41 protein-coding genes, 1 tRNA gene and 2 pseudogenes are annotated in these 41185 nt (G+C 64.8%); 18 read left to right on the plus strand and 26 right to left on the minus strand.

Features of this window, described 5'->3' with window-relative positions:
• The first annotated feature begins 5 nt into the window (after nucleotides 1–5).
• Nucleotides 6–959, plus strand: coding sequence for an OmpA family protein (locus AC628_RS20785; protein WP_245321250.1), 954 nt, complete (start codon nucleotides 6–8; stop codon nucleotides 957–959).
• 205 nt (nucleotides 960–1164) lie between these two features.
• On the opposite strand, the gene AC628_RS20790 is transcribed toward AC628_RS20785, so the two are convergent.
• Complete coding sequence (locus tag AC628_RS20790) at nucleotides 1165–1530, minus strand: polyketide cyclase (protein ID WP_050631313.1); 366 nt, start codon at nucleotides 1528–1530, stop codon at nucleotides 1165–1167.
• Between the two features lie 153 nt (nucleotides 1531–1683).
• On the opposite strand from AC628_RS20790, the gene AC628_RS20795 reads away from it, so the two are divergent.
• On the plus strand, nucleotides 1684–2271 hold the full coding sequence (locus AC628_RS20795; protein WP_074128640.1) for a TetR/AcrR family transcriptional regulator: 588 nt from the start codon (nucleotides 1684–1686) through the stop codon (nucleotides 2269–2271).
• Nucleotides 2272–2491: 220 nt separating this feature from the next.
• On the opposite strand, the gene argG is transcribed toward AC628_RS20795, so the two are convergent.
• The 6 genes from argG to AC628_RS20825 all read right to left on the minus strand — a co-directional run bounded on the left by argG (nucleotide 2492) and on the right by AC628_RS20825 (nucleotide 8448).
• Entirely contained in the window at nucleotides 2492–3829 is a 1338-nt protein-coding gene (gene argG / locus AC628_RS20800) for an argininosuccinate synthase (protein WP_057021289.1), read from the minus strand.
• 75 nt (nucleotides 3830–3904) lie between these two features.
• Nucleotides 3905–4690, minus strand: coding sequence for a phosphatase PAP2 family protein (locus AC628_RS20805; protein ID WP_074128641.1), 786 nt, complete (start codon nucleotides 4688–4690; stop codon nucleotides 3905–3907).
• A 231-nt stretch (nucleotides 4691–4921) separates the two neighbouring features.
• A complete protein-coding gene (locus tag AC628_RS20810) occupies nucleotides 4922–5407 on the minus strand; it encodes a hypothetical protein (protein ID WP_074128642.1) in 486 nt (161 codons plus the stop codon).
• 120 nt (nucleotides 5408–5527) lie between these two features.
• On the minus strand, nucleotides 5528–6742 hold the full coding sequence (rlmN, locus tag AC628_RS20815; protein ID WP_074128643.1) for a dual-specificity RNA methyltransferase RlmN: 1215 nt from the start codon (nucleotides 6740–6742) through the stop codon (nucleotides 5528–5530).
• 81 nt (nucleotides 6743–6823) lie between these two features.
• Nucleotides 6824–7417, minus strand: coding sequence for an invasion associated locus B family protein (locus tag AC628_RS20820; RefSeq protein ID WP_074128670.1), 594 nt, complete (start codon nucleotides 7415–7417; stop codon nucleotides 6824–6826).
• A 191-nt stretch (nucleotides 7418–7608) separates the two neighbouring features.
• On the minus strand, nucleotides 7609–8448 hold the full coding sequence (locus tag AC628_RS20825; RefSeq protein WP_074128644.1) for an SDR family oxidoreductase: 840 nt from the start codon (nucleotides 8446–8448) through the stop codon (nucleotides 7609–7611).
• Nucleotides 8449–8553: 105 nt separating this feature from the next.
• Here AC628_RS20825 and AC628_RS20830 point away from each other — a divergent pair, with 105 nt between their 5' ends.
• Nucleotides 8554–9534: an NADPH:quinone oxidoreductase family protein gene (locus AC628_RS20830; RefSeq protein ID WP_074128645.1), complete on the plus strand. Its 981-nt coding sequence runs from the start codon at nucleotides 8554–8556 to the stop codon at nucleotides 9532–9534.
• Between the two features lie 161 nt (nucleotides 9535–9695).
• Here AC628_RS20830 and AC628_RS20835 read toward each other — a convergent pair whose 3' ends face one another.
• Nucleotides 9696–10076 carry a YkvA family protein gene (locus AC628_RS20835; RefSeq protein WP_074128646.1) on the minus strand — a complete coding sequence of 127 codons (381 nt, stop codon included), beginning with the start codon at nucleotides 10074–10076 and terminating at the stop codon, nucleotides 9696–9698.
• A gap of 231 nt (nucleotides 10077–10307) precedes the next feature.
• A complete protein-coding gene (locus AC628_RS20840) occupies nucleotides 10308–10613 on the minus strand; it encodes a 4a-hydroxytetrahydrobiopterin dehydratase (RefSeq protein WP_074128647.1) in 306 nt (101 codons plus the stop codon).
• A 224-nt stretch (nucleotides 10614–10837) separates the two neighbouring features.
• On the opposite strand from AC628_RS20840, the gene AC628_RS20845 reads away from it, so the two are divergent.
• From AC628_RS20845 to AC628_RS20860, 3 genes are all read left to right on the plus strand, one after another.
• Nucleotides 10838–12241 (plus strand): TAXI family TRAP transporter solute-binding subunit, encoded by a 1404-nt coding sequence (locus AC628_RS20845; RefSeq protein WP_245321247.1) that lies wholly within the window; start codon nucleotides 10838–10840, stop codon nucleotides 12239–12241.
• Between the two features lie 497 nt (nucleotides 12242–12738).
• Nucleotides 12739–14301, plus strand: a complete 1563-nt coding sequence (locus tag AC628_RS20855) for an alkaline phosphatase D family protein (protein ID WP_074128649.1) — start codon at nucleotides 12739–12741, stop codon at nucleotides 14299–14301.
• Nucleotides 14302–14452: 151 nt separating this feature from the next.
• Nucleotides 14453–15451, plus strand: coding sequence for an N-acetylmuramoyl-L-alanine amidase family protein (locus tag AC628_RS20860; RefSeq protein ID WP_245321248.1), 999 nt, complete (start codon nucleotides 14453–14455; stop codon nucleotides 15449–15451).
• A 26-nt stretch (nucleotides 15452–15477) separates the two neighbouring features.
• Here the strand turns inward: AC628_RS20860 and AC628_RS20865 are convergent, their stop codons facing one another.
• Together AC628_RS20865 and AC628_RS20870 are read right to left on the minus strand one after the other, a co-directional pair.
• Complete coding sequence (locus AC628_RS20865) at nucleotides 15478–16590, minus strand: hypothetical protein (protein WP_245321249.1); 1113 nt, start codon at nucleotides 16588–16590, stop codon at nucleotides 15478–15480.
• Nucleotides 16591–16668: 78 nt separating this feature from the next.
• Nucleotides 16669–17043, minus strand: a complete 375-nt coding sequence (locus tag AC628_RS20870; RefSeq protein WP_074128650.1) for a response regulator — start codon at nucleotides 17041–17043, stop codon at nucleotides 16669–16671.
• Nucleotides 17044–17242: 199 nt separating this feature from the next.
• On the opposite strand from AC628_RS20870, the gene AC628_RS20875 reads away from it, so the two are divergent.
• From AC628_RS20875 to AC628_RS20900, 7 genes are all read left to right on the plus strand, one after another.
• Nucleotides 17243–18007 carry a Crp/Fnr family transcriptional regulator gene (locus AC628_RS20875; RefSeq protein ID WP_074128651.1) on the plus strand — a complete coding sequence of 255 codons (765 nt, stop codon included), beginning with the start codon at nucleotides 17243–17245 and terminating at the stop codon, nucleotides 18005–18007.
• 51 nt (nucleotides 18008–18058) lie between these two features.
• Nucleotides 18059–18778 (plus strand): prolipoprotein diacylglyceryl transferase, encoded by a 720-nt coding sequence (locus tag AC628_RS20880; RefSeq protein ID WP_074128652.1) that lies wholly within the window; start codon nucleotides 18059–18061, stop codon nucleotides 18776–18778.
• Entirely contained in the window at nucleotides 18759–20204 is a 1446-nt protein-coding gene (locus tag AC628_RS20885; RefSeq protein WP_074128653.1) for a radical SAM protein, read from the plus strand. The genes AC628_RS20880 and AC628_RS20885 overlap by 20 nt, the downstream gene beginning before the upstream one ends.
• Nucleotides 20201–20470 carry a hypothetical protein gene (locus tag AC628_RS20890; protein ID WP_074128654.1) on the plus strand — a complete coding sequence of 90 codons (270 nt, stop codon included), beginning with the start codon at nucleotides 20201–20203 and terminating at the stop codon, nucleotides 20468–20470. Before AC628_RS20885 ends, AC628_RS20890 begins: the two co-directional genes overlap by 4 nt.
• Before the next feature lie 120 nt (nucleotides 20471–20590).
• The gene (locus tag AC628_RS44125; protein WP_168193414.1) at nucleotides 20591–20737 is read left to right on the plus strand and encodes a hypothetical protein; all 147 of its coding nucleotides are present in this window, start codon (nucleotides 20591–20593) and stop codon (nucleotides 20735–20737) included.
• A gap of 287 nt (nucleotides 20738–21024) precedes the next feature.
• Nucleotides 21025–22851 carry a translational GTPase TypA gene (gene typA / locus AC628_RS20895; protein WP_050425748.1) on the plus strand — a complete coding sequence of 609 codons (1827 nt, stop codon included), beginning with the start codon at nucleotides 21025–21027 and terminating at the stop codon, nucleotides 22849–22851.
• A 197-nt stretch (nucleotides 22852–23048) separates the two neighbouring features.
• Nucleotides 23049–24296: a flavin monoamine oxidase family protein gene (locus AC628_RS20900; protein WP_074128655.1), complete on the plus strand. Its 1248-nt coding sequence runs from the start codon at nucleotides 23049–23051 to the stop codon at nucleotides 24294–24296.
• A 98-nt stretch (nucleotides 24297–24394) separates the two neighbouring features.
• Here the strand turns inward: AC628_RS20900 and AC628_RS20905 are convergent.
• The 3 genes and pseudogenes from AC628_RS20905 to AC628_RS20915 form a co-directional block, all read right to left on the minus strand.
• Nucleotides 24395–24801, minus strand: a pseudogene (locus AC628_RS20905) (thiol-disulfide oxidoreductase DCC family protein).
• Nucleotides 24798–26126, minus strand: coding sequence for an SDR family oxidoreductase (locus tag AC628_RS20910; protein ID WP_074128656.1), 1329 nt, complete (start codon nucleotides 26124–26126; stop codon nucleotides 24798–24800). Before AC628_RS20910 ends, AC628_RS20905 begins: the two are co-directional and overlap by 4 nt.
• Nucleotides 26127–26142: 16 nt before the next feature.
• The gene (locus AC628_RS20915; protein ID WP_074128657.1) at nucleotides 26143–26610 is read right to left on the minus strand and encodes a DUF2269 family protein; all 468 of its coding nucleotides are present in this window, start codon (nucleotides 26608–26610) and stop codon (nucleotides 26143–26145) included.
• 361 nt (nucleotides 26611–26971) lie between these two features.
• Between AC628_RS20915 and AC628_RS20920 the strand changes: the two genes are divergently transcribed.
• A complete protein-coding gene (locus tag AC628_RS20920; protein WP_021078234.1) occupies nucleotides 26972–27481 on the plus strand; it encodes a GNAT family N-acetyltransferase in 510 nt (169 codons plus the stop codon).
• 165 nt (nucleotides 27482–27646) lie between these two features.
• Nucleotides 27647–28177, plus strand: coding sequence for an inorganic diphosphatase (gene ppa / locus AC628_RS20925; RefSeq protein WP_016847249.1), 531 nt, complete (start codon nucleotides 27647–27649; stop codon nucleotides 28175–28177).
• A 132-nt stretch (nucleotides 28178–28309) separates the two neighbouring features.
• On the opposite strand, the gene folD is transcribed toward ppa, so the two are convergent.
• Genes folD through AC628_RS20940 form a run of 3 tightly spaced genes read right to left on the minus strand, consistent with a single transcriptional unit; the run spans nucleotide 28310 to nucleotide 29859 of the window.
• The gene (gene folD / locus AC628_RS20930; protein WP_074128658.1) at nucleotides 28310–29194 is read right to left on the minus strand and encodes a bifunctional methylenetetrahydrofolate dehydrogenase/methenyltetrahydrofolate cyclohydrolase FolD; all 885 of its coding nucleotides are present in this window, start codon (nucleotides 29192–29194) and stop codon (nucleotides 28310–28312) included.
• A gap of 1 nt (nucleotide 29195) precedes the next feature.
• Nucleotides 29196–29531: a DUF167 domain-containing protein gene (locus tag AC628_RS20935; RefSeq protein WP_083633037.1), complete on the minus strand. Its 336-nt coding sequence runs from the start codon at nucleotides 29529–29531 to the stop codon at nucleotides 29196–29198.
• A 37-nt stretch (nucleotides 29532–29568) separates the two neighbouring features.
• Nucleotides 29569–29859: a YggT family protein gene (locus tag AC628_RS20940; protein ID WP_050425753.1), complete on the minus strand. Its 291-nt coding sequence runs from the start codon at nucleotides 29857–29859 to the stop codon at nucleotides 29569–29571.
• 292 nt (nucleotides 29860–30151) lie between these two features.
• Between AC628_RS20940 and AC628_RS20945 the strand changes: the two genes are divergently transcribed.
• A tRNA-Ala gene (locus AC628_RS20945) sits at nucleotides 30152–30227 on the plus strand.
• 241 nt (nucleotides 30228–30468) lie between these two features.
• Here AC628_RS20945 and AC628_RS20950 read toward each other — a convergent pair.
• The 7 genes from AC628_RS20950 to AC628_RS20980 all read right to left on the minus strand — a co-directional run bounded on the left by AC628_RS20950 (nucleotide 30469) and on the right by AC628_RS20980 (nucleotide 38292).
• Nucleotides 30469–31278 (minus strand): enoyl-CoA hydratase, encoded by an 810-nt coding sequence (locus AC628_RS20950; RefSeq protein ID WP_074128660.1) that lies wholly within the window; start codon nucleotides 31276–31278, stop codon nucleotides 30469–30471.
• A gap of 116 nt (nucleotides 31279–31394) precedes the next feature.
• Nucleotides 31395–32210 carry a glutamine amidotransferase gene (locus AC628_RS20955; RefSeq protein WP_074128661.1) on the minus strand — a complete coding sequence of 272 codons (816 nt, stop codon included), beginning with the start codon at nucleotides 32208–32210 and terminating at the stop codon, nucleotides 31395–31397.
• A gap of 171 nt (nucleotides 32211–32381) precedes the next feature.
• Nucleotides 32382–33161, minus strand: a complete 780-nt coding sequence (locus AC628_RS20960; RefSeq protein WP_074128662.1) for an SDR family NAD(P)-dependent oxidoreductase — start codon at nucleotides 33159–33161, stop codon at nucleotides 32382–32384.
• Between the two features lie 227 nt (nucleotides 33162–33388).
• Nucleotides 33389–33892, minus strand: a complete 504-nt coding sequence (locus AC628_RS20965; RefSeq protein WP_074128663.1) for a tellurite resistance TerB family protein — start codon at nucleotides 33890–33892, stop codon at nucleotides 33389–33391.
• A 118-nt stretch (nucleotides 33893–34010) separates the two neighbouring features.
• Entirely contained in the window at nucleotides 34011–35420 is a 1410-nt protein-coding gene (locus tag AC628_RS20970) for an adenylate/guanylate cyclase domain-containing protein (protein WP_074128664.1), read from the minus strand.
• Nucleotides 35421–35461: 41 nt separating this feature from the next.
• Nucleotides 35462–36847: a cytochrome P450 gene (locus AC628_RS20975; protein WP_074128665.1), complete on the minus strand. Its 1386-nt coding sequence runs from the start codon at nucleotides 36845–36847 to the stop codon at nucleotides 35462–35464.
• A gap of 83 nt (nucleotides 36848–36930) precedes the next feature.
• Complete coding sequence (locus AC628_RS20980) at nucleotides 36931–38292, minus strand: hydrolase (protein WP_074128666.1); 1362 nt, start codon at nucleotides 38290–38292, stop codon at nucleotides 36931–36933.
• Between the two features lie 150 nt (nucleotides 38293–38442).
• Between AC628_RS20980 and AC628_RS20985 the strand changes: the two genes are divergently transcribed.
• Nucleotides 38443–40122, plus strand: a complete 1680-nt coding sequence (locus tag AC628_RS20985) for an MFS transporter (RefSeq protein WP_074128667.1) — start codon at nucleotides 38443–38445, stop codon at nucleotides 40120–40122.
• A 13-nt stretch (nucleotides 40123–40135) separates the two neighbouring features.
• On the opposite strand, the gene AC628_RS20990 is transcribed toward AC628_RS20985, so the two are convergent.
• Nucleotides 40136–40351 carry a cysteine rich repeat-containing protein gene (locus AC628_RS20990; protein ID WP_074128668.1) on the minus strand — a complete coding sequence of 72 codons (216 nt, stop codon included), beginning with the start codon at nucleotides 40349–40351 and terminating at the stop codon, nucleotides 40136–40138.
• 98 nt (nucleotides 40352–40449) lie between these two features.
• The gene (locus tag AC628_RS20995; RefSeq protein WP_074128674.1) at nucleotides 40450–40740 is read right to left on the minus strand and encodes a hypothetical protein; all 291 of its coding nucleotides are present in this window, start codon (nucleotides 40738–40740) and stop codon (nucleotides 40450–40452) included.
• 218 nt (nucleotides 40741–40958) lie between these two features.
• Between AC628_RS20995 and AC628_RS21000 the strand changes: the two are divergent.
• Nucleotides 40959–41185 (plus strand): annotated as a pseudogene (locus AC628_RS21000) (polysaccharide deacetylase family protein); the annotation flags it as partial.

Here is a 41185-nt window from a genome sequence, read left to right on the forward strand (position 1 = left end):
TCGCGATCGGCGCCGCGGTCGGTGCCGGCGTGGTGGCCGGCGCCATCATCGGCGGGAGCATCGCCGACCTGCGCGGCCAGCGGCAGGAAGTGGTCGAAGACGGCCGCACGATCTACACCGAGCCGGACCGCGTCATCATCCGCGACCCCAGCGGCCAGGCCTATGTGCGCGGCGACGACGTCTATCGTTTCCGCTACGGCGCGCGTGACATCCGCACCGAAACGATCGGCGGCGAAACCCGCACCATCGTGGTCCGTCCTGACGGCAGCGAGATCATCACCGTGGTCGGTGCCGACGGTCAGATGCTGCGCCGAATCCGCAGGGATCCCGGCGGGCGCGAGCTCGTCATCATCGACAACAGCTATCGCGATCCGCGCGCGGTCGGCGGCTTCTATGTCGACGTGCCGCCGCCGGTGGTCAACATTCCCTATGATCGCTATATCGTCGACGCTCAGGAGGCGTCGCCCGACGTGATCTACGAGACCATGGAGGCACCGCCGGTGCAGCGGATCGAGCGGCGCTACTCGCTCGAAGAGATCCGCTACAGCCCCAATGTCCGCATGCAGATGCCGAGCATCGACCTCAACACGATCAACTTCGATTCGGGATCGTGGACCATCCCGCCGGACCAGGCGGCGAGGCTGCAGGTGATCGCCGACGGCCTCAACCGGGCCATCCAGCGCAATCCGCGCGAGGTGTTCCTGATCGAAGGCCATACCGATGCGACCGGCAACGACACCGACAATCTGTCGCTGTCCGACCGCCGCGCGCAATCTGCCGCCGAATTGCTGACGCAGCAGTTCGGCGTGCCGGCCGAGAACCTGACCTCGCAGGGTTACGGCTCGCAATATCTGAAGGAGCAGACCGACGGACCGAGCCGCATCAACCGGCGCGTCACCGTCCGCCGCATCACCCCGCTGCTCAACGGCGGAACCGCCTCCGCCGCGCCGCCGCGCTGAGCCGGCGCGACATCACACGACGAAATGGCCGGGAGCGATCCCGGCCATTTTTGTTTGGTGAAGTCTTGTAGCACGCGTCAGCAGGCCAAGCTTACCAGCCCCGTCATTGCGAGGAGCGTTAGCGACGAAGCAATCCATTTCTCCGCTTGCGGCGCGATGGATTGCTTCGCTTCGCTCGCAATGACGGCGCGGCTACTGCCTTTGATCACCGCGCCATCTGCTGCGGATCGTAGAAGAAGCGTTCCTCGACCAGCTCCTCGCCGCGCCAGGTCTGCCAGGCGACCTCCTCCATGCTGCGGACCTTGCCGTCCTTGCCGGTGAACTCGAACCGCCAGCAGATCGCCGAATGATCGCCGTCGAGCAGCAGCGGCCCGAGCCGCGTCGTCTTCACGCCGGAGACCGCGGCCAGCACCGCCGCCTCGCGCGCCGCCAGCGCCTCGCGGCCGACGCGCCATTCGCCGTCATTCTCCTGGGTACGGGCATCGGCCGTATAGAAGTTCCTGATCGCGCCGACATGGTCGTTGGCTTCGACCGTGTCAGCGAAGGCTTGCAGCGTCTTGAGCGAGGGCATCGGGCAATCTCCATTTACCGACTGATGGTCGGTATTTATCGACTGATAGTCGGTAAGTCAACTGGCGTCGCCGTGGAACCTGGGTTAGAGATGCGTGATCCGGAAAAGTGTGAAGCGGTTTTCCGAAAGATCACGCTCAAAAAATAACGAACCATGGCAACCCAGGCCGAACGGCGCGAGAAAACCAGAGCTTCGATCGTCAAGGCGGCGCGGCGCATCTTTGGCGAGCGCGGCTTTGCGGCCGCGACGATGGACGACATCGCAAGCGGCGCGCGGGTCGCAAAGGGCGCGGTCTATCATCACTTCGCGACCAAGGAGGCGGTGTTCGAGGCGGTGTTCGAGCAGGTGTCGATCGACCTCGTTGCCGATCTCGACCGCATCTCGCGCGCCGAGAACGATCCGCTCGCCGCGATGGCAGCGGGCACCCAGGGCTATTTCGCGGCGTGCTCGAAAGGCCCGACCGGCCAAATCATCTTGCGCGATGGTCCGGCCGTGCTCGGCTGGGAGCGCTGGCGCGAGATCGACGCCAAGCATTTCGGCGGCAAATTTCCGCGCGCGCTGGCGGCCGCGATGGAGGCCGGCGTGATCGCGAATCAGCCGATCGAGCCGCTGGCGCGGCTGTTGCTGGGTGCGGTGACGGAGGCTGCCGTCGCAGTGTCGGCTGGGCCTGACATCGGCAAGACCGGCACGGATTACGCGCGGGCGTTTCGCTCGCTGCTCGATGCGCTCAGGGTGAAGTAAACTTGCACTGGCAAGCTAAGCTCGCTTAGGCCCCGTCACCCTGTGAGGAGCGCGCCTGCGCGCGTCTCGAAGGGTCGACGGCCACCAGCCGGGCCGCGCATCCTTCGAGGCTCGCCCAGCGGCGCAAGTGCGCCGCAAGCGCTCGCACCTCAGGATGACGGAGATGGACCGATTGGCTTGCCCGGGACGACACTGAGTTTGTGTCGACCCGCTTGCCGCCTCAGTCCTTGTCGTTCTCGAGCTGGAAGATCTGCGAGCCTTCGCCGCTCGAGATGAGGCCGGTCTTGTTGTAGAGGCCGAGCTTGGCGCGGGTATCGGCGATATCGAGGTTGCGCATCGTCAGCTGGCCGATGCGGTCGGCCGGCGTGAAGGCGGCGTCCTCGACCTTCTCCATGCTGAGCCGCTCCGGCGCATAGGTCAGGTTCGGGCTCTCGGTGTTTGATATCGAGTAGTCGTTGCCGCGGCGCAGCTCGAGCGTGACCTCGCCGGTGACGGCGCGCGCCACCCAGCGCTGTGCGGTCTCGCGCAGCATCAGGGCCTGCGAATCGAACCAGCGACCCTGATAGAGCAGCCGGCCGAGCCGCATGCCGCTGATGCGGTACTGCTCGATCGTATCCTCGTTATGGATGCCGGTGACGAGGCGCTCATAGGCGATGTGCAGCAGCGCCATGCCGGGCGCTTCATAGATGCCGCGGCTCTTGGCCTCGATGATGCGGTTCTCGATCTGGTCGCTCATGCCGAGGCCATGGCGGCCGCCGATCGCATTGGCTTCCAGGAACAGCGCGACCGGATCGGCAAATGTCTTGCCGTTCAGCGCGACCGGCTGGCCCTCCTCGAAGCGCACCACGACCTTCTCGGCCTTGACGTCGCAATCGGCGCGCCAGAACGGCACGCCCATGATCGGATTGACGATGGTGATGCCGCTCGCAAGGCTCTCGAGATCCTTCGCCTCATGCGTCGCACCGAGCAGGTTGCTGTCGGTCGAATAGGCCTTCTCCGCGCTCATCTTGTAGGCGAAGCCCTGCGCGGTCATGAACGCCGACATCTCGGCACGGCCGCCGAGCTCGTCGATGAACTGCTGGTCGAGCCAAGGCTTGTAAATGCGCAGGCTCGGGTTGGTCAGCAGGCCGTAGCGATAGAAGCGCTCGATGTCGTTGCCCTTGAAGGTCGAACCGTCGCCCCAGATGTTGACGCCGTCCTCCTGCATGGCCGCGACCAGCATCGTGCCGGTCACCGCGCGGCCGAGCGGCGTGGTGTTGAAATAGGTGATGCCGCCGGTCGAGATGTGGAACGCGCCGGACTGGATCGCGGCGATGCCCTCATGGACCAGCTGGGTGCGGCAATCGACCAGGCGGGCCTTCTCGGCGCCGAAATCCATCGCCTTGCGCGGGATCGCGTCGTAATCGGCCTCGTCGGGCTGGCCGAGATTGGCGGTGTAGGCAAAGACCTTGGCGCCCTTCAGCTTCATCCAGAGCAGCGCCGCTGAGGTGTCGAGCCCGCCCGAGAACGCGATGCCGACTTTCTCGCCGGTGGGCAGGCTTTTCAGAATCGTGCTCATGGGACGGTCCAATCGGTCGAAATGGATGAGGTTCTGGGGTCGCGAATATCAAATTTCGGAAGGCGGGGCACGCCTTTAATCGGGCTTCGGGCTGGCCGGCTGCGCCTCACCGCCCCGGCGCCAGCGCTGCATCCACCGGTAGCCGGGCATCGCAAGGCGCGTCAGCGCGGCATCGACCTGGGCGTCGGTCAGCCGGGTCGCGGCCCAGCGGTAGATCAGCGCGTAAAACAGCCAGACGGTGAAGAACGACACCAGGCCTGCGATCGCGACATCAGTGAAGAAATGGCCGCCAAAGGCCATTCGAAGCCCGCTGGTGACGATGCCGAACACGGTGGCCCCCGCAAACGCCAGCGGCCGCCAGGCGGGCGGCGTCAGCGCCGCCGGCGCAAAGGTCCAGAATGCGGTGGCGCCCTCTCCGGAGAAGAACGAGCAGTTGCGCGGGCAGCCGCCGCGCGGGTCCCACCACGGCTTGAATTGCAGATCGCCGCCGAACTGCGTCACGAACACCGGCCGCGGCCGGCCCCAATAATTCTTGAAGGTGAAGTTGGTGAGCACGCCGGCCGACAGCAGCATCGTGGTGAGCAGGAACACCGCGGCGCGGCCGGACATCAGCATTGGCCGATCCGGCCGGATGAACTTCCAGACGATGGTCACGATCGCCGGCAGCACCAGCGCCCAAGCGATCCACATCGCCGCATCGCGCGCGAACTGCGCCACCGCGTCCAGCTTCAGCGGGAAGGTTTTCTCTGCGGCATCGTAGAACTGCGCCGCCAGCTTCAGGTCGAGCTCCGGATAGAGCCCGAACAGGATGCCGACGATGAGCGCCAGCGCCAGCGCGATGAAAAGTCCGGTCCGGTTCATGGCGCGCGGTTTAGCCGAGGCGGCGGGGCATGGGAAGTGACAGGTCTTCTTTACCCTCCCCTGGAGGGGGAGGGTCGCTCACGTTGAGCGGAGCGAAACGTGAGCGGGGTGGGGTGAGGGTCTCTCCACGTTTGCACTGCCCGAGTGGAGAGATCACCCCACCTCGGTTCGCATTCCGCTGCGCTTCATGCAAACCGATCCTCCCGCTCCAGGGGAGGATGGGAGTCGTGGTCACGGCCGCGGCGATTGCGACGGTAATGGCGGAGGCGGCGGCAAGGGGCGCGGCGGCTCGCGCCAGGCGCCGGCGGTGCGGCCGGCGATCAGCCAGTAGACCAGGCCCGCGACGATGCCGGCGCCGGTCATGATCTCCATGTGCCGGCGCACGATGCCGTGGAACTGCATCGTGTCGGGATCGAACGGGATCAGGCCGAGATAGCAGGCCGCGCCGACGATGGCGCCGCCGACGGCATAGGCCAGCACGCTCCGGATGAAGAACGCCTCGGTGATCAGCACCACGATCAGCGCGGGCAGTAGCGCAAAGCCTGAGATGAAGATGAAACCGAAGCCGAGCACGATATCGATCGCGCTCTGGTCGATCTGCCCGCCGAAATCGCTGATCTCGGGATACAGCACGGCGAAGACCACGATGATCCCTGCCACGAAGCAGGCCATCAGGAAGCCGAACGCGACGACGAACAGGCGGCCGATCAAGGCCATGCTACGGGCTCCCCGTCATTGCGAGCGGAGCGAAGCAATCCATTTCTCGGCTCGCGGAGATATGGATTGCTTCGTCGCTCCGCTCCTCGCAATGACGGATTGCATGGAGAGTGGCACTTCTCAATCCGTCATCGCCATCGCGCGCAGCGCCTGGCGCTCGCGGGCGGAGAGCTTTTCGGTCTCCGACTTGAGCTGGCCGCAGGCGGCGAGGATGTCGCGGCCGCGCGGCGTGCGCACCGGCGAAGAATAGCCGGCGTTGAAGATGTATTCGGAGAACTTTTCGATCTGCTCCCAGTCCGAGCATTCATAGGCGGTGCCTGGCCACGGATTGAACGGGATCAGATTGATCTTGGCCGGAATGCCCTTGAGCAGCTTCACCAAAAGCTTGGCGTCATCGAGCGAATCGTTGACGCCCTTGAGCATCACATATTCGAAGGTGATGCGCCGCGCGTTCGACGCGCCGGGATAATCACGGCAGGCCTGCAGCAATTCCTTGATCGGATATTTGCGGTTCAGCGGCACCAGCTCGTTGCGCAATTCGTCGCGCACCGCATGCAGCGAGATCGCGAGCATCACGCCGATCTCGTCGCCGGTGCGCTGGATGTTCGGCACCACGCCCGAGGTCGACAACGTGATGCGACGGCGGGAGATGCCGATGCCCTCGTTGTCCGCGACGATGAGCAGCGCATCGCGCACCGCGTCGAAATTGTAGAGCGGCTCGCCCATCCCCATCATCACGATGTTGGTGACGCGCCGCGTGCCGTCCTCGCGGTCGGCCCAGTCGTTGAGCCGGTCGCGCGCCACCATCACCTGCCCGACGATCTCCCCGGCGGTGAGGTTGCGCACCAGCCGCTGCGTGCCGGTGTGGCAGAACGAACAGTTCAGCGTGCAGCCGACCTGCGAGGAAACACACAGCGTGCCGCGGTCGGTCTCGGGGATGTAGACGCACTCGACCTCGTGCGCCCTCTCGACCTTGTCGCCGCTCGGCAGCCGCAGCAGCCATTTGCGCGTACCGTCATTGGAGATCTGCTCGGCGACCACCTCGGGACGGTCGACGGTAAAATGCTTCTCGAGCTCGGCGCGCATGTCCTTCGAGACGTTGGTCATCTCGGCAAAGCTCTTGGCGCCGCGGAAATACATCCAGTTCCAGAGCTGCTGGGTGCGCATCCTGCGCTGGCCGGCCTGCACGCCGATCTCGCCCAGGCGATCTGATATCTCGGCGCGCGACAGCCCGATCAGCGACGGCTTGGCCGGCGGCACATAAGTCTCGAGCGGAACCTTCTCGACCAGCGCGCTGGCGCCGGACACGGCATTGGGGGTCACGGTGTCGGTCATGAAACCTCAAATAGGCCTTCCAGCCGGTGCTGGAAAGCCACCAAATACCTCGATTTACGTCAGTCAGCCGGTCTTTGCGCTCTAGCGCCGGCAGTCCTGCCCCAGCCGGTCGAGCGCCTGCGCCAGGCCCTTCAGCGAGAAGCTGTCGATCGTCTCGGTACCTTTCGCCGAGACGGCTTTTACCGTCAGATCGGCCGATTTGCGCATGGCTTCCACCATCCGCTCCTCCTCGGCCGCGTTCTTGATCCAGAGGCCGTCGCCCTGCGTGTACATCGCATAGGTACCGCCGCCGACCTGCAGCGTCGATTCCGAGCCCGGCTTCACGGTGTAGCCGATCATGATCGAGACTTCGTTGACGACCTTCTCGGCCGGACGGGTCGAGATGAAGGCATAGGCCGGATCGCGCGGCCGGTTCGGCGGGTTGGTCTTCGACGACGCCGGCTTGGCGAGCGCAAAGCACACCTTCTTGCCGTTGGGCGAGGCGGTGTAGGCGCCCCAGGTACCGAATTGGCCGATCAGCGTCGGTTCCGCGCCGCCGGCCGCAGCCGCAGCAGCCGACGGCGCCGGCTTGGCCGCTTCCTTGGCCGCGTCTTTCTTGGGCGCAGCCTGCGTCGGTGCGAGGGTGATGGTCCCGCACAGGACACAAACCGCCAGTGATGTCAGAATCTGCCGCACGGCCAACTGGTTCCCCCATCATTGTGACTGCAAGATGGCCCGGCGATTCCCCCTCTGCCCGGCTCGGATGGATAACCGGGAAACGCTTTTTTGGGAAGGCAGTTAGGCCCGGACGCGCGTCAGCCAAAAGCCGCACGCGCGTTGTCACACTCAGTGCTTGATGTCGCCGATCATCCTTGATCATCCCCTGATTATCCTTTGGCACGCGCCGCGCGCTGGCTTTCCCATTGCGCATCGGTCCATTGCAGCAGGTCCTCGGCACCGGAACTGCGCAAATGCGAGCCGCCGTCCTGCACCACCATCTCGCCGTTGATGTAGCCGGCCTGATCCGAGATCAGGAAGGTCGCGAGATTGGCGAGCTCCGAATGCTCGCCGGCGCGGCCGAGCGGATTGCGATGCGACCAGGCCTCGCCGCGCCCTTCGGGACGCAACTGTCCGGTGGCACCTGGCGTCGGGAACGCGCCGGGCGCGATCGCCACGGTGCGGATGCCCTTCGGGCCCCATTCGACGGCAAGGCTCCTGGTCATCGCCAGTACCGCGGTCTTGGCCATCGACGACGGCACCGTGAAGGCGCGGCCGGTGATGGTCGAGGTCGAGAGGATCGAGAGCACCACGCCCTTGTGCTTGCCTTCGATCCAACGGCGGCCGGCGGCGAGCGTGCAATACATCGCGCCATGCAGCGTCGGCGCGAGGATCGCGTCCGCGGCACGGAATGACAAATGTTCGCTCTGCGCAATAAAGGTTGCGGCAGCATTGTTGACGAGTACGTCGACCGGCGCGTCCTGCCACACCTGATCCATCATCGCTTCGACCGCGGCGCCATCGCGGATATCGCAGCGCGCGGTCGAGACCTTGGCGCCGAGCTCGCTGCGGAATTTTGCGGCGGTTTCCTCCAGCAGCCCCTCACGCCGCCCGCAGATGATCAATTCGGCGCCGAGTTCGGCGAAGCGTCGGCCCATCGCCGCGCCAAGGCCGGAGCCGCCGCCGGTGATCAGGATACGCTTTTTCGCTAGCAGGCCTTTTTCAAACATAGTTTGATCCCTCCGCTTTGTATTGTCGCTCCGCCGCAAATCCGGCATGAAGCTTGTAGTCCAAGATCTTGCAGCTCTTTCTGCGTCCGAAACTCAGGTGTGTCCATGAAAGCCATCCTCTGCTCGCAATACTGTCAACCCGACGATCTCGTGCTGGCAGACGTGCCCGATCCAGTGGCCGGACCTGGCGAGGCCGTGATCGGGATCAAGGCGGCGGCGCTGAATTTCTTCGACATCCTGATGATCCAGGGCAAGTACCAGATCAAGCCGCCGTTCCCGTTCTCGCCGGCCGCGGAAGTCGCCGGTGTGATCGAGAGCGTCGGCGCTGGTGTCACCGATCTCAGGGTTGGTGATCGCGTCGTGGCTTCATGCGGTCACAACGGCGCGCGCGACAAGATCGCGCTGCCGGCGAATACGATCGTGAAGATTCCCGACAATCTCGATTACGATCGCGCCGCAGGGATCATCATCATCTACGGCACCGCGCTGCATGCGCTGGAAGATCGCGCGAGCCCGAAGCCGGGCGAAACGCTCGCGGTGTTGGGTGCCGCCGGCGGCACCGGCCTTGCCGCGTGCGAGCTCGGCAAGCTGATGGGCCTGAAGGTGATCGCCTGCGCATCGTCGGACGAGAAGCTCGCCTTCGCCAAGCAGCACGGCGCCGAGCTGACGTTGAACTACGCCAAGGAAGATCTCAAAGAGGGCCTGCGCAAGCTGACCGACGGCAAGGGCGCCGACATCGTGTTCGATCCGGTCGGCGGCGCCTATGCCGAGGCCGCGTTGCGCTCGACCGCGTGGGAAGGCCGCTTCCTGGTGATCGGCTTTGCCGCCGGCGACATTCCGAAGATCCCGCTCAACCTCGCGCTGCTGAAGGGCTGCGATATCCGCGGCGTATTCTGGGGCGCGTGGGCGCGGCAGAATCCTGAGAAGAACCGCAAGAACCTCGAGAAGCTCGTGCAGTGGACCGCGGAAGGCAAGATCTCCTCGCATGTCGACCGCACCTTCCCGCTGTCGCAGACCGCTGAAGCGCTGAAGGTGCTTGCCGGCCGCAAGGCGATGGGCAAGGTGATCCTGCATCCGGGAAGCTGAGCTGCCTAACCTCCCCTTGAAAAGGGGAGGTCGCTTTGCTCGCCAGAGCAAAGCGGGTGGGGATCTGCTCTCTCCGCTTGGCGTCGCCCGTGGCTTGACCCCCATCCCGACCTTCCCCCTTTCAGGGGGAAGGAGATAGAGAGACCTTCAGCTAGGCTACGCTATGCTGCATCCTCCGGCACACCGCGCTTCAGCGCCGCGCGCGCGGCTTCGCGGTGGTCCGGCGTGATGTGGCTGGCCACCATGCGGATCGCGGTGGCGAGCACCGCGGCATCGTCAGTGAAGCCGAGCACCGGCAGCATGTCCGGGATGAAATCGAACGGCAGGATGAAGTAAGCGATAGCGCCGAGCAGCGCGGCCTGGACATGGCGCGGGGTCTGCCGGTCGAAGGCGCAATAATAGGCGGCCAGCAGGTCCTCGGCGAAGGGCAGGCGCGCCACCACTTTCTTGAACTTGATCCAGAAACGGCGGCGCACGCTTTCGGGGTCCTGCGCCAGCCGGTCGGCAGGCCCAAATCCCACACCATAGTCGGTCGTTGCCATCACCAGGGTTCCTCGACGCCGCGACAGTTCGGCGGCGGACGAAGCGAATCTGGGGATGTTACGTGGCTACCGCAAGGATGGGCTTTGTCCCTCGCCCACCGTCATTGCGAGGAGCGATAGCGACGAAGCAATCCATGTCCCCGCTTGCTGAGCGATGGATTGCTTCGCTTCGCTCGCAATGACGTGGATGAAGCAGTGCGCGGCCAGTTCCTTCACCCCCGGGCAGCCGGGTCAATTGACCCCAAGCTGCCTTGCGATCGCGTTCATGGCCTTGGCGAGGTCGATATCGCGCTTGGTCACCCCGCCGACGTCGTGGGTCGCCAGCACGACCTCGACCGTCTTGTAGACGTTCTTCCATTCCGGGTGATGATCACACTTCTCGGCGACCAAAGCGGCGCGCGCCATGAAGCCGAACGCCTCGTTGAAGTCCTTGAACACGAAGGTCTTTGCGATCGCCTCGCGACCGGCCAGCTCGGTCCAGCCGGCCAGTTCCCACAACGCGGCCTTCCGTGCTTCCGCTGACAGCTTTTCGACCATGGTAACCCTCCCGTTTGCCGCCGACCTTAGCCTAACAATCGGCCTCCGGGTGGGATCCATGCCGAAATTAAGGCCGAAGTCGCGTCCTATCGCCGCTGGTAACCATGACGCAGATGTAACATCTGTCCGTTCAGTAATTTGCTACAAACAAAGGATGTATCCCCGTTGGTAGTTTGCGAAATTGAGCCCAGACGGTTGTTTGCGAGATCGATGATCCAAGGCCGATGACAGACGGCTCCGCCAGCATATCGCCCAAGCCGTTGCGCTCCGCCAAGCGCCGGCTGATGTTCGTTTTGATCGCAGGCGCGCTCGCCATCGTCGGCGCGCTGATCGCCGGCTACTATTTCGCGGTGCGTCCGGTGACGCTCAAGATCGCGGTCGGCCCTGCGAACAGCGATGACCTCAAGGTCGTGCAGGCGCTGGCGCAGGCCTTCAACAACCAGCAGCACACCCAGGTCAAACTGAGACCAGTGCAGACCGACGGCGCCACCGCCAGCGCGCAGACGCTGGCCGACGGCAAGGCTGACCTCGCCATCATCCGCGGCGACCTCGAGGTGCCGAAGAATGCGCAGGCGGTCGCGACCTTGCGCAAGAACGTGGTGGTGATGTGGGTTCCGCCCGCAAAGGGCAAGGTTCGCAAATCCGCCAAGATCACCAAGATCGCGCAGCTCAGTGGCCGCAAGATCGGCGTCGTCGGCCGCACCCCGGCCAATGTCAACCTGCTGAAGCTGATCCTGACGCAATACGGCGTCGACCCGATGAAGGTCGAGATCGTGCAATTCCCGGCCAATGAGGCGCCGGAGGCGATCAAGAACCTCAAGGCCGACGCCTATCTCGCCGTCGGTCCGGCCAACAGCAAGCTCACGATCGACGCGATCACGGCATCGACCAAGGACGGCGGTGAACCGACCTTCCTCGCGATCGACGCGTCCGAGGCGATCGCGCAAAACCATCCGGCCTATGAGGCGGCGGAAATCCCCGCCGGCTCGCTCGGCTCGGCCGACCGCCCCGATGACGAGGTGAAGACGATCAGCTTCTCCCATCACATTGTCGCACGAAAAGGCCTGTCGGACGCGACCGTCGCAGCCTTCACCCGGCAGTTGTTCGCGATCCGGCAGTCGCTCAAGAACGACTTCCCGCTCGCCGCCAAGATCGAGACGCCCGACACCGACAAGGACGCCACCATCCCGGTGCATCCCGGCGCCGCCGCCTTCGTCGACGGCGAAGAGAAGACCTTCCTCGATCGCTACAGCGATTACATCTGGTGGAGCCTGATGGCGTTCTCGGCGATGGGCTCGGCCGGTGCGTGGTTCGCCGGCTATCTCAAGCAGGACGAGCGCAACACCAACACCTCGCAGCGCGAACGCCTGCTCGAGATGCTGAAGACCGCGCGGCAGAGCGATTCCACCGAGGAGCTCGACCAGCTGCAGGCGGAGGCCGACGACATCCTGCGCCACACGCTGGACTGCTTTGAGCATGGCGCGATCGAGGAAGGCACGCTGACCGCGTTCAACATCGCGCTCGAGCAGTTCCACAACGCGGTCGCCGACCGCAAGGCGCTGCTGCTGAGCATGCCGCAGAATCTGCAGCGGGCTGCGACGCAGTTCAGGGCGGCGGGCACGGCGTAACTTTGTTACTCGCGTCCGGTTCTTGAGCGTCGTTCCTGGAATGACGGCGCCGACGACCGGTGGCGCAAACAGACGAAAAAGCGTGACTGGTGCTGGTTGCAGGGTCTAGTAGACGGCATGTTGCTTAACACTTTCACTGGTGTAGCGTTGGGCGTCGCAATGTGCGTGGCGCTAGGCTTTTACGCTTTAATGCAAGACCGCCTGAGACGCAGGCTCAATATAACTGTGTCTTCCCCCTCATCATGGCTAAATGCCTTTAAGGTTTTCTCAGTGCGAGAATTCTATCTCGGTCTCGCAGCGTTCGCTGTGATGCTGATCATCTGCGGCATCGCCGCCTACTTGAACTAGCCAAACGAGGGGAAGATTTCTCCCTCACGTCCCCAAAAGCGGTCACCCGCCGCGCCTGACCACGCTCCCTGTAATCCGGCCGTCATGGAATTTTCCTACCTCTTTGCAGGCCCGCGGCGCATTGTCGCTGTGACCTTAAGGAGGCCCCCATGACGATCCGGTTCTCGCGAAACCTCACCCGCCGACGCTTTCTTTCCACCACGGCTGCGGCCGGCGTCGGCGTGATCGCGATGCCGTATCTGTCGCGCGCCGCCGATCGCCCTGTGATCACCCATGGGGTGCAGTCCGGCGATGTCGGCGTCGACGGCGGCGTGGTGTGGGCGCGCGCGGACCGGCCGTCGCAGATGATGGTCGAGGTCGCGACCACGGAATCGTTCAAGGACGCCCGTGCGCTGCCGCCGATCACGGCACTGCCGGAGAGCGACTTCACGGCAAAAATGCTGCTGGAGAACCTGCCGTCCGGCCAGGACATCTTCTATCGCGTCCGCTTCCGCGACCTCGCCCATATCGACATTGCCGGCGAGCCTGTGGTCGGCCGCTTCCGCACCGCGCCGGGCGATCGCCGCGACGTCTCCTTCGTGTGGGGCGGCGACGTCGCCGGCCAGGGCTGGGGCATCAACCCCGACGACGGCGGCATGATGACCTTCGCCGCGATGAAGAAGCACAATCCGGATTTCCTGCTGCATTCCGGCGACACCATCTACGCCGACGGCGTGATCCCGTCCGAGGTGAAGCTCCCCGACGGCAAGATCTGGAAGAACATCACGATCCCGGAGAAGGCCAAGGTCGCCGAGACGCTCGACGAATACCGCGCCGCGCACAAATACAATTTCCTCGACTCGAATTTGCGCGCCTTCAATGCCGAGGTGCCGATCTTCGTGCAGTGGGACGACCACGAGGTGACCAACAACTGGTCGCTGTCGAAGCAGCTGCCGGCGACCTACAAGGAGCGCGACATCACCGTGCTCGCGGCGCGCGCGGCCAAGGCCTTCCACGAGATGTATCCGATGCGCGAGAGCATCGTCGAGCCGGGCCGGGTCTATCGCACGCTGAGCTACGGCCCGCATCTCGACGTATTCATGCTCGACGAGCGCAGCTATCGCGGCCCGAACGGGGCGAACCTGCAAGAAAAATATGGCCCCGACGCCTATTTCATCGGGCCGGACCAGATGGCCTGGCTGAAGCGTGCGCTGCTCAACTCGCGCGCCACCTGGAAGGTGATCGCCTCCGACATGCCGCTGTCGCTGATCGTCTATGACGATGCCGCCAACAAGAAAGGCTCGGAAGCGTTCGCCCAGGGTGACGGCCCGGCGCGCGGCCGCGAGCTCGAGATCGCCGACATTCTGCGCTTCATCAAGACCGCCGGAATCGTCAACACGGTGTGGCTGACCGCCGACGTGCATTATGCGGCGGCGCACTACTACAACCCGAACAAGGCCCAGTTCCAGGAGTTCGATCCGTTCTGGGAATTCGTCTCCGGCCCGCTGCATGCCGGCACGTTCGGTCCGAACGAGCTCGACAACACGTTCGGGCCCGAGGTGAAGTTCGTCAAGGCGCCGGGCGATGCCAACCAGAACCTGCCGCCGTCGGCCGGCATGCAGTTCTTCGGCCACGTCAAGATCGACGGCAAGAGCGGCCAGATGACGGTGAGCCTGCGCGATCGCGTCGACGCCGAACTGTGGGCGATCACGCTCGATCCGAAGCCGGTGTAAACCGGCCGCCGAAGCGAGGGAACCAGACGCCCTGTCGGCGATGCCATTGTCCGAAAGGCAAGGGCATCGCGATTGGCGGGGGATGGACGCGACCTGCCTCTTCCGGTACCGATATCAGAGCCGTTATGCTGGGGGCCCGGAGGGGCGGAGCATGAGGCGCTGCGAGTTCTTTCGCGTGCTCGGTGGCATCGTCGCGAGGTTTCGGCCTCGCCGCTTGATTGTTGTCACGATCGCCGTGTTCGCGCTGCTGCCGATCGAAGCCAGCGATGCCGGCTGGCTGCCTGATTTCTTCAAGACCTCGTCCAAGCACGCCAAATCGCCAAAGCGCGCGAAGTCGGCAAGGTCGGCCAAACTGGCACGGCACCGCGCGCCGGCAAAGCACCGCGCCACACGGCTTGCCGCCCTCGGGCCGGTCGCGCTGCCGCCTTCCGTTCTCAAGCCGACCGCAGGCAAATGCGATCCCGCGACATTCCGGATCGTTCTCGATGTCGGACATACCGCGGAATCGGAAGGCGCGATGAGCGCCCGCAACGTCGCCGAGTTCGCCTTCAACCTGCGCCTTGCCCGGCAGATCGATGAGACCTTGAAGGCCGAAGGTTTTGCCGAAACCAGGCTGCTGCTGAGCGAAGGCAAGGCAAGACCCAGCCTGTTCAGGCGCGTCGCCGCCGCCAACAATCTGCACGCGGATCTCCTGCTGTCGATCCACCACGACTCCGTGCCCAACAAGATGCTCGAGGACTGGGAATTCGAGGGCAAGAAGAGCCATTTCAGCGACCGCTTCAGCGGCTACTCCGTGTTCGTCTCCCGGGAGAATCCGGACTTCGGGACGAGCCTCCGGTTTGCCGAACTGGTCGCGAAGGAAATGAAGGCGCAGGGGCTGCAATATGCCGCGCAATACAGCCTGCCCATCATGGGTAGCAACCAGCACCCGCTGCTGAACAAGGAGACCGGCGTCTACAGCTATGATGAGCTGATCGTGCTGCGGAAGACCGCGATGCCCGCGGTCCTGCTGGAGGCCGGCTCGATCATCAACCGCGACGAAGAACTCGCTATGGACTCGCCCGCGCGTCGCAACAGCATCGCCAGCGGCATTGCGGTCGCCGTGAAGGAATTCTGCAATCCGCGCTGGGCCCTGCTCGGTCCGCTCTGACGGCCGAACGATCGGCACTTCCTCGCTCAGCCCGGTTTGCCCGCCTTGAGCTCGCTGAGCTTGGTCAGCGCCTGTTCGAACTTGGCGTTGAACAGCCACATCGCATCGAGGATTTCGCGGAAGGTCACGGATGATTTGGCCCGGTCGGCGCGGCCGAACGCGAAGACGCTGTTGTTGCGCAGATACCCCATGATCCTGGGATCGGAAATCCTGTAGCCGACGAGGTTGCCTGACTTCAGCGCGGCCCGCGTTGGCGTCGGAATGATCTGGATCAGTTCGAACAGCTTCATTTGATCGATCGGATCGGGCAATGCCTGAGCGATCGCCGGGACCTGCGGGAAGATATCCGCGTGCGCGTTCATGAGGGCGTTGCGCACCGCGGTCCAGTGGTTGAACCTGTGATCGAGATTGCCGGCCCGGGCCTCTTCCTTGTCGTCGCGACGACTCAGCGCAGGATCGAGGGCTGCGATCGATCCCTTGATGGCGGCCCACTTCTTTCGACCGTTGCGATCTTCGGACGGGCCGGTCTGCAGGCTCCCCTTGTAGGTGTTCGATCGCGCATTTCCCGCATTCTGCTTGCCGTTCGTCTCGGCAAAGAACAGGCCGAGGCTGATACGGCCCGCGGTGGCGGCGGCAACGGGATCGAGCCCCTTGGCGCGCGCGATCACCGTCGCCAGGTCGACCACGTCCTTGAATGGCGTATCGGAGCTTTGCGCGTCGGCGGGAGGCGCCTCCATGACGTCGAACAGCTTCCTGTACTCGTCGAGCAGCGGCTCATTGTCGGCGTCGAAATAGGCCGGAGGGATTCCGGATCTGCCGGGTTTGCCGATCCTGGATGGAAGCGCATCGGTGAGATCCTTGTATGCGCTCATCATTTCGACCCGGGCGAGGTAGAGCGCCTGACCCGGCAGGTCGGGCAGCGGCTGCCTGGAATCGATCTGCGCGCGTCGCTGGCGCAGGATCGAGACGAAGTTCTTCAGCGCATTGTCGTAGGCCTCGAGCGCGGCGGCTTGCTCGCTCGTGACGGCGGTCGGCTCGGCGATGGCTGGAGGCGTCGCAACCGGTGCGAGGAGCAGCCCGAGAGAGAGCGCTGCTGCGCGCGCAGCGGCAGATTTTGTAATCGCCATCCTGATTGCCATGACAGCTTCCCGGGGCCTGTGCGCCGCCGAATCCGATATTCTGGATCGTAGACTGCGTGGCCGCAGCCCGGCAATCCGTCAAAGCTCGTTTCTCAGCGCAGCTTCGAGCGTCTCGCTCGAACACGGCTTGGTCAGCCGCGGCTTGTCGGCGAGCGATTCCGGCAGCCTGATGTCCGCGCCGTAACCCGTGACGAATGCGAAAGGCACTTTCAGCGCATCGAGCCGCTCGGCGATCGCGAACGTCTTCTCGCCCCTGACGAGGCCGACGTCGAGCAGCGCGAAATCCGGCGCGCGTTCGGCGATCAGTTCGAGCGCACGGGCGACGTTCGCGGCGGTGCGCACCGTTCGGGCGCCGAAGCCGAGGATGGTGTCCTCGAAATAGAGCGAGATGATCGGATCGTCCTCGACGACCAGGACATCACCGGGCATGCCGGCATTGGGGGCGGATTCCATGACGCGGTGTCCATTTCCTCGATGATGGATGAGAGACCGGATCAGTCCGGCCGGATGGCCCGCGACCGGCGCCCGAAAGCACGCCGGCTGTTCCCGAGATGAAACCCACCACATCGCGAGCCGCCGCGTCTGTTCACTAGTGAACATAAAAGCTGGAACATTTTCAGTATGGTCCGCGTTGGGTTTTCAGGATTTTCCAATGATTGCCAAACGGACCGATTTGGCCGGGACGAGCGACCGGCCATTCAACAATCTCTTGCGCCGGCTGAATGCCGCCGATTACGAGCTGATCGCGCCGCATCTTGCGGTGGTCGATGCTGACGCCAGCGACTTGCTCTACAATCCCGGCGACGACGTCCAGATCGTGCATTTCCCATGCGGGCCGAGCCTTGCGTCCTACATGGTGGCCAATGAGGACGGGCGCGATGTCGAGACCATTCTGGTCGGCCGCGAGGGCGCCGTCGGCGGCATCGTCAGCCAGGGATTCCTGCCGGCCTATACCCGCATCACCGTCAAGTTCGGCGGCCCGTTCGTGCGGCTGCCGATCAGCAAGCTCGACGCCGCCAAGCTGAAGTCGATCTCGGTGCGCAACATCTTCGCGCGCTATGCCGACTGCATGCTGGCGCAGATTTTCCAGTCGACCGCCTGCAATGCAATCCACTCGATCGAGCAGCGCGCCGCAAAATGGATCATCTCGGCGATGGAGCGCACCAACGGCAATGGCGTGGTGCCGCTCACGCATGAGCAACTCTCGACCTTGCTCGGCGTCGGCCGCAGCTACACCAGCCGGGTGATCCAGAACTTCAAGGCGGAGGGCGTGCTGGACACCCGCCGCGGCGCGATCGTGATCCGCGACCCGGACAAGCTCCGGCTGCGCTCCTGCATGTGCAACGAGGCGGTGAAGGATCACTTCGAGGAAGTGCTGCGCGGGGTCTATCCAAGCGAGGACAACCCGGCGAACTAGCGGGCTCCAAGCCGCTATCGCGGGCCGCGAAAATCACGCTACACTCGCCTCATGAGCGGGGCTGAACTTCACGCCATCTTCGACGTCGCAGCATGGGGCGCAGCCGCGGTCGCCATGTGGTGGCTGTCACGCGTGCGCGGGCTGCAATTCCCGCGGCAATCCTTCGAGCTGCCCTACATCGCCGCGTTGGTGTTCGGCGCCGGCATCGGCGCCTACATCTTCGGCACGCTGAACCTGTGGTTCTCGGGCTTGACCGGCATCGCCCGCTCGGTCGAGGGCGCGCTTGCCGGCGGCATCGTCGCGATCGAGCTCTACAAATGGCGGCACGGCATCTCGCTGCGCACGGGGGCACGGTTCGCGCTGCCGCTCGCGATCGGCGTCGCGGTCGGCCGGCTTGGCTGCTATTTCGCGGGGCTCGAGGATTTCACCTACGGCACGCCGACCGCGCTGCCCTGGGGCCATGATTTCGGCGACGGCGTCCTGCGCCATCCGGTGCAGCTCTATGAAAGCCTGGCGATGGCGGCATTCGCGGTCTTTTACGTCTGGGCCGTATTGAACCGCAACGCCGCTGTCATCACCAATGGATTCTACCTCGTGCTGTTCTACTACGGCCTGCAACGCATCGTCTGGGAGTTCATCAAGCCCTACGGCGCGCTGATCGGCCCGTTCTCACTGTTCCACCTGCTGTCGCTGTTTGTCATGGTCTATGCCGCCGTCATGCTGGCGACGGCGCCGAATGTGAGTGTGAAGCATGAACGCGCCGCTGCGTAAGTCCCGCCCCTACATCTTCTGGGGCCAGACCCAGTCGCTCTGTGAGACCTGCCTCACCCTGGTGCCGACCAAGATCCAGATATCAGGCAACGAGGTCTGGTACGAGAAGCGCTGCAAGCAGCACGGCGTGCAGTCGACGTTGGTCTCCACCGATTCGGCCTACTGGCGGCTGTGCAAGGATTTCATCAAGCCCGGCGACCGCCCGCTCGCCTTCCAGCGCCACACCGAATTCGGCTGCCCCTATGATTGCGGGCTTTGCCCGGACCACGAGCAGCACTCCTGCCTGGCGCTGATCGAGATCACCGAGCACTGCAACCTGACCTGCCCGGTGTGCTTTGCGGATTCCTCGCCGGCGCGCACGAGCTTCACGCCGCTGGCCAAGATCGAGAAGATGCTGGACGCGCTGGTGGCGAGCGAGGGCGAGCCTGACCTCGTGCAGATCTCCGGCGGCGAGCCGACACTGCATCCGGATTTCTTCGCGATCCTGGATGCGGTGCGCGCCCGGCCGATCCGCCATGTCATGATCAACACCAACGGCCTCAGGATCGCGCGCGAGCCCGACTTCGTGGCGAAGCTCGCCGAGAACAAGCGCGGGCTGGAGGTCTACCTGCAATTCGATTCGCTGAAGCGCGAGGCGCTGGTCAATCTGCGCGGCGCCGATTTGCGCAAGATCCGCCAGCAGGCGTTGGAGAATCTCGAACACTACGGCGTCTCGACCACGCTGGTCGCCACCATCAAGCGCGGCGTCAACGATGCCGAGATCGGCGACATCGTCCGCCATGCGCTGACCTGGACATGCGTCCGCGGCGTCACGTTGCAGCCGGTGCAGGACGCCGGACGTAACGAGAACTTCGACAAAAATACCGACCGCATCATGCTGTCGGAGATTCGCCAGCACGTGATCGAGACGGGAGTGTTCGGCGACAAGGACATGATCCCGCTGCCGTGCAATCCCGAAAGCATCTCGATCGGCTACGGCCTGCGCAACGGCGAGAAGGTGCTGCCACTGACGTCGCTGATCCCGCAGGAGCAGCTGGTCGCCGTGATGCCGAACACGATCAGCCCCGAGAAATATCCGGTGTTGCGGGAGAAATTCGTCGATTTGTTTTCGCTGTCGTCGGGGCCGCTGAACACAAGCGAGCGCGTCTGCGAATTGCTGTGCTGCCTGCCGAGCTTCGAGGTGCCGGAAGGCCTGACCTACGAGAACGTATTCCGCGTCACCATCGTGCAGTTTCTCGATCGGTTCAATTTCTGCGTCGGCAACGTCAAGCGCAGCTGCATCCACTTCATCACCGAAAGCGGCGCGATCATCCCGTTCGACACCTACAATCTGTTCTATCGCGACGGCAAGATCGACGGCATCCGCGCCGCGATGGCCGGGCAGACCTATCGCGAGGCACGGCAGAGCGTAGAGGTGCCGCGATGAGCGACGAGAGCCGCCCGATCAATCCGGATGGATCTCCGCCTTCGCTGCCTCCGCCGCTCCCGCCGCAACGCGGCGGCTGCGCGACCGCCTTCATGGCGCTGTTCGGGGTGCTCCTGCTGCTGCCCGGGCTCTGCGCCCTGCTGTTCGGGTTCGGCGTCCTGAGCGAGTCGAAAACCGATCCCTCCATCCTCTTCCTGATCCTGCTCGGGCTCGCGGTCTGTTTTGCCGGCGTGATGCTGATCCGCGCCGCGATCAAGGGGAGCTAGGTTCAGGGCGCCATGAGCAATTCCGACCCGCCCCCGCCGACAGAGCCTCCTTACAAATACGTCCCCCCGCCGTCGCCGCCACCAAACGGCTGCGCCACCCCCTTCATGCTGATCGTAGGAATGATCTTGCTGATCCCGGGCGTTCTGTGCGCCATCATCAGCGCCAAGATAGGAGCAGGCCCCGGCGGAAACCCCATCACCGTACTCGCTGCGCTGGTGGCGCTTGCCGGACTTGGACTGATGGTGTTCGCCGTTACTCGGAAGTAACCCCTGATTGGACCGAAAAGCCCATCAAAACCCGCCGCCGGAACCAAAATCAGCCACCCAAACCGCCAATAAACCGTTGTTTTTTGGCGTTTTCTGACTATATTGCGCCGCAACGCACGAGGGGCCCGGTCCGCTGACCGGGCTTCCTTTTTGGGGTGATGCGTCCCCGTCAAATTTCTTGGGTATGAGCGTGATCCGGGCCCCTGATGGGCCACGCGAGCGAGCGGCCGGCCAAACTGGTCCGGCGAGATCGCGCATCTGACCATTGCACGACCAGAAGAAGAGCCATGAACCTTCGCAACGTCGCCATCATCGCCCACGTCGACCACGGCAAGACCACCCTCGTCGACCGCCTGCTGCAGCAATCCGGCACCTTCCGTGAGAACCAGAAGGTCACCGAACGCGCCATGGACTCCAACGACCTGGAGCGCGAGCGCGGCATCACCATCCTGGCCAAGGCCGCCTCGGTGCAGTGGAAGGACATCCGCGTCAACATCGTCGACACCCCCGGCCACGCCGATTTCGGCGGTGAGGTCGAGCGTATCCTCAACATGGTTGACGGCGCGCTGGTGCTGGTCGACGCCGCCGAGGGTCCGCTTCCGCAAACCAAATTCGTGGTGTCGAAGGCGCTCAAGATCGGCCTGAAGCCGATCGTCGTGATCAACAAGGTCGACCGCCCCGACGCGCGCCCGACCGAAGTCATCAACGAGGTGTTCGACCTGTTCGCGGCGCTCGACGCCAGCGAGGAGCAGCTCGACTTCCCGATTTTGTATGGATCAGCCAAGCAGGGCTGGATGGCGGAGAGCCCGGAAGGTCCGAAGGACCTCGGCATGCAGCCGCTGTTCGACCTGATCGTGCGCCATGTCGAGCCGCCGAAGGTCGAGGAAGGCCCGTTCCGGATGATCGGCACCATCCTCGAGGCCAATCCCTATCTCGGCCGCATCATCACCGGCCGCATCTCCTCCGGCTCGATCAAGCCGAACCAGCAGGTCAAGGTGCTCGGCGCCGACGGCAAGCTGATCGAGAGCGGCCGCCTGACCAAGATCCTCGCCTTCCGCGGCCTCGAGCGCACCCCGCTCGAAGAGGCCGAGGCCGGCGACATCGTGGCGATCGCGGGCCTGACCAAGGGCACCGTCGCCGACACCTTCTGCGACCCCTCGGTCGAGACGCCGCTGCCGGCGCAGCCGATCGATCCGCCGACGGTGTCGATGTCGTTCATCGTCAACAACTCGCCGCTCGCCGGCACCGAAGGCGACAAGGTGACCTCGCGCATGATCCGCGACCGCCTGATGCGCGAGGCCGAGGGCAACGTCGCGCTGCGCGTCGTCGAGGCCGCCGACAAGGATTCGATGGAAGTCTCCGGCCGCGGCGAATTGCAGCTCGCGATCCTAATCGAGACCATGCGCCGCGAGGGTTTTGAGCTCTCGGTGTCACGCCCGCGCGTCGTGCTGCAGAAGGACGAGGCGACCGGCGGCTGGCAGGAGCCGATCGAGGAGGTCGTGATCGACGTCGACGAGGAGCATTCCGGCGTCGTCGTGCAGAAGATGAGCGAGCGCAAGGCCGAGATGATCGAGATGCGGCCGTCCGGCGGCAACCGCCTGCGGCTGGTGTTCTACGCGCCGACCCGCGGCCTGATCGGCTACCAGGGCGAACTGCTCACCGACACCCGCGGCACCGCGATCATGAACCGCATCTTCCACGGCTATGCCGCCTACAAGGGCGAGATCCAGGGCCGCCGCAACGGCGTCTTGATCTCCAACGATCAGGGCGAAGCGGTGGCCTACGCGATGTTCAAGCTGGAAGACCGCGGCCCGATGATGATCGAGCCGGGCTGGAAGGTCTACAAGGGCATGATCGTCGGCGAGCACACCCGCGACAATGACCTCGAGATCAACGTGCTGAAGGGCAAGCAGCTCACCAACATCCGCACCACCTCGAAGGACGAAGCGGTGCGCCTGACGCCGCCGATCCGGATGACCCTGGAAAAGGCGCTCGCCTATATCGAGGACGACGAGCTCGTCGAGGTGACGCCGAAGTCGATCCGGCTGCGCAAGAAGCATCTCGACCCGAACGACCGCAAGCGCGCCGAAAAGGCCAAGGAAGCGGTGGCGTAAGCCTGTCTGTCATGCCTGGCACCGGGTCGGCGCGAAGCGCCGCCCGATGATAAAAATTTCCGGGGCATCCAGTACGCCGCGGCCGATCGGTTCAATCACAACTGTCTCTGGAATACTGGATCACCCGCTTTCGCGGGTGATGACAGTTATGCGCGGGGCGGCTTCAGGCCCGGCGGCGAACATGCTAGAGCCGGGGCATGAGTTCGCTTCCCTCCACGGTCGGTGTTGCCATCATCGGCGCCGGCGCCGCAGGCCTCGGCGCCGCGCATGCGCTGAAGGGCACCGGCCTCTCCACCATCGTCCTGGAAGCCCGCGACCGGCTCGGCGGCCGCGCTCACACGATCCAGGCCGCGCCTGACGTGGTGTTCGACGTCGGCTGCGGCTGGTTGCACTCGGCCGACCAGAACAGCTTTGTCGGCATCGCCAAGCAACTCGGCTTCGAACTCAACCAGGACCTGCCGCCGTGGCGCGAGCGCGCCTATGGCAAGGCATTCCCGCAGTCCGACCGCGATGCATTCATGCTCGCGCTCGACGAGTTCTACGATCGCCTCGAGGAGGCGGCGCGCGGCGGCAAGGACGGCTCAGCCGATCGTTACCTCGAGCCCGGCAACCGCTGGAACCCGATGATCGATGCGATCTCGACCTATGTGAATGGCTGCGAGCTCGACCAGCTCTCGATTCTCGACTTCGACGCCTATGAGGACAGCAACGTCAATTGGCGGGTGCGGCGCGGCTATGGCGCGCTGGTCGCAGCCTACGGCGAACAGGTATCGGTCGCGCTGAAGTGCGAGGTCCGGCTGATCGATCATTCCGGCAAGCGCCTGCGCATCGAGACCTCGCGCGGCACGCTGGAGGCGGACAAGGTGATCGTCACCGTGCCGACCAATTTGATCGCCATTGAGGCGATCCGCTTCTCGCCGGCGCTTCCGGAAAAACTCGATGCCGCGCGCGGCCTGCCGCTCGGCCTCGCCGACAAGGTGACGCTGGCGCTCGCCGAGCCCGAGGCGCTGCCTAAGGAAGGCAATCTGCGCGGCGCCACCATGCGCACCGAGATGGGCACCTATCACATCCGCCCGTTCGGCCAGCCCTGCATCGAGGGCTTCTTCGGCGGCCGCTTTGCGCAAGCGCTCGAAGATGCCGGCGACGGCGCCATCGCCGCGCACAGCATCGACGAGATCGTCTCCTTCCTCGGCAACGATTTCCGCCGCAAGCTGCAGCCGCTCAGCGAATCCCGCTGGGCCCACGACCCGTTCGCCCGCGGCTCCTACTCGCACGCGCTGCCCGGCCATGCCGGCAAGCGCGCCGTGCTGGCGGCCCCGGTCGACGGCCGGCTGTTCTTCGCCGGCGAAGCGACGTCACCGCATTTCTTTTCGACGGCCCATGGCGCGCGGGACTCGGGGGAGCGGGCGGCGAAGGAAGTCGTGTCCGCGCTGCCGCGCAAATAGCCCGATCGTCATTGCGAGGAGCGATAGCGACGAAGCAATCCATGCTGCCACAAGCGGAGAGATGGATTGCTTCGCTTCGCTCGCAATGACGGCAGAAACTACTCCAGCACCCGCGCTCGCATATCAGCATCGGGCACGAAACACGTCTCGTACTTCCCGAAAATCTTGTAGCGGTTGCGTGCGATGAGGCTATAGACGGCGTCGCGCAGCGGTCTTGGCACCGCGAACAGCGCGCTTGTCCAGCCCCAGCCGGGGAGATGGCTCAACACCGTCAGCGCGGCATCCGACTTCACCCAGGCGATGCCGCCATGGACAACGGCGTTGGTGTCGGGATCCTCGGGATCGATGCCGAAGGTCTTCGCCAGCCGCGTGCCGTAGTCGGATTGGATAGGGGTGAAGCGGAAGCGCCCTCGGAATCGCGCGCAACGACAAAGCGGACCCAGCGCGAGCAGAAGATGCAGACGCCGTCGTAGAGAATCACGTCGTCGTCGGGCCATGCAGTCATCGGTTATCCAATGTCAGCAGCGCGACCAGCATCAGCACGATCGCTGGCCCGGTCTTGACCAGCGCGCCGAGCGGCTCGATCCAGAGATCGGGCGTCAGGACCGCCGATGCCGCCATATAGCCGAGCGAGGCGACGATGCCGGCGACAAGGCCGAACGCCGCGGTGCGGCGGATCGCGATCAGCACGCCGATGCTCATGTCCATCAGGCTGGTCAGTACCGTCACCGGCCCGACCAGAGCAGGCGGGAAGTGATGCTCGCTCAGGATGCCGGCGGCGGCATCATAGGAGATGACCAGCGCGATGAAACCGGAAGCAACCCAGAATAGCACGAGGCTTGCGAAGATCAGCGCCTTGATCAGGAACAGTCGCGCAAACCATTTGTCCTGGATGGTCGCGGGTCGGCCGCCGACCGCCTGCGCGATCGTCTTCGGCACGATGCCGGTCGCTGCCATCCAGGCCGTGGGATCGCCGGTGACGCCACGGCGCAGCTCGGCAATCGCATTGGAGCGCATCGGCGGCATCCAGCCGAGGCGGCTCGTGAGATCGCCGAGACGGGCGCCAAGATCAATCAGGAACGATGGGGACGCGATGCGAAAATGTTTCGCCGTGCCGAATGACCAGCGGAATTGGGCGATGACGCCGCCGAGCGAGACCGGCTGCTTCTGCATCAGGTCCCATGTCACCGAGCGCACCGCATCATCGGCGGCATCGCGCGCCGCGAGCCAGGCGATGGTGGCGGCGATATCCTCGACCGCAACCGGCTGGAACGGCGTTGCCGCCTCGTCGGCCGGCAAATCCACCGGCAGCGCCGCCAGCGCGCGCAGCATGGCGCTGCCGCCATAGGCCGATGGCGCAATCACAAAACCGGGGCGCAGGATCGCGTAGGCGATGCCGGACTCAGCGATCAGCCGTTCGGCCTCGCGCTTGGTGGTGCTGAAGGCCGTGCGATCCTCGCAGGCTATGCCGGGAATCGAAATGTGCACCAGACGGATGGCGCGGTCGCTGTCGCGGATCGCCTGCAGCAGTCGCGCCACGAAGTCGCGATGCACCGCGCTTGTGTCGCTGCCCGGACCATCCTGCAACACGCCGAGGCAGTTCACGACGACATCGGCCTCATGCGTGCGAAGCAGCTGCGTCAGGTCAGCGACATCCATCGCTATCACGGGCAGCTCGAGATCGGCTGCGCTCATCTTTTGTGCAGCCGTGAAATGCCGCGCGATCCCGATCGCGCGAAAGCCGCGAGCCCTGAGATCGTCGGTGACATAGCGTCCGATCAGGCCCGACGCGCCGAGCACGAGGATATTGTGTGATGCGCCGTCACTCATGAATACGGATCATGCTCTAGAATGGTTTCGCGATCATCAGCCAGAGGATGATCATCACCGAGCCGAAGCCGGGAATCCCGAACAGAAACCAGCGGCGAAACAGCGCATGGTAGCGCGGCGGGAGCGGCAGACCCTTGTCGGCCGCCGCCTGTGCGAGGTCGCGCATCTCCATCTGCATGAAGACGACGGGAACCCAGAACACGCCGGCCAGCGCGTAGAGCGCCAGCGACAGCAAGAGCCAACGCTCGGTCAGGCTGGTTGCCGACAACAACATCAGCAGTCCGCCGCTGACCGGCTGCAACAGCACGGCGCTCAGCGTGAAGATCATGTCCGCGATCACCACCGTCGCCGCCGTGCGTGCGATGAACGCCGCATCCTGCGTGCGATGCGCCGCCAGCATGAAGAAGGCGATGCCGGTCCCGGTGCCGAGGATCACGATGGCGCCGAGCACATGCAGATATTTGATCAGGAAATAGAGCGTCATCGCAGTCCGCTCGCGATCGGGCCGGTTTCGGCGCGCACAAATACCGCCGCTGCCATAGGCCGTGCGCGCGCAAAAATCCACTGCGGCGGCGCATGCGGAGTACCCACGTCGCGTTTGGATCGCACGCCAAATCCTGGCGGCGAATCAGCCCCGAATGAGCTTTTTCCAAGCAACGGCACTGTCATACTGCGCGCGCGATTCATGCTTTGCACAGGGCCGGACCAGCAATCGGTCGCTTGAACCCGGCAAGTGTCCTTTTTCGGAACAAGTTTTCATGACACTGATGCAAAAAACCCACACGTTAACCGATAATTAACGATGGACCTTGAAGGCGGCCCTCCGACTTGCTTTGATTAGATGCATGAGCACAACGCTAATCGAGGTCCGGCCAGCCAAAGCTGCAGACGCAGCCTCGGTGGCGTCTACCCATGACGAAGCCTGGCGCTCGGCGTATCAGGGAATCATCCCCGGCGCCGAACTCGAAAAGCTGATCAATCGCCGCGGCCCGCAATGGTGGGACAGCGCCATCCGCAAGGGCAGCCGCGTCAGCGTGCTGGTGTTCGGTGACAGGATCGCGGGCTACGCCAATTATGGCCGCAACCGCGCCCGCAGCCTGCATTTCGAAGGCGAGATCTACGAGCTCTATCTGCGGCCGGAATTCCAGGGCCTTGGCTTCGGCCGGCGCCTGTTCGCCGCAGCCCGCCGCGACCTGATGCAGAGCGGCCTGAAGAGCATGGTGATCTGGGCGCTCTCCGACAACGAGCCGGCGACCGAGTTTTACCGTGCGCTGGGCGGCCGGATGGTGGCGCGCTCCTCGGAGCGGTTCGGGCCGAAGTCGCTCGACAAGGTCGCTTTCGCCTGGGCCAACTGAAAATCCTGCTTCTCTCGCAGCTGCAGCAAGGCTAAACCAGCCGGAGCGCTGCGCGCGACGGCCAGCCCGGCCCCACGGCCGGGCCCGAAGTCGTTTTGCGGTCTGGCGGCGCCAACCAAAAAATCACATCGTCCTCAACTTCCAAAAGGCCACGCGGAGCAATCCATGCGTATCGACGCCATATCGATCGGAAAAAATCCGCCCCACGACGTCAACGTCATCATCGAGGTTGCCGTCGGCGGCGAGCCCATCAAGTACGAGATGGACAAGGAGGCCGGCACGCTCGTGGTGGACCGCTTCCTCTACACGCCGATGCGCTATCCCGGCAATTACGGCTTCATCCCGCACACGCTGTCGGGCGACGGCGATCCCTGCGACGTGCTGATCGTCAACACCCGCGCGATCGTGCCGGGCGCCGTGATGAGCGTGCGCGTGGTCGGCGTGCTCCTGATGGAGGACGAGGCCGGCGGTGACGAGAAGATCATCGCGGTGCCGTCATCGAAGCTGACCCAGCGCTACGACAAGGTGCAGAACTACAGCGACCTGCCCGACATCACGCTGCAGCAGATCCAGCACTTCTTCGAGCACTACAAGGATCTCGAGAAGGGCAAATGGGTGAAGGTGCTGCGCTGGGGCGACGCCGACGAGGCCCGCAAGCTGATCCTCGAAGGCATCGAGCGCGCGAAGAAGAAGTGACGGCGTAGCCGATACGGCGCCCTCTCCCGTCATTGCGAGGAGCGTAGCGACGAAGCAATCCATGCTTCCACAAGCGGAGAGATGGATTGCTTCGCTCCGCTCGCAATGACGGCGGAAGTACTTTTCGCTATCTCACACCGCCGGCGCGGCGAGGCCGGCAATCGCGCAGGCGGCGCGCAGCGTGTTGACCAGCAGGCAAGCCACCGTCATCTGCCCGACGCCGCCGGGCACCGGCGTGATCGCGCCGGCGACATCAAGCGCTTCCTGGAATGCGACGTCGCCGACCAGCTTCGGCTTGCCGCCGGGCACCGGAATGCGGTTGATACCGACATCGATCACGGTCGCGCCTGGCTTGATCCAGTCGCCACGCACCATCTCCGGACGGCCGACCGCGGCATAGACCAGGTCGGCCTGGGCGCAGAGCTTTGCCAGATCGCGCGAGCGCGAATGGGCGATCGTCACCGTCGCGTTCTCGTTCAGCAGCAATTGCACCAGCGGACGGCCGACCAGATTGGAGCGGCCGATCACGATCGCGTTCATGCCCTCGATCGAGGCGTGCACGCTCTTGGTCAGGATGATGCAGCCGAGCGGCGTGCAGGGCGACAGCGCGGCCAGGCCGCCGGCGAGCCGGCCGGCATTGTTCGGGTGCAAGCCGTCGACGTCCTTGGCCGGGTCGATGGCGTTGATGATGGTCTCGGTGTGCAGCGATTTCGGCAGCGGCAGCTGCACCAGGATGCCGTGCACCAGCGGATCGCGGTTGAGCCGCGCGATCAGCGCCAGCAGATCGGCCTGCGACACGTCCTCCGGCAGCTTGTGTTCGAACGAGGCCATGCCGGCGGCCTGGGTCTGGGTGTGCTTGCTGCGGACATAGACTTCGCTGGCCGGATCGTGGCCGACCAGCACCACGGCGAGCCCCGGCGTGAGCGAATGGTCGCGCTTGACGCGGGCGACCTCGGCGGCGACGCGGGCGCGAAGTTCGGCGGCGATGGCTTTTCCGTCAATGATGCGGGCGGTCATGTCAGTCCTTCGTCTTTTGGTTCGGCCCGGCCGCCGTCAGCTTCCGCAATGTCTCGCCAAGGCTCTTCGGGTCGCCGTCGACCGCCACCTGCTTCAGCCGCGAGGTGGCGCCGGACAGCAGCTTCACCCTGGCCTTGGGCACGCCGAGCGCCTTGGCCAGCAACTCGGTCACCGCGCGGTTGGCCTCGCCGCCTTCCGCAACGGCGCGCACCCGCACCTTCACCACCGAGCGGCCGTTGGCCAGCGTTTCGATCCCGTCGATGTCGTCGCGGCCGCCGCGCGGCGTCACGCGCAAGGCGATGCTGATGCCCTCGGTGGAGTAGCGCCAAGGCTCCATCAAAAAGGATCCATTAGCGGAGGCCCATCGCGAGGGGTCAGATCACGTTGGGATAGATGTAATAGGCAATCACCCGCTGGAGGAACATGATGATCAGGATCACGATGATCGGCGAGATATCAAGGCCGCCCAGATTGGGCATCACGTTGCGAATCGGCCGCAGCACCGGCTCGGTGATCCGGTAGAGGAACTCGGCCACCGCCGAGACGAATTGGTTGCGCGTGTTGACCACATTGAAGGCGACCAGCCAGGACAGGATCGCGGAGGCGATCAAGAGCCAGACATAGAGGTCGAGGACGATGATGACGATGTCGAGAACAGCGCGCATATGTTGGGAGCTCGCGGGTGGGACGACCAATTGAAGCGCAACGAGACCGGACTGAGCCGCCATCGCGCGTTTGAGCAGGATCTTCTCGGAAAACCGCTACGCGCTTTTCGCTAACGCGGCCCGCCGGGTCCGGATCATGCTCTAAATATCGGTTCGGCCCCCCGCAAACAAGGGAAGTTCCCGGCGGGACGGGCCGAAAACCGCTGTTTCAGCGTTCTTGACTTGGCCTTGGGCGGGACTGTAAATGGCGCCCGACTGACGGCCGGGACACTCAGCAACACCCGGCCGCGATGGGGCCATAGCTCAGCTGGGAGAGCGCGTCGTTCGCAATGACGAGGTCGGCGGTTCGATCCCGCCTGGCTCCACCAGCCTTCGCTCGCTTCGCGAGCTACGGCTCGGCAAGCCCGGAAAGTCCATCGTAGCGAAGTGAGCGAAGGCTGCCTCGCCATAGCCCGAAGGGCGACGGCGGGCTGGGCGCCACAATCCACCTCTCGCGAGCTTCGGCTCGGCAAGCCCGGATAGTCCATCGCAGCGAAGTGAGCGAAAGCTGCCCGGCGTAGCCGGTAGGGCGAAGTCGGGCTCCTGCCGCAAACTCCGCCCCAATTCGCCTCACGTCCCCGTAAACCGCGGCGGCCGCTTCTCCACAAAGCTCGCGACGCCTTCCCGGAAATCATTGCCCTTCAGCGCGATCTGCATCTCGCGGTTGGCGTCGATGGTGGCTTCGGCGAGGGTCTGGAACGGCACGTCGTAGACTTGGCGCTTGATCACCGCGATCGCGCTCGGGGAGACGAAATCGGCGAGGTCGCGGGCATAGGCGTAGGTTTCCTCGCGCAGCTTCTCCGGCCGCGACAGCCGGTTGACGAGGCCGATGCGCAGCGCCTCGGCGGCCGACACCCGACGCGCCGACATCAAGAGATCGAGCGCGTTGGCATGGCCGACGATGCGCGGCAGCATCCAGCTGATGCCGTGCTCGGCGATCAGGCCGCGCCGCGCGAAGGCTGTCGTGAACACCGCACTGTCGGCCGCGAAGCGCAAATCGCAATACAGCGCGTGGACCAGGCCGATGCCGGCGGTGGCGCCGTTGAGCATCGCGATCACGGGCTTCTTGATGGCGGGGTAGTAGGCATAGCGCGTCTGCCAGTCGGCGCGGCGGTTCATGTCGAACGGAATGCTCTCGCCGCGCCTGACCTCGTTGGGATCGATCCCCTTCAGCGCGTCCATGTCGGCGCCGGCGCAGAAGCCGCGGCCCGCGCCGGTCAAGATGATGACGCGAACATCGTCGTCGTTCGATGCAGCCTCCATCGCGTGGCGCACGTCGCGCTCCATGATCGCGGTCCACGCATTCATGCGGTCGGGGCGATTGAGCGTGATGGTCGCGATCCGGTCGCTGACCTCATAGAGGATGTGCTGGTAGCTCACGGCGATCTCCCTGTGCCTTGTTGTTATTGATCCGCGCGGCGATGCGAGCCGCGCGCGGCAGCCGACAGTAGCACATCCATCAGAATGAAAAGGTGGCGCGAAATTCCGCGCGGCGGCTATTCGGCGGCCTGCAGCAGCACCGGCTGCGGCACACGCGCGGTCCAGCCATCGATGAAATGCTTCAGCCACGCCCGCTCAGCGGCATCGTGCACGGCGCGTTCGGCGAAGTGCAGATGACGCGGTTGCGCACCCGGGGAATCCATTCGCGCGCAACCGCGCGCGGTCCAGCGATGCATCATCGCGTAGGTCACGTCGGGATGGAATTGCAGGCCGAAGGCATTGCCGAACTGGAACGCCTGCACCGGAAAATCATTGCCCTCTGCAAGCAGGTCCGCGCCGTCGGGCAGTTGAAATCCCTCGCCATGCCAGTGATAGACGCGCGCCGGCCAGTCCGGGCACAGCGCGCGCCCTGCCGCCGTCGGCCTGACCGGGTAATAACCGACCTCGACACGGCCTTCCGGATGCGGCGCGACGCGCGCGCCGAGTTGCCGCGCCAGCATCTGTGCACCGAGGCAGATGCCCAGGAACGGACGCTGCTCGCGCAACGGAATTGCGATCCAGTCGATCTCGCGCCGGACGTAGTCGTCGGGATCATTGGCGCTCATCGGGCCGCCGCAGATCACCGCGCCGGCATGCGTCTCGAGCGTGTCGGGCAGTGCGTCGCCGAAGCGCGGACGGCGGATGTCGAGAGGGTAGCCCAGCGCGCGCAGGGCGTTGCCGATCCGGCCGGGAGTCGAGGTCTCCTGATGCAGCACGATCAGCACCGGCCGCTGCGAAACCTGATCCAAGATCTGATCTACCGGCGTGACCGCGGCCGGCCTTCGGTTTGCGAAGGGCACCACGACACGGGTTTGGTCAGACCGGAACGACATTGCCTCTGCTTGAAGGTTTGGCCTCTGCTTAAGGATTCGGCACGTAAGGTGCGATCATAGCTAAGTGGTCGTTAACATCGTGTGAGTTTGCGCACACACCCAGGCGAAGCAAATTGCGGGCCAGAAACAACGACGATCAATGGGCGCGTTGCGGGGAGAAGCGAGCAGCTGCTAGCGCTTGCGGAGCTGGAAGCCGCCGACAGCCGTCAGGATGAAGGAGCGCGGAAACAGCCGCAGCAGGAACGGCACGACCTTGATGAAGGCGCCTGGCAACACGGCCCGCTTGTTGGCCATCAGGCCGCGATAGGCCTGGCGGGCGACCTCGGCAGGCGCGACGTTGAGGATCGCGGAATCGAAGCCAGGCGCGAAGCCGGCGCGGTCCTGAAACTCGGAGGGCACCGGACCCGGGCAAACCACGGTAACTCGCACGCCCTTCGGCGCCAGCTCACAGCGCATCGCCTCGGAGAACGAGAGCACATAGGCCTTGCTGGCATAGTAGACGGCCATGCCGGGGCCGGGCAGGAAGCCGGCGATCGAGCCGAGATTGAGGATGCCGCCGCGGTTGCGGATCAGCTGATCGGCAAAACGCAGCGTCAGGTCGGTCAGCGCGCGGATGTTGACGTTGATGATGTTGAGCTGCTCGGCACGGTCGCGCTCGATGGCGAGGCCAAACAGGCCGAAGCCGGCATTGTTGACGAGATATTCGACCTCGACCCCGGCCTCGGTCAGGGCCTGCACGATCCGGTCGCCCGCATCGCTCTGCTGGAGGTCACAGGGGATCACGATCGGGGCCGCGCCGCCCTTGGCCCCAAGCTCGTCGGCGAGCGCCTTCAGGCGGTCGGCGCGCCGCGCCACCAGCGCCAGACGGTGACCATTCGATGCAAACACGCGCGCCAGTTCGGTGCCTATGCCCGCCGATGCCCCGGTTATCAGCGTCACACGCTCAGCCACGTTTCAATCTCTTACTGCAAATTCTAGTGAGGTCCCCAACAAGGCGACGAGAGCATAGGCATGCGGTGGGACGCAAGCCGCGTATGGGGTTGTGGACAGCTACCGGGACGTCGGTTTCGGGACGAAACGACCAATTTTCAGTCGGATCGCCCCCAATCGCGGCGGACATTAAAGTTTCGTCATCCGTGATGCCGGCGACGATGCTCCTGCTTGCGCGGCCAACCGTGTCAGATTGCCGCGTCTGCCGTGCCCCAGGGGCCCTTCGGCAGCTCCGCCTGCTTCTCGGCAACCCGGTGCTTGAGGTCGATGCGGTCGCGCGAGGAAATGCCGAGCAGATCGGCAGCGCGCCAGACCACATTGTCCTCGAACTCGCTGACCTGGCCGTCGGCATAGACCAGCTCCCACATCATCTCGACGATGCGCAGCCGTCCCTCCTCATTCACCGAGCGCATGATCACACTGGTAAAGTGATAGAGATCCACGGCCTCGCCTTCGACGCGCATCGCGGATGCGATCAGCTTGTCGGCGGTGCCGGGATCGAGCTGGAAGCGGCTCTCGATCAGGCTGTGCAGCTTGCGCGTCTCGGCGGGCGTCGGCTCGCCATCCAGCGAGACGACATGCACCAACAGCGCGGTCGCCGCCAGGCGATAGTCGCCATCATCGAAAGCGCGGTCGGTCTTTGCATCGGGGGAGACGATATCGGCAATGAATTGGCGGAGTCCGTCGAGCATCGCTCTCTCTATGGGATGAAGCTGAAATCTATATGGCGTGGAAACAGAACCGGCGCAATCCGCGCGGGTTCCCGCTGCGGCATTACGTTTCAGCAAGCATTACGCTTCAGCAATGTGACTACGGTATCTCGTACACCACGAGCTTGTCGGCAATGCCGCGCAGTGCCGCTTCCTTCTGGATCGGCTTGATCGCCGCGCGATCGAGGATGCCGGCCACTTCAGCCGATTCCATCACCGGCTGGGTCAGATGAATTTCCTGTGACGTCGACAGGCTCTGCACCCGCGCTGCGATATTCACGGTCTGGCCGAAATAGTCCTGCCGCTCGTTCAGCGTCACCGCGAGGCACGGCCCTTCGTGGATGCCGATCTTGACGACCAGATCCTCCTTGCCGCGCTCGGCGTTGAGATCTTTCATCGCGGCCCGCATGCGCAAGCCCGCCGACAATGCATGCTCGGGCCGGATGAAGGTCGCCATCACGGCGTCGCCAATCGTCTTCACGACAGCGCCGCGCTCGGAGGCGATGATTTCGAGCAGCGCGTGGAAATGCGCGCGTACCAGATCGAACGCGGCGAGATCGCCGACCCGCTCATAGAGCGCGGTCGAGCCCTTGAGATCGGTGAACAGGAAGGTCAGCGCGGTGATCTTCAGCCGCTGGTCGACGGTGAGATTGTCGGCCTTGAACACATCGCGGAAGGTCTGGTTCGACAGCATCCGCTTCGCGGTGAGGATCGGCTTGCGCTTGCCGAGCAATTTGTGCAGCGGATCGCCGGCGATCCACACCGAGGGCAGCACGCGAACGTCGGCATGATTCTCCAGCGAGAGCCGCAGCGGCCCGGGCCGCATCGTCGAGGTCCCGGTCGGCGCATGCGACTTGTTGAACGCGATCGAGAACTGCTGACGATCGGTGGTCGGCTCGCCCTCGACGGCAAAGAAGTGCGCCGAATGCGTCACCGGCTCGAACACGATGACGAACTGGTTGGGCAGGTTGAGCGACAGGATCGCCTTTTCGCCGGGCGGCAGCTCGAGCCCCTCCAGCGTCACCTCGTTGATCAGGGTCGACACCGAGGTCTCGTCGAACTCGATCCCCGAACTCCAGAACATCTGCCGGAAGTATTCCCAGATCGGCAGCGTATTCGGATCGTGCGCGGCAATGTGGCGGACCCGCGGGCTGACGGTGAAGGCAACCTCGACCAGTTCATCAACAGAGGCCTCGTAGCCGCACGCGCACAGCGCACAATTATAGTCGTCATGGCGCAGCGACTTCAGCGTCGTATGCGCATCGAGCACGCCGCCGCAGCCCGGACACAGCACGTTCCAGCTCATGTCGAACAGACCGAGCCGCGAGGCATGCAGGAAGCCGGAGATCACTTTCTCCTCTTCGAGCCCGGTGCGGCGCGAGAAATCCAGCACGTTGATGCGATTGAGCTCGCGATCATGGCCATCGGCGATCAACTGCTGCATGGCATCGACGACGGCCGGATCGGTCGTCTGCCTGAGGACTGCGAAGTGGGCCTGCGTATCGCTCATGGTGAGGCCTTAAGTGAGCATTGGGACACCGCCGCGCAAGGTCAGCGCGGCTTGATCGTGAACACCGGAGAGCGGTTCGGCTGTGTCGTCACCACGCCGATCGGAATCACCGGATCCTTGTCCGCCAGCGCGACGCGGAATGCGCCGATGATCTTCGCAAGCGCGAGCGTTGCCTCGACCAGTGCGAAATGCGCACCGATGCAGACCCGCGCGCCGACCCCGAACGGCAGATAGGCAAAGCGATCGGGCGGCGTCCCCGTCATGAAACGCTGCGGCACGAACGCATTCGGATCGCGCCACAGCTTTTCATGCCTGTGCAACAGCCACGGCGCGATCAGGATTACGTCATGCTTCCTGACCGGACGGCCCATGATGGTGTCGGGACCGCCCGCCGCACGCGCGATCAGGAATGCCGGCGGATAAAGCCGCATGGTTTCGTCGATCACCGCGCGGGTGAACTTCAACCGCTCGATGTCGAGCGTGCCATTTGCCGCCACGCTCCTGACTTCTGCTGCCAGTTGCTCCTGCGTCTCGGGATCGAGCGCCAGCAGATAGAGCGCCCAGAACAGCGCGGTCGCGGTCGTCTCGTGGCCGGCCAGGATCATGGTCGCGACCTGGTCGCCGAGCTGGGCATCGGTGAACGCCTTGCCGGTTTCGGGATCGCGCGCGGCGCCCATCAGATCGAACAGGTCACGCGCGGGCGCGTTGTTATCCTTGCCGGCGGCGCGGCGCTCGGCCATCAGCTGGCCGACAAACGCGGTCCAGCGCTTGCGGAACCGGGCGCGCCGGAAATCCTGCGGGGTCGGCCAGCTCAAGGGCAGCACCAGGTCCAGCATGTGCGGCCGCGCCAGCGTGTTGCCATACTCCATCACGAAATCACGCAGCGCGGCGCCGTGGCGATCCATGCCGAATGAGAACATGGTGCGGCCGGCGATCTCCAGCGTCATGCGCTGCATCACCTCGCGCAGATCGACCGGACCGCCGCTCGCCGACTTCAGCTTGGCGATGGTCTCGTCGACCGCCGCGATCATGTAGGGCACCAGCGTCTTCACCGCGCGCGGCGTGAACGCCGGCGCCAAGGTGCGGCGCTGATATTTCCAGGCACGGCCCTCCGCGATCAGCAATCCTTCGCCCAGCATCGGGCGCAGCACGCGCAGGCCGGCGGGCGTGCGGGTGTAATTCTCATAATTGTCGACCAGCACGTGACGGATCGCATCCGGCGTGTTGAGGATGAAGCTCGAATGGCTGAGAAAGCGGCCCTGGACGATGTCGTCCTCATAGGCGCGCTGGCCCCAGGTCTCGATCGGCGAGTTGCGCATCACCCGCATCCGCTGGAACGCGCCCATGTCGGCGGGCGCGCGCGGCGGAGCCGGCGGGACCAGGGGACGCCGCGTGACCGTGGTATCGTAGACTTCGGCTATGCTCATGGTCCTCGCTTCCTGCCTCACGCATTGGCCGATCCGGCCATGCGATCCCGGCGCCATGAAGGCGCGCGGACCCTCTACCAGACCTAATAAGTCAGCTCGGCGACCGCAATCCGGTTCTCGGACGCCGGCCACGCCCGCATTACGATCCGCTCCCCGTTGAAGATCGCCGCCACCGGACGACCGACCTCGGCAGCGGCGAGCCGCAACGTCGTCACCGCGTCCGTCGGCACGCCGGATTTGACGTCGGACGGCTCCTTGCCGTCGAACAGCACGATATCGCGCGGCAGCCCGAAATAACCGCGCGGCCGCGACATCAGCACGATGGCGCCCGCACCGGCATCGGCCGGCAGCATCGGCCGCGCCGCGCGCAGATGCACGATCTCGGAAGAGCGCGGAAACGGCGAGCGATAGATGTGCGTCGTCACAGCTCCCGGAGAAGTCAGCACGAATTCAAGCGGCCAGGACGGATTGACCTGCGCCGGCCCCCAGCGGCCGTCGGCGCCGGTCTGCGAGCTGTGCAGCGGGCCGCCGAGGCGCTCGCCGGTCTCTGCCGACACATGATAGATGTCGACCACGGCGCCCGGCATCGGCCGGTTGGTCGGCACGCCGCCCGGCATGCTCGTGACGAGGCCGCTCAACCGCACCGCCGTCTCCGGCACGATCTCGATCCGCGACGGCTCATGCCCGGCGATGAATTTGTAGATCTCGCGAAAGGCGCGCGGATGATACGCGGTCTCGCGATGATCGACCGCGCCAAGCACCAGATTGGTCGCGCCCTTCAGCGCCGGGCCTTCCGTCGTGACGTTGGTCGGCGTGCCCGGCTTGCCGATGAAGCGGCCGTCGGCTTGCGCATATTTGTCGAGACCGTCGCTGCGCAAGGTCAGGAACGCGGTGCCGACAGTTACTTCGCTGTCGCCATCGTTCAGCCCACGCAGGAACGGTCCGCGCCCATTGAACTCGTTGCCGAGGCCGTCGTCGGACGCATACACACCGTGATTGGGCGTGCCGCACAGCACCGCGTGGCTGATGTCGCCGCCGCTACCGTTCTTGATGGTATTGCGGATCGCATTGCCGCCGCGCGAATTCCCGACCAGCGCGATGCGCGCGGCGCCGCTGCTCTGCTTGAGCTCCCTGACCGCCTCGGCGAGTGCGCGGCGCTGGTCCTCGGTCGAGGAGCGGCCCGCCTGCTCGACCTTGTCGTCGGCGCGCGCCAGGGGATCGGTGAAATTGATCGCGGCCATGCGCTCGCGCGGCACGCCGTTGGACTCCATCCGCCACAGCGTCGTCATCCAGAGCGCGGCGTGATCGCCATTGCCGTGCACGAACAGGATCGGCGGGATGTCGCCGGCTGGCGCGGACTGGGCCAAGGCCGGGGCGGCGAGGCGGCCGGCCAGCAGCGTCAGGGCGCCGGCCCCTTGAAAAAATCTCCGCCGCGACAGCGCCATTGCTCCCCTTCCCCAAACCTTTCAGGGCTTTAGCTGTGTCCTACCCAGTTAAAGGATACCGTAATCGCTGGACAGGACACGCGTTTGCCGGGCATCAGTTGATGCAGCCGGAATCATTCACAAACCATAGCAGGCCAACCGGAACCGGATATGACCGAACCGCCGAAGCGCCAAGACAGTATCACTGCACCGTTGCGGCATTCAATCTTCAGGCGGATATGGCTCGCCAGCCTGCTCTCCAATCTCGGCATCCTGATCCAGGGCGTCGGCGCCGCCTGGGCGATGACCCAGATGACCTCGGAAGCCGACAAGGTGGCGCTCGTGCAGACCGCGCTGATGCTGCCGGTGATGCTGATCTCGATGCCGGCCGGCGCCATCGCCGACATGCATGACCGCCGCATCGTGGCGCTGGTGTCGCTGGCGATCGCGCTCTCCGGCGCCACCACGCTGACGGTGCTGGCCTGGCTCAATCTGGTGACGCCAAACATCCTGCTCGCGCTGTGCTTCGTCGTCGGCAGCGGCATGGCGCTGTTCGGCCCGGCCTGGCAATCCTCGGTCAGTGAGCAGGTGCCGTCGGAGACGCTGCCCGCCGCGGTCGCGCTGAACGGCATCAGCTACAACATCGCGCGCAGCTTTGGTCCGGCGATCGGCGGCATCGTGGTCGCCTCCGCCGGCGCCGTGGCGGCTTTCGCCGCCAATGCCGTGCTGTATCTGCCGCTGCTCGTCGTGCTGTTCCTGTGGAATCGCGTCAGCGAGCCGTCGCGGTTGCCGCGCGAGCGGCTGAACCGCGCCATCGTCTCCGGCGTGCGCTACATCACCAATTCGCCGTCGATCAAAATCGTGCTGACCCGCACCATGGTGACCGGCATCATCGGCGGCTCGGTCTCGGCGCTGATGCCGCTGGTTGCGCGCGATTTGCTGCATGGCGGTGCGCAGACCTACGGCATCATGCTCGGCGCCTTCGGCATGGGCGCGGTGATCGGCGCACTCAACATCAGCGAAATCCGCAGCCGGCTCAGCGGCGAAGCTGCGATCCGCGTCTGTGCGTTGACGATGGGGGCTGCGATTGCCGCGGTTGCCGTGAGCAAGCAGCCGGTGATCACCGCCGCCGCGCTGGTGGTTGCCGGCGCAGTGTGGATGCTGGCGATCGCGCTGTTCAATATCGGCGTGCAGCTGTCGGCGCCGCGCTGGGTCGCCGGCCGTTCGCTGGCGGCGTTTCAGGCCTCGATCGCCGGCGGCATCGCGATCGGAAGCTGGTGCTGGGGCCGCATCACGGACCTCGGCGGCGTCGAGATGGCGCTGTTGATCTCCGCCGGGTTGATGCTGCTGTCGCCGCTGCTCGGCATCTGGCTGCGGATGCCGCCGGTCGGCGCGCGCAACGAGGACGCGGCCGAGACGCTGGCCGATCCCGAGGTGCGGCTGCAACTGACCGGGCGCAGCGGGCCGCTGGTGGTGGAGATCGAGTACCGCGTGGCGCAGGACAATGCGCGGGCCTTCCACAATGTGATGCAGGATGTGCAGCTCAGCCGCCAGCGCAACGGCGCCTATGGCTGGTCGATCGCGCGCGACATCGCCGATCCCGAATTGTGGACCGAGCGCTATCACTGCCCGACCTGGCTCGATTTCCTGCGCCAGCGCAACCGCGCCACCCAGATCGAGCGCGAGCTGCACCAGAAGGCGGCCAACTTCCATATCGGCGCGGAGCCGATCCGCGTGCGCCGGATGCTGGAGCGGCCGTTCGGCTCGGTACGCTGGAAGGACGAGACCCCGGACCGCGCGGCAAAGGAGGTGATCCCGGTGGTCGCGACCGCGGCGGGCAGCAGTACGTAGATCTAGCCGGTCGTTACTGCCCGTTTTCGGTGAGCGTCTGCTGGCAGGCCTTGCTGAGGCGGCTGCGATGCTCCTTCAGGCAGGCCAGCACGACCTGATCGCCCTCGCTGAGATGAGCGCGGCAGAACCGCGAGGCATCGCGCGAGCAGGCATCACGCCCCTGCTGCTGTGCCGAGGCGGCCGACGTCAACAGAACCAGTGGCACGACGGCGAACAAGAATCGGGTCATCTCTCAAAGCCTCTAAGGAATAGAACGCTGGTTCTATAGCGTTTCGGGGGTGCGAAGAAGCTTGAAACGGCAGACCCGGCCAGTTCCCACGGCGCAAATCACTCGGCGGCGGCCCGGCGCTGCGCGGCGAGGTCGCGATCCAGCACGACGCGGCAGCCGCTGCTGAGCTGGGAGCGATTCTTGACCATGCAGGCGGTGATCCTGGGGATGTTCGGGATCTCGGCGCTGCACAGCCGGAACGCATCGCCCGAACACATCTGCTGCGCTTCAGCGCTGAACGCAAAGCTCGCGGTCGGCGACAGCACGGCAATTGTGGCCGCAACGGCCAACGCGACGCCGGCTCTGCGCCCTGCACGCTCAATGTCCTGACTCCTGAAGATGGTGATCATGATCGGCTCCCATCGGCGCCGCAAATGGCGGGGCCCTTGTTTGATGGACCGATCCTGCACGGGAGCGAGCTGGCCGACCGTGACGGTCATCACGCATGGATAAGGCCCGCTTTTTCTTGCCGTTCCGCCGCCTTGTTGGGACCGCGTTAAGACCTTGTTGGCATTAATCGCTCGTTACGGCTGTGGCGTATCCTTAAGTTCCGAGAGAGTGTGTAGCGATGCGTAGTGCGTTGGGCCTGATGCTGGCCAGTGTTGTAGCGGCGATCGTGATCGCCGGCGTGTGGTTCTGGACCTCCTCCCCGCGTGCCGACGCGGCTCCTCCGCAGACAACGGCAGCAAGCCAGGGCGATCCGCTCCCTGCGGCGGCAAGGCAGGCTGCCAGGGACGATGTCGACACGACCGCCGCGCTGTCGAAGCGCGCCGACGCCACCCAGGCGGCAGCGCC

This window comes from Bradyrhizobium sp. NAS96.2, from assembly GCF_001908235.1.
Lineage (GTDB): Bacteria > Pseudomonadota > Alphaproteobacteria > Rhizobiales > Xanthobacteraceae > Bradyrhizobium.

Coding starts and splice junctions, on each gene's coding strand:
- AC628_RS20885 (WP_074128653.1), top strand. CDS start 18,759: ATGAACGCGCCGCTGCGTAAGTCCCGCCCCTACATCTTCTGGGGCCAG.
- AC628_RS20980 (WP_074128666.1), bottom strand. CDS start 38,292: ATGGCGCTGTCGCGGCGGAGATTTTTTCAAGGGGCCGGCGCCCTGACG.
- folD (WP_074128658.1), bottom strand. CDS start 29,194: ATGACCGCCCGCATCATTGACGGAAAAGCCATCGCCGCCGAACTTCGC.
- AC628_RS20900 (WP_074128655.1), top strand. CDS start 23,049: ATGAGTTCGCTTCCCTCCACGGTCGGTGTTGCCATCATCGGCGCCGGC.
- AC628_RS20890 (WP_074128654.1), top strand. CDS start 20,201: ATGAGCGACGAGAGCCGCCCGATCAATCCGGATGGATCTCCGCCTTCG.
- AC628_RS20970 (WP_074128664.1), bottom strand. CDS start 35,420: ATGAGCGATACGCAGGCCCACTTCGCAGTCCTCAGGCAGACGACCGAT.
- argG (WP_057021289.1), bottom strand. CDS start 3,829: ATGAGCACGATTCTGAAAAGCCTGCCCACCGGCGAGAAAGTCGGCATC.
- AC628_RS20875 (WP_074128651.1), top strand. CDS start 17,243: ATGATTGCCAAACGGACCGATTTGGCCGGGACGAGCGACCGGCCATTC.
- rlmN (WP_074128643.1), bottom strand. CDS start 6,742: ATGACCGACACCGTGACCCCCAATGCCGTGTCCGGCGCCAGCGCGCTG.
- AC628_RS20825 (WP_074128644.1), bottom strand. CDS start 8,448: ATGTTTGAAAAAGGCCTGCTAGCGAAAAAGCGTATCCTGATCACCGGC.
- AC628_RS20835 (WP_074128646.1), bottom strand. CDS start 10,076: ATGGCAACGACCGACTATGGTGTGGGATTTGGGCCTGCCGACCGGCTG.
- AC628_RS44125 (WP_168193414.1), top strand. CDS start 20,591: ATGATCTTGCTGATCCCGGGCGTTCTGTGCGCCATCATCAGCGCCAAG.
- AC628_RS20795 (WP_074128640.1), top strand. CDS start 1,684: ATGGCAACCCAGGCCGAACGGCGCGAGAAAACCAGAGCTTCGATCGTC.
- AC628_RS20920 (WP_021078234.1), top strand. CDS start 26,972: ATGAGCACAACGCTAATCGAGGTCCGGCCAGCCAAAGCTGCAGACGCA.
- AC628_RS20995 (WP_074128674.1), bottom strand. CDS start 40,740: ATGATCACCATCTTCAGGAGTCAGGACATTGAGCGTGCAGGGCGCAGA.
- AC628_RS20840 (WP_074128647.1), bottom strand. CDS start 10,613: ATGGTCGAAAAGCTGTCAGCGGAAGCACGGAAGGCCGCGTTGTGGGAA.
- AC628_RS20845 (WP_245321247.1), top strand. CDS start 10,838: ATGACAGACGGCTCCGCCAGCATATCGCCCAAGCCGTTGCGCTCCGCC.
- AC628_RS20860 (WP_245321248.1), top strand. CDS start 14,453: ATGAGGCGCTGCGAGTTCTTTCGCGTGCTCGGTGGCATCGTCGCGAGG.
- AC628_RS20880 (WP_074128652.1), top strand. CDS start 18,059: ATGAGCGGGGCTGAACTTCACGCCATCTTCGACGTCGCAGCATGGGGC.
- AC628_RS20955 (WP_074128661.1), bottom strand. CDS start 32,210: ATGTCGTTCCGGTCTGACCAAACCCGTGTCGTGGTGCCCTTCGCAAAC.
- AC628_RS20915 (WP_074128657.1), bottom strand. CDS start 26,610: ATGACGCTCTATTTCCTGATCAAATATCTGCATGTGCTCGGCGCCATC.
- ppa (WP_016847249.1), top strand. CDS start 27,647: ATGCGTATCGACGCCATATCGATCGGAAAAAATCCGCCCCACGACGTC.
- AC628_RS20805 (WP_074128641.1), bottom strand. CDS start 4,690: ATGAACCGGACCGGACTTTTCATCGCGCTGGCGCTGGCGCTCATCGTC.
- AC628_RS20940 (WP_050425753.1), bottom strand. CDS start 29,859: ATGCGCGCTGTTCTCGACATCGTCATCATCGTCCTCGACCTCTATGTC.
- AC628_RS20975 (WP_074128665.1), bottom strand. CDS start 36,847: ATGAGCATAGCCGAAGTCTACGATACCACGGTCACGCGGCGTCCCCTG.
- AC628_RS20830 (WP_074128645.1), top strand. CDS start 8,554: ATGAAAGCCATCCTCTGCTCGCAATACTGTCAACCCGACGATCTCGTG.
- AC628_RS20870 (WP_074128650.1), bottom strand. CDS start 17,043: ATGGAATCCGCCCCCAATGCCGGCATGCCCGGTGATGTCCTGGTCGTC.
- AC628_RS20855 (WP_074128649.1), top strand. CDS start 12,739: ATGACGATCCGGTTCTCGCGAAACCTCACCCGCCGACGCTTTCTTTCC.
- AC628_RS20935 (WP_083633037.1), bottom strand. CDS start 29,531: ATGGAGCCTTGGCGCTACTCCACCGAGGGCATCAGCATCGCCTTGCGC.
- AC628_RS20865 (WP_245321249.1), bottom strand. CDS start 16,590: ATGGCAATCAGGATGGCGATTACAAAATCTGCCGCTGCGCGCGCAGCA.
- AC628_RS20810 (WP_074128642.1), bottom strand. CDS start 5,407: ATGGCCTTGATCGGCCGCCTGTTCGTCGTCGCGTTCGGCTTCCTGATG.
- AC628_RS20990 (WP_074128668.1), bottom strand. CDS start 40,351: ATGACCCGATTCTTGTTCGCCGTCGTGCCACTGGTTCTGTTGACGTCG.
- AC628_RS20790 (WP_050631313.1), bottom strand. CDS start 1,530: ATGCCCTCGCTCAAGACGCTGCAAGCCTTCGCTGACACGGTCGAAGCC.
- AC628_RS20910 (WP_074128656.1), bottom strand. CDS start 26,126: ATGAGTGACGGCGCATCACACAATATCCTCGTGCTCGGCGCGTCGGGC.
- AC628_RS20965 (WP_074128663.1), bottom strand. CDS start 33,892: ATGCTCGACGGACTCCGCCAATTCATTGCCGATATCGTCTCCCCCGAT.
- AC628_RS20985 (WP_074128667.1), top strand. CDS start 38,443: ATGACCGAACCGCCGAAGCGCCAAGACAGTATCACTGCACCGTTGCGG.
- typA (WP_050425748.1), top strand. CDS start 21,025: ATGAACCTTCGCAACGTCGCCATCATCGCCCACGTCGACCACGGCAAG.